This is a genomic window from Aeromonas finlandensis (assembly GCF_000764645.1).
GTDB classification, from domain to species: domain Bacteria; phylum Pseudomonadota; class Gammaproteobacteria; order Enterobacterales; family Aeromonadaceae; genus Aeromonas; species Aeromonas finlandensis.
In genome coordinates this window covers 1-41,455 of the sequence record NZ_JRGK01000294.1, presented here as the reverse complement: position 1 = coordinate 41,455, position 41,455 = coordinate 1, and the positions used below count along the sequence as shown (strand labels likewise).

The window sequence follows — 41,455 nt, the reverse complement described above, 5'->3', positions numbered from 1 at the left end:
TCGATGTGGCGCATTATAGAGACCCAGCTCACATTGGCAAGGCTTTATCGCAATTAAATTGCAAAAAAGTGCGATTTATTAGTTATTCATATCAACACACAGCCTTTATACAGACTTATCCACAGACGTGTGCGAAATGAGGGGGTTTTGCCCCGATAAGCACCGTCACGTATGACGCGCAGCGCCAACGGCGGCTGCTATATAAAGAGGCGTATATAGCAGTGCTTAGCCTAATCCCGCCTCTTTGACCCAGCACGCCATCAGTTCGCTGGCGGGAAGATCCCGGCAGCCAGAGACATTCTGCCCAGCCCAGAGCGGAGAGAAGCCACTGTCCCCCGCCTTTTCGGCGGCGGCGCGCAGCGGTGCCAGTGCACCACTGGCATAGGGGAAGTGAGGGGCAAGATCCGAGATCGGGCCCAGCTCACGCATCAGACGGTTGACGATACCCCGCGCCGGACGGCCACTGAACAGATTGGTCAGTGCCGTCTGCTGGCTTTGAAGCGAGTGGATAGCGGCGCGATGCAGTGGCGAGGTGGTCGCTTCATGGCAGCAGAGAAAAGCAGTGCCCATCTGCACGGCACTGGCCCCCAGCACCAGTGCGTTGGCGATCCCCTTGCCATCGACGATACCGCCCGCGGCAATCACCGGCAGATCAGTCGCCGCGAGGATCTGCGCCAGCAAGGTCAAGGTGCTCTGCTGCAAGGCGAGATCATCAGAGAGAAAATGTCCGCGATGACCGCCCGCCTCCAACCTCTGGGCGATGATGACATCGGCGCCGTGGTGAGCGAGCCATACGGCCTCCGCCACCGTGGTGGCACTGGCAAATACCTTGGCCTCCGCAGCCTTCACTTGGACAAGCAGCTCGGGAGCGGGCAGGCCGAAGTGAAAGCTGACCACCGCCGGTCTGAATTCGGCCACCATGGCAGCATGCTCCTCATTGAAAGGAGCACGGCTTGGCGCCGTCGTAACGGCTGGGGGCTGTACGCCAAACTCGGCATAGTAGGGGGCAAGGCGCTGCTGCCAGCTGGCCAGCGTAACGGGATCCGGCTCCCGCTGCTGATGGCAGAAAAAGTTGATGTTAAATGGCCCAAGGCCGCTTTGGGCAAGACGCACCAGTTCGCATCGTAGCTCTGCTGGTGTGAGCATGGCGGCAGGCAAGGAGCCCAAACCGCCCGCCCCGGTCACGGCCAGCGCCAGCTCGCTGCCCTGCACACCGGCCATGGGCGCCTGAATAATGGGATAACGCATTCCCAGCTCGGCAAACAAGCTCATCCGTTCACCCCGAGCAGCAGTGACCGCTCTGTCGGGCCAAATCTATTGTTGCCATCCATCTGTCAGACTCCTTTCCGATAGCTGTGGTTAAACATCAGGCCCGCAAGGGGCCCGATGAAGAGAGTGGAGGCTTAACGCACGCTGCGCAGCAGGAAATCCGGCTGACCACAGGAGCGGCGCTCGCGCTTTTGCATCTCGGCGGAGCAGGTGACCGCATCCGTCCCCGCTTTATTGACGCAGATGTAGATCTCCCGCAGGAAGCGGCCACCATCGGCGCAAGCCACCGTGATGTTGTCGGGGGCCAGCCACTCGTTGGCGCTCGCCAGATCGGCCTTGAGCTGGAAGCTGCTTTTGCGCAGCGGCTCTTCCGGCGATTGATAAGCCGCCGGGATCTTCACTTTTTGGCGCAAATCGCTCGCCAGCTGATGGAACTGGGGCTGACTCAGGCCGGAGCAGGTACCGTGCTTCTCCCACTCATGGCGATAGAGAAAGCGGCTGGGGTAGAGATCGGCAAACTCCTGCTCCATGTTGGCGTCGAGCCGTTCGCGGGTGCAGTTGCTGGGGTAACCGCGATCGTACTGGGGCCAGAGACCGTGCAGCACAAACCCCAGCTTGCGGGAACACTGGTCCCGATCGGCCGGTTTGACGGCGCAATGCTCGGGCGACCAGGAGAGCGCCATGGCGTAATAGTCAAACTCCCCCGCCTCCCCTTTGGCCTGCACGGCCGAGGAGAGCAACAAACCACCCGCCAACAGGGCAATCATCTTCTTCATCTATATATGTCCACCTAACACGACTCGGGATGACAGCCATGCTCCCATATTCTGGCAGCGGGAAACAGCCATGCCGAGACGGCGCGCGACAAGGGTCAGACCAGTCAGGGGTTTCACCAAAGGGCGAGCAGGGGTAAGCTGACCGACCGGTAGGCTCCTCGTCCACCACCAGATAATCCCTCTTGGCAACCACAGGATGTAACATGATCCGCAAGAATCCCTCCGGCCATCTGCCTGTCATCGACGAATCAGCCTATATCGACAAGACCGCTATCATCTGCGGCAAGGTGATCATCAAAGAGAATGTCTTTGTCGGCCCCTATGCGGTGATCCGCGCCGACGAGGTTGATGCCAACGGCGAGATGGAGCCCATCGTCATCGGCGCCAACTCCAATATTCAGGATGGGGTGGTGATCCACTCCAAATCCGGCGCCGCTGTCACCATTGGCGAATACAGCTCCATCGCCCACCGCTCCATCGTGCACGGGCCGTGTGAAGTGGGAAACAGGGTATTTATCGGCTTCAACAGCGTGCTGTTCAACTGCCATATCGGCGATGGTGCCGTGGTGCGGCACAACTCGGTGATCGATGGCTGCGATCTGCCGCCGGAGTTCTACGTCCCCTCCACCACCCGCATCAACCAGCAGAGCGATCTGACCCATATCCCGCGGGTCTCGGTGGATGCCGCCGAGTTCTCCGAGGACGTGGCTCACACCAATATCGATCTGGTCAAAGGGTACAAGGCGCTCTCCAACGAGTTCTGATCCCTCTATTTCCCGCGGGTCTCGGTGGATGCCGCCGAGTTCTCCGAAGACGTGGCTCACACCAATATCGATCTGGTCAAAGGGTACAAGGCGCTCTCCAACGAGTTCTGATCCCTCTATTTCCCGCGGGTTTCGGTGGATGCCGCCGAGTTCTCCGAGGACGTGGCCCACACCAATATCGATCTGGTCAAAGGGTACAAGGCGCTCTCCAACGAGTTCTGATCCCTTTCTTTATTACCAGAGAACAAAACGGGCGCCGAAGCGCCCGTTTTTCATCTGACTCTATATGAAGGCTAGATGGCCCTGACGCAGGTGGCGGCATGGGCCTCGTCCGCCAGATCCCACAGCGGGTCGCCGGTGCTCAGATCGAGCAGCGGCAGCTCACCATTTTCATTGGCAGTCGCATCGCAGCTCCAGTAGCGGTTGTAGAGCGGCCACCCCTGCTGCTGGAGCAGCTGATCCGTCGTGCCATCCTTGTTGTAGGCAGCAAACAGCACCTCCAGCTCGGCCCGGGTCGGCAGACGCCAGTCATCATGACCGCGCGCCACCAGCTGCTGGCAGTAATCCCGCGCCCGGGCCTGGCTCATGGTCACATACTCCAGCGGGAAGGGATTGTAGTCACCATCGCTGTCACTGCTCACACCGTCATAGGCGATACCCATCCGCTGTGCCTCGCCCTGAGTCAGCTGGCAGACAAAGGCCAGCTTGCCCGCCACCAGCTCGGGTTGACGACAGCCCCGGGCAAAATCGGGCTGGGCATCCACCACCTGCACCGTCACGGTCAACGTGTGACGAGCCGTGGTCGCCACCAGACGGGCCGTACCGACCGCCACACCCCGTACCTCGCCCTCCGTGCTCACGGTGGCGAACTCCGGCTGTTCGCTGCGCCACTCAACAGGCACATCGAGCGGGCTGAGAGAGCCATCGCTCAGTTGCCACTGCAGTTGCAGAGGGAGTGAGCGCCCCGCTTCCAACTGAGGCTGGGCAGGCAGCACCGCCAATCCGGTGATCACCGCCCCCACCGGAGTCGGGTCATCCACCTCACTCACCCCCAGCTCGCTAACCGTGGCCGGGGTGCGACGCGGCTCGGCCGAGACACTGCGCAAAAACTCGCCGATGGCATCGAGCTCGTCATTGCTGAGGCCAAGGGCATGCAGGTGATCGGAGGCCTTGGGGAAGAAGGGATCGTATTGATCCGCACCGGTCGGGAAGCCGACCCCGCTGCTCCACTTGGTCACGCCAAAGTTGTACATGGCCACTACGCCCTGTACCGAGCTGCCGATACGCTGAGCCAGGATCGGGAAGATGCCGTTGTGCATATAGGGGCCGGTGAAGGCGACATCCCGCAAGCTGGGGGTCTTGAAGCGACCGATGTCAGCCTTGTTGCGGGTCTGCAGGAAGCGACCGCGATCTTCCAGTTTGCCACGACCGTAATAGGTGAGCCCCACACTCTCGAATCCGTGCTGACTCAGCAGCGGGCCGGAGTGGCAGTTCATGCAGCGGCCATCGGTGCGGTAGAGGTGCATCCCCCACAACGCTTTGTCACTGAGCGCCTGACTATCCCCTTTGACGAAGCGCTCAAAGTCGCTGTCACGGCTGATGATGGTGCGCTCGAAGGTGGCGATCGCCTTGGCGATCCGCTCCAGCGTGATCCCCTGATCGCCAAACGCGGTGGCAAAAGCAGCCTGATAGTCGGGGCTGGCCTGCAAACGGGCCAGCAGCTCATCATGGCTCAGCGCCATTTCGATGGGGTTCTGGATCGGGTGAAGCGACTGCTCCTCCAGCGTGGCGACCCGCCCATCCCAGAACTGGGTCGAGCTGAAGGCGCTGTTGAGGATGGAGGGGGCATTGCGATTGCCCTTCTGGCCCAGATGACCGACCGATACGCTCAGGCCGTCGCTCCACCCCTTTTGCGGATCGTGGCAACTGGCACAGCTGATGTCCCGGCCCTTGGAGAGCTGCTTGTCGAAAAAGAGCTGCTGACCCAACACCACCTTGGCCCGGCTATAGGGGTTGTCGGCCGGGAAGGGAACCGCCGGCAGCGGCCCCAGCTCCTGCCATTCCACCCCTTCATCCACCCGGGCGGCGGGCCATTGGGCCGATGAGCCGCTGTATTGGGCGCGCAGAACCGCCATGTCAGGCTTGCTGCTGTCGCGCTCCACGGAGGGGCGCACCGGATAGGGTGCCAGCGCATACCAGAGCAGGCTGCCCTCCCCCTCATCCAGCCAGGCTCGGGTCGCCAGCTGATAGAGACGGGGCTGACCCGCACCATCCTGCAGCCAGATCTGGGTGGGCAGGGCAACGGCAAAGGTATTGGGGTAGCGCCATGCCGACTTGTCACTGCTCAGCAATCGCTCGAATTCGGGCAGGGTCGGCAGGCGCCAGTCGCTACGGCCGCAACCGCTCGGCACCGATGCCAGTTGTGGCTGGCGGGCAATCTTCAACGCACTGGTGTCACTGCCATAAAGCCAGTATTGGCTGCCCTTGACCCCGCTGACCGCGCGCACATCGTGCAGGCACTGCCAGGGGCCGCGGGCCACCAGCTGACCCTGCTCATCGAGACGCAGCAGATCCGCCGTCTCCGGCTCGTCCGGCTGGCTGGGGTTGGCAGGATAGAGCTGGGTCCGAGCGGACTGGATCTGGGCACTGTTGCTGCGCTGATACCAGCTGCGTGCCTGCTTGTCATCGCGCAGGGCCAGCAGCATCTGCCAGCTGTCGGCATAGTCGAGCACGGCGCCCGGCTGGCGCTGGGCCAGCAGGAAAGCGGCGTAATCCTCAATGGCCGCCGGTTGCTGCAGGCGGATCTCCTCTGCCCTGCCCCACTCGGCCTGACTGAGGGAGCCATCCCCGCTCTGATCCGCCAGCAGGAAGAGCGCAGTTTCCTCCTCGTTCAACCCCAGCCGCGGCACGCTGTTGCGGCGCGCCAGAGTGATCCCGGCCGAGAGATCCGCCACCCGCACCGATACCGCGCGCAGCAGATAGCCCTCATCACTACCGAGCAGCTCCAGCGGCTGATCCAGTTGCAGACCCGCTGGCAAAGTGATGCTGACAAGCTGGCCCGGTTCGATGGCCTGTTGCACGCGGATCCCGGTGGCGACCTGTATCACCTCGAGCTGTGCCCCCGCCCCCAGCCGATCGGCCACATTGACCTCTATAGTCAGGGGAACCCGGGTATGGGTTTCCAGCGGTACTATTGGTGGCACTATTGGTGGCACTATCGGTGGCATGATGGGCGGCTCGGTCGGCTTGACGACCGGCGGGGTCACATCGGGTGAGGGGGCCACCGACGTATTGCTGTGATTGTCATTGCATGCGGTCAGAGCCAGCAGGCTGAGCAGTAAAAGGCTGGTTTTCATTCGGTATGGTTGGGTGGTCAGACAAGTGCGCGATTATCCAATCAAATACCAATCATTATCAATTGCACTGAGTTAATATGCTTTTTGACAACAACGCCTTATCAGCAACTCCTTATCAGCAACTCCTTATCAGACAATGAGAGAGGGCAGCCTCTTTGGCTGCCCTCTCTTGCTTCAAACCCGCTTGTCGAAAGCCCGACAATCTTCAGGAGCACTTCTTCAGGCTGATATGCCAGTTGGCACCGGATTGCACCTGATGCTTGGCGGCGAAGCTGTCCATATTTAGCGCCACCGACACCTGCAGCAGGCTGTTGAGGTAGACCAGCGGCTGCCCTTCCGGCACATCGCCAAAGCTGCTGACGTAGGGTGCCTTGCCATCATATTTGACCGCGGAGCCTTCGCTGATCTTGATGCAGGCGGTATCCCCCTTGTTGATCCCCGCCTTGGTCAGCAGCGCATCGTCGATATTGGTCCAGACGTTGCCGTACTGCACATCGAGGATAGGGATGGTGCCCTTGAGGGTGCCATCTTTCTCGGCGACCGCAGCCTGATAGGGGATCTTCACCACCTCGGCAGGCAGTTTCGGGCCAACCTGCTCGTAGCTGATGGCGCCAGAAGCGAGACGGGCGCCGGTGTAGGCGTAGACGTCGCGGCCGTGGAAGGTGTAGGACTTCTCGGAACCCTTGAGGCGGTTGGTCTTCTCGTCAATCTGGCGCACGGTGTCGATACCGAAGTGCTCCGCCACCAGGGTCAGGGTGCCGTTATCCGGGGTAACGATGTAGTGGCCGCTCTTGGTCTTGAGCACCACCGACTTGCGATCGGTGCCGACACCCGGATCCACCACGCTGACGAAGACGGTGCCCTTCGGCCAATACTGCAAAGTCTGGTAGAGGCGGTAGGAGGCTTCCCAGATGTTATAGGCCGGGATCTCGTGGGTCAGGTCATAGAGCGGCAGGGTGCGATCCACCCCGAAGGCGACCCCCTTCATGGCCGACACGGCGCCATCTTTGAGGCCGAAATCGGTCTGGATCACCAGCGCCTCGTTGGCGGCGGCAATGCCGCTGGCCAGCATGAGAGCAAGCGCGATGGCGCGGGGAGCGGTGCGAATATCCATATCTGAACTCCTGAATCATGTAAGGACGAAAAACGACAAACAGCCATTTAGACATCCAGACTGCCATTAATGGATTTTTTTGCAAGGGGTTTGCGCGAAAGTGCGCCGCAGGTCGCAGAAATTGTGCTCGCCAAATAACGGCGGGGGAGGTATCAAGGGTAGAGTGGGAAAACGTTTACAATACAGGAGCTCAGCCCCATGACACAACCGGTACCGGAAACGATGACCCTGCTGCTGGAGATTGGTGAACAGAGCAGCCAGCTCTGGCTGAGCCAGCCAGATGCGGCCCCGTCACACTACCCGCTGGCCTTTGGCACCCACGCCATCCAGCCCGGGCCGTTTCGCCACGCGCCACCCACCCCGCTCGAACTGGAGCGCGCCATCATGGTGGTGGAGGATGAGCTGATGCGCATCGCCCCGCAGATCCCGCCCGGTTTGCAGCTGACCCTGCGCAGCCGCCCTTCGCTGGCGGAGCTGCTGGGGGACAATGAACTGAGCCGGGATCTGGTGGAGCAGGCGTTCGGCCAGCTGGCCGCCATGGCGGAAGGGGATCCCCTCGCCACCAGCTTGCTGCCCCGCGACGAGCACTTTGCCGCCGTGCTGTTGATCGTCAGGGAGTGGCTGCACCATCTGGCCAGCGAGAGTGTGCTGATCGTGGAGTAACGAGGCATCAGTGATAAGGGCTGCCGCGTCTGGCTTGCGTTGACGGCAGATACTATCGGGGTTTCTTTCGCGTATACTCCGCTCGCTTGGCGCCCACGCCCCCTATCGATACCTCATTCAGACTCCTATGATCCCACTTTTAAGAAAATCTCCTGCCATTCACTGGCCAGCTGCCTTTGCTCGCCGGTTCATCTTCAAAATGCTGGGATGGGTACTGCTCACGCTGACCGGGCTGGGCACTGTCTTCTATTACACCTATCTCAATATCCAGCACGACATGGATCTCATCACCGCCAGACAGAAGAACGTGTTCGAGGTCTTCTATCAGCGGGCCAAGATCCTCGAGGTGGAGAATATCCTCCGCTATCTCACATACCATCAGTCGCTGGAGACCCCCGCCCACCTCACCCGTAACAAGCCGAACACCAGCTACCTCTATGGCTACGACCTGAGAAGCAAGCAGCGCTTTGCCGATGTGCCGCTGCAATACCCGGCCGCCAATATCCTCAACACCTTCCGCTATGCCCTCTCCTACCCGGAGGTGATCAACATCTACACCATCTGGAACGACTACCGGCTGATCGGCATGGTCTCCGCCAACAATGTGCTGCCCGTCAAACTGGCGCCGATCAAGGTGGATCTGATGACCCTGCCCGCCTGGTACCACTACTTTGGCTGCGCCGGTTTTGCTACCAGCCACACCCTCTGCAGCGTCGATGAAGCCTTTGTCTCCGATATCGAGATCGACAACTTCAGCATGCGCAACACCATAGTGATGCACTTCCCCTTCATCCATCAGTCGGGGCAAGGCGGCTACCAATACGGGCTGCTCGGGATCGACATCGCCGTCGATGACGCGTTTCGGGATGTACTGCACCCCTTCGACACCATCAACCCGACCCGCACCACCATCTCGTTTGAGGAGGCCGAGCCTTGCCATCGCTGGCACGTCTGCCTGAGCAAACCCTTTATGCGCACCAAGGCGGGGGTGGGTCTCTACCTGAAGTGGTCCTACTCCTGGATCGATTTCGTCAAGCTGGCGCTGCACAGCCCCGCCTTCAAGGTCTATCTTATCGCCCTGCTGCTGGGCATGGTGGCCTGGAAGCAGCTCTATCAGCGGCTGCACGCCCTTGCGCGCACCGACCACCTGACCAAGCTGCCGCGGCGGGAGATCCTCAATCAGCCCCTACTGCACGAGCATGACTACCTGATGATCCTCGATATCGACAACTTCAAATCGATCAACGACCGTTATGGCCACACCACCGGCGATGCAGCGCTGATCGCCTTTGCCCGTTACCTCCAGGGCAACACCCGCAAGGTCGATACCGCCATTCGCTGGGGTGGCGAAGAGTTCATCTTGCTGTTCAAGGGGATGGGGAGTGACGAGATGATGATCCGCTCGGCTGGTCGCCTGCTGAACCGGCCACTCCTGATCCCCGAGCTGCCCATCCCCATCACCTTCTCCGCCGGGGTGATCCGCATTCGCGACTACCTCACCGTCACCGAGGCGGTCCAGCTGGCCGATGAGCTGCTCTACCACGTCAAACAGCAGGGCAAGCACAACATCGCCTGCTACGAGGGCAACACGATCCGGCTGATCCGCCCGTTGCCGGACGCAGCAGGGGCATAGCCGCCTTCTGCCGATCCCCCTGCTTCTGTTACCATCGCGGCCACGATGATTGTGTCGTTGTGGCCGCTGGCCGCGATAACCCCATACTGGTGCCCTCTATGTCCATTGCCTCCTTTGCCGAACTGGCCCTCTCCCCCCGTCTGCAGCAGACCCTGAGCGAGCTGGGCTATGCCGCCCCCACCCCCATTCAGGCCAACGCCATCCCCGTCATTCTGGCGGGGCGGGATCTGATGGCGGGGGCCCAGACCGGCACCGGCAAGACCGCCGCCTTTGTGCTGCCGCTGCTGGAGCAGCTGATGCAACAGCCACAAGCAGAGTCCCCGCGTCCGATCCGCGCGCTGGTACTGGTGCCGACCCGCGAGCTGGCGGTGCAGGTCGCCGAGAGTGTGGCGCGCTACGGTCAGGGCACCGGTCTCACCAGCACCTTGGTCTACGGCGGGGTGAGTATCGCGGCGCAGGTCGAAGCGCTTCAAGCCGGGGTGGATCTGCTGATCGCCACCCCAGGCCGCCTGCTCGACCATCTGCGTCAGGGGGCATTGAGCCTAGATAGCCTGCGCCATCTGGTGTTTGATGAAGCGGATCGCATGCTCGACATGGGCTTTATGGACGAGATCAAGGCGCTGCTCAAACAGATCCCGGCGGATCGCCAGACCCTGCTCTTCTCCGCCACCTGCGACGATAACCTGTTTGCCTTGAGCAAGGTGCTGCTGCGCGACCCGGAGCTGATTGAAGTGGCGCCGCGCAACACCACAGCGGCCGAGGTGGAGCAGCGGGTTTATACCGTGGACAGCGACCGCAAGCTGGCGCTGGTCGAGCACATGCTGAAAGTGAAAGGCTGGGCACCGGCCCTGATCTTCAGCCGCACCCGCCAAGGGGCCGACAAGCTGGCCCAGCAGCTCGGCAAAGCGGGCATCAATGCGCTGGCCTTCCACGGCGATCTGTCGCAAAGCGCGCGGGAAAAAGTGCTGCTGGAGTTTCGCGCTGGCACCCTGCAGGCGCTGGTTGCCACCGACGTGGCGGCCCGCGGTCTCGATATCACGGATCTCAACTACGTGATTAACCTTGAGTTCCCGTTTGTGGCGGAGGATTACGTCCACCGCATCGGTCGCACCGGCCGTGCTGGCAACAAGGGGCTCGCCATTACCCTGTTCAGCCCGGAAGATGCGCCGCTGTTGGAGAAGGTGGAAGCGGTACTCGACACCCGTTTGCCCCAGCAGTGGTTCCCCGGCTTTGAGCCGGATCTGACCCGCTTCGAGCCCGAGCCGCGCCGCAACAGCAAGGCGGCCCAGAAGCAGCGCGCCAGAAAGCAGGCCCTCGCTGGCAACAAGGGTGGTAAAGGGCGGCGCTAACGGCCCGCGCCAATCCCTTCAAACCAATCCCTGCAAATCAATCCCTGCAAACCGGAGCAAGCCCCTGCGCGGCCGCTTTTCGCCGTGCAGGTGACGCAGCGGCAAACAGGCTCACTATAAGCAGGATTTATGGGTTTTCCCGAAATGACCCAACTCCAGCTTATACCGGCCCCCGCCACGCCCCGTCTGCCATAAAGGGGCAACAGCGGGGCTACAAGCCCCATAAAAAGAGAACGCCCGATCGGGCGTTCTCTTTGCTTTGACGCTTCACACCATCCTCTCCTGCCAACCCCTTGTGTTCACAGATACCCCGCACACTCGCAGCTAGGGCGCCGTCGCCCGCTCGGGTGGCAGGGTACGCAGGATCTGCCGCTCCGCCAGGGTCGAGAGGATAAACATCACCATATAGCCAAGGCCCAGCGCCACGATAATCGCCACCACGTTGGCGGTGAACTCGGCCACCAGATAGTAGGCGGCGACCAGCGCCACTATGCCCGCCAGCCGGATCAGCAAGCTCTGGGTAAAGTGGCCGTGAGCCTTGATATAGGCGAGCTGATAGCCGTTGAGCATCATAAAGATAAAGAAGATGGAGAAGTGGAACAGCACCGGTACCGCCCCCACGTAGTCGGCGGGGAACAACAGCAACACCAGCGGTTTGCCCGCCAGCAGCATCAAGCCAAAGAAGGCCAGACTGACGATGGCGGAGAGGCGGAAGATCCAGCGCCGGATCATCCTGATCTGACGGTGATCGCCATTGCGCAGATTGACCGCCAGCTCAGGCAGCACAAAGCGGTAGATGGGGAAGACAAACAGAGTGGTCATATAGGTGAAGATGGGGCGCACCACCACCTGAAAATCCCCCAGCTCGTCGATGCTGAAGTGGCGGATGGTGAGCAGCACTGTGATGTAGATCATCAGGATGCTGGCCCCCGCCTCCAGCGAGGCGGTAAAGCTCTTCTTCACATAGCTCACCATCTCGGGGCCGAGCGCCACCTTGGCCAGCGGCTTGGTGGCGATGGCCCGACGGCGCGAAACATACATATAACCGGCGATGGCGAGCGAGGAGAAGGTCAGCCCGTAGAAGAGCGAGGCAAGCGCATCCATCCCCAGCCCGAAATAGCAGGCCATAAACAGCAGACCGTTGGCCAGCGGCTCCAGCCAGGTGACCCGGTTGGAGAGCGCATACATCCGGTACATGGCCACCAGATTGGTGAAGTAGACCTTGAGCCCCAGCCCGAAGATGACCCCCACCAGTTGCAGATACTCCACCCGGATATGGAGCCCGTACTTGATATAGGGGATCACCGCCCCCCAGGTGAGCAGCACGATGCCGATAAGGAAGTAGCGGAAGATATTGATGATGTCCCGATCGTTTTTGGTCTGGGAGTAGCTCACCACCATGGAGGAGCGAAAACCTGTCATCAGGATAAAGGAGAGGGAGACCAAATCCACCACGCTGTTGAACAGCGCCAGCTCCCCCTTGGCGACCCACTGCGCCAGCCACACCTTGAAGGCGAAGCCGATAACGATGCTGACCAGCGAGGCCCACATCCCGGTGATAAAGGCCTGCTTGAGGCGCGCAAGAGAGGCGTATTGCATAACGAAAATTTATGGCTTTCCGGGGAATGACTAAACGCCATCTTATGAAAGCCCACCCCCCTTGAACAGCCTTAATGCCGCGCACTCACAGCCACCAAAAAAGCCGCAGACGCAAAACCCCCGCTCATTTCCTGAGAGCGGGCGTGTTGTGGGGTGCTGTTCTAACCACCAATCGCAGTGATGGCAAGGCTTGCAGACTCTCTGTCGCGCAACCCTTATGACTGCGGCGCCGCCTTGATCAGCTCTTCATAGTGATCAATCAGCTCGGGGCCGTGCAGCGGTGAGTCGTGGCCGCCTACCACCGTCTTGATCGGCAGCTTCATCGCCTTGAGCCGCTCGATGGTCTGCGGATAGGCCTTCACATTGGCAAAGCTCAGGTTGCCCAGCTTCTCCTTGAGGATGCAGTTGCCATAGAGCACCTGCTGGTCGGGGAAGTAGACAAAGATGCCGTCCGGCGTATGGGCCGGGCCCGCGAAGAAGGCGCGCACCTTGCCCTCTTGCAGGGTGAAGTCACCATCGTGCACCACGTTGGGCAGCACCAGCGGCAGATCCGGGTACTCCGGCAGCCCCTTGCGGGTAAAGGCAACAATCTCGCCCCAGTCGCTCTTCATCAGATCCCGGGTCTGGCGCGTCGCCACCACCTTGGCACCGATGGACTTCCAGTAGGCGTTACCGCCCGCCCGGTCGGTGTGGTAGTTGGTGTTGATCACCTCCAGCACCGGCTTGCTGCTGACCCGTTTGATCAGCTTGTGCAGCTCGCGGGCGGTATCCGGCGTCCAGGTCGCCCCCACCACCGTCACCCCCTTGGCCCCGAAATAGACCATGGAGTTTTCCTGTATGTAGTAGTTATCTTCCACCACATAGACGGGGCCACTTACCTGCTTGAGGGAGATCCCCGCCGCCCGCACGCTGCCACCCCAGAAACTCGCCATCAGCACCACGGCCCCGGCCAATCCGCACTTTATCCAACCTTTCATCATCTTGCTCCCTCGAACCAACCGCCCCTCGCCACCCCTGTGGCGAGCCGGGCCTTTTAAGCAGTGGGCAGAAGATACGGGGGATCTGTGAGGGGAAAATGAGGTTGTGTGAAGGGAAGGTGAAGTCAGGATAACGTCAGGCCGCCTGGGTGAGAAAAGCGTCACTCGCGGGTGACACATGGAACATTCACGAGGTCGCCACCCATGTCACGGGACATGCCAGACATTGACGCAAAAATCCCGGCAAGAGATGACTGAGAGATGGGCAATGTCATAGAGTGCGATCGTGAACCTTCGCGCTGCCCCGCAGTGTACCCATCAAACCGGAGACTCTATGCATTTCAAATTACTGGCGACCATCTTGGGTCTTGTGGTCGCGACCACCGCACAAGGCGTCACAACAAGGCTGGATAACGAATATTTCGCCTTCGAGCAGGCCCGCCCTTTTGCCTTCCATACATCAGGGAAATGGGTCTCCGCCCCCATCACCTTCTCTCTGGGGGTGAGTGGCAACAAGTTTGTCGTAGATACTCGCTCCGCCAGCAGCATCATTCCTCCCGCATGCCGTGCGGTTTACACTTCTGAGTTGCCCACCTCGACGGAGTCATTCACACCACCGCGCTCGGTTCTTGGTGGCGCACCGCTCCAGAATCTCATGTTCTGGGGGGAAAAGTGCCACGTGAAGCTATGGATGACAGCAGAGATAGATCCCTTCTTTTCCGTTTTTAACGATTTGCTGCCCCCAAACAACACCAAGTCCGCCAGCCAAGGCATTATTGAATTCGCCAGCAAGAACAGCGATGAGATTACCAGCATCGAATTTGCTGTATTGGTCGAAGATATTCCGGTCAAACAGAAGGCAGGCAACTAAAACCCGATGCGATCTGGCTGCACCCGCCACACCGAGATTTGCACATCAACCCGGAAAAACGCCCCCGATTGCCATCTCCCCTTCCCCACTTTTCGTCATCGACGTGGGGAGAGGGGCTGGCCCCGAGCCAATGCCAAGCCACTCATCTTCACCCGCACCACAGAGCCAACGCACAATCAGCGGCGCCTATTTCCCCCCCTCTCCCACTCTTGATCACAAACAAGGGGAGAAGGGCCAGGGATGAGGGGAGGTAACAATAAGCCCCATCATGTCGAGACGATTAGCACAGCATCATCGTCCGTTTGCCGCCGCGCACTGAGTCATGGCAAGACAGGCAAGAAACTCTGAATATCAGCGGCCTCTCGGCGACACCCTTTCGCGATCGTCCGAATACGCTTCGCTATTCGAACCTACAACATAGATCGCGGCCCCTCACCCTAGCCCTCTCCCGAGGGAGAGGGGATGGTTCGTGCCAATTCCAAGCCACACATATTTACCCGCACCACAGAGCCAACGCACAATCAGCGGAATTCATTCCGCCCCCTTCTCCCCTTGCGGGAGAAGGGCTGGGGATGAGGGGGAGGTAACAATACGCCACATAATGTAGGGTCGATTAGCGCAGTATCATCGTCCGTTTGCCGCCGCACACCGGGTCATGGCAAGACAGGCAAGAAACTCTGAATATCAGCGACCGCTCGGCAACACCCTTTCGCGATCGTCCGAATACGCTTCGCTATTCGAACCTACGGCCCTAATGAGCTTCAGATAAATCATGACAAGCTTTATAATGACTCAAATATTAATTATCTAGGTGCGTGATATGTCTCATGTTTTCTACTCTCAAAGAATTGGAGTCAATCCAAATCTCAATGGTCTTGAACTACAGGATGTCGTTGAGCTATTTGTTAGAGTTTTCAATCAATTTATGTCGGAAGGTTACTTCGATGAGGCCTTTGGGTTTAACTGTGTCGATGCTGGCCCGATAACAGGGAATATAAAGGATGTCGAACTAGACATTCTATTGTCAGTCAGAAAAAAGTATTTATGGCCAATTGAATTATATTGCAAATCATATAGTGAGGACGATCTTCTAGATATCATAGAATACCTCTACCAAAAGGTTTCAAAACCAATTGATGGAGTAATGCATTCATGGGGTGAATGTGGGATGCATTGGGAAAAATTTAGTAAAGAAGATGGTCAGATTGAATTTAAAGAAAAAATAAATACTGTGCTTGGCCACTATAGAGTGAAGTTTGAACTAACAGATAGTGGAGAGGTGCTTCATATACCTGAGAAGGGCTTCGAGGCGATATTCTCTGCAGAAATTCCATCCCAGGACAAAAAAATAATAAATAGAATAAATGCGGCTACAACTAGTTTTCGTAGACATGGCGCAAGCATTGATAACAGACGTCAGGCAGTACGAGACCTAGCCGATGTTTTGGAGTATTTAAGACCTCAGTTACAAGAGCATCTTACAACGAAAGATGAAAAAGACATATTTAATATAGCCAACAATTTTGGAATAAGGCATCATAATGACAGACAAAAGACAGATTACGATGCTGCAATATGGTTAAGCTGGATGTTTTACTTTTATCTATCAACCATCCACATGGTTTTAAGGAAAAAATCCCATACCGATTAAAATGTTAACTGTGAGATTGAGGCTCATTATCTCTGATTTTTTAATATTTCAGCGAAATATTTCACAAAGATACAATAAGTCCTCCACTAAAATATAAACCGCCCATATTACATGAGCGGTTTTGTTTTATTTATCACCGAACCAATCCGGAATATTCACCCCAACGGCGGCGTCCGTGGCGGCACCCTGCGCTTGCTGCCGGTGGACTCGAAGGCCGAGGCAAAGCGCAGCAGGTTGTTGTCGTCATAGGCGCGACCGGCGAAGGTCAGGCCCACCGGCATGCCGATATCGGCCATGACACCCATGGGGACGGTGACGGTCGGCACGCCGAGATGGCGAATGGCGAGGTTGCCGTTGGCAACCCAGATGCCGTTGCTCCAGGCGATATCGGCGGAAGCCGGATTCACATCCGCATCAGCCGGGGCGACGTCGGCGACGGTGGGGAACAGCACGGCGTCGAGCTTGAGCCCATCCATCCAGTCCTCCAAGTCCAGCTTGCGAGTCTTCTCCAGACCGCGCAGGCCGTCCGGCACTGTGGGGATCTCGTCAAAGCGCTTGATGCCGCGCTTGGCCATCTTGACGTACTCGTCCATGCCCGCCGCCAGATCGCCCTCGCGGTTTGGCAGAGTGCCCGGATCGTGGGGGAAGATCTGGGGGCCATCCACATCGGCCAGCTTGTTAAGCTTGGGGTCGCCGTTGGCACGCAGGAAGTCGTCGAACGCCCAGCCGGAGAGCTCCCACAGCTCGTCATTGAGAAACTCCGGGCTCACGATGCCGCGATTGAACACGGTCGGCGCGCCGGGTCGGTCCCCTTCGCAGTTGGAGACCAGCGGGAAGTCCACTTCGATAACTTCGGCGCCCGCGGCTTCCAGCGCCTTGCGCGCATCTTCCCAGAGGGCAATCACGGAGTCGCGGGTATGGATGCGCTGGCCGGTCGGGCCGCCGATGCCGGGGTTTTCGCTGGTGCCGGCCAGTTCATCCTTGTTGATAAACATGCGCGGCACGCCGAGGCGCTTGCCCTTGAGGGCATCGGCCTTGGCTGCCAGTTCCAGATAGGAAGCCGGACGCACTTCGGAGGCCTTGGGCAGCTGCACCCAGGGCTGCAGGCGCCACAGATCGCCACGGGTGTCGGCATCGTCGGCGACCACTACGTCGAGCACTTCCAGCAGATCATTCATGGTGCGGGCATAGGGCACCACCACATCCATGGTCGGAGTCAGCGGCCAGTTGCCGCGCACCGAGATGACGCCACGGGACGGGGTGTAGGCGCACAGGCCATTGTTGGATGCAGGTCCACGGCCGCTCGACCAGGTCTCTTCCGCCAGACCAAAGGCGGAGAAGCTGGCGGCGGTGGCAGTACCAGCGCCGTTGGAGGAGCCGGAGGCAAATGGCGCGGTCAGGTAGTCGGCGTTGTAGGGGCTCTCGGCACGGCCATAGACGCCGCGCTGCATACCGCCATTGGCCATCGGCGGCATATTGGTTTTGCCGAGGCAGATGGCACCGGCGGCGCGCAGGCGCTCAACGGTAAAGGCATCGCGCTGGGCCACCAGATCCTTGAAGGCCGGGCTGCCGGAGGCGGCAGTCAGCCCCTTGACCAGATAGCTGTCTTTGGCGGTGTAGGGGATGCCGTCGAGCGGGCTCAGGGTCTCTCCACGGGCGCGGCGGGCATCAGAAGCCTCGGCTTCTTTCAGCGCATCGGGATTGGCGACCACCACGGCGTTGAGTTTGGTGGCAGTCTCGGGGCCGTTGTAGGCCTCGATCCGGGCCAGATAGGCCTTGACCAGTTCGACCGCTGTGGTGCGGCCTGATCCGAGCGCGGCACGCAGCTCGGCAATGGAAACCTCGGTCACTTCGATCATGGGGATCTCCTGTAAAAGGGTGACTGTTTGTCATGATGATCGCCGCATCAGCTCCTGCGACCATCACACCATCAAGAGATAAAACCCCACGGCGTGGGGTTTTGAATACCAACCTCAGCTGGCTTAGAACCGGTTTACGACCCGTCGCGAGAGGTCGTCAGCAAGGTGAAGAGCAGCGCAGGAACCGGAGTGTATGTGAATACATGAGCCGTTTGTTCCACATAAGCGAGCTGCACATAAGCCTTGATCACGGCCTCGCAGCAGGATCGTCATCCGGTTCTTACTGGCCGGAAGGGATCTGCTGGGTAATGCAGTGGATATTGCCACCGCCCAGCAGGATCTCGCGAGCCGGTACGCCGATCACGGTGTGATCCGGGAAGATCTCTTCCAGAATGCGCTGGGCTTCGCCATCGGTGGCGGCATCCAGCAGCGGGTAGACGATGCGATCGTTGGTGATGAGGAAGTTCACATAGGAACCGGCCAGACGGCCTTCTGCCTCGCGCGGCACACCGCTGCCGCTCTCGACGCCTGCAGATTCTTCCTCGGTGCAGTAGAGCGGGCCCGGCTGGGGCAGCTTCCACACTTTCAACTTGCGACCCTTGGCATCGACCGCCGCTTCCAGCACCTTGAGGGCGGCCACGGAGCGGGCGTACTGGGGATCGTTCTGGTCGTCAGTCCAGTGCAGGGCCACTTCACCCGGACGCACGAAGCAGCACATGTTGTCGATGTGGCCGTCGGTTTCGTCCATGTAGACGCCTTCGTCCAGCCAGATAAAGCTGGTGACGCCCAGATAGTCGCGCAGGTGCGCTTCGATCTGCGCTTTGCTCAGGTGCGGGTTGCGGTTCTCGTTGAGCAGGCACTCGGCGCTGGTCAGGCAGGTGCCTTCGCCATCGACGTGGATGGAGCCACCTTCCAGAATCAGCGGTGCGTCGTAACGAGCCATGCCGTGCTGGGCCAGCATCTGGGCCGCCACTTCCTCATCCTGATTCCACGGGTAGTAGAGACCGCCCTTGTGACCGCCCCAGGCGTTGAAGCCCCAATCCACCCCACGGCACTCGCCAGCGGCGTTGGTAACAATGGTCGGGCCGGTATCGCGGGCCCAGCAGTCATCGCTGTTCATTTCGACCAGGGTCACATGGGCGGGCATGATGGCGCGGGCCTGCTCCATAAACCGGGCGGGCACCCCCATAAAGACCGGGGTGGCACCGCCGATGGCATCCGCTACCTTGGCAAAGGTGGGCTGGGCGAAGCGACCGGCTTCACGCCAGTTGTCAGGGCGAAACGGCCAGATCATCCAGACGGCCTGCTGGTGCGCCCACTCGGCGGGCATGGTGAAGCCGTCGGCGGCCGGTGTGGAATGAATGGTCTTGATGCTCATCGCAAGGCTCCTTGCATGGATTGAGGCCCCCCATTGACGCCCGAAGCGGCGCGGGAACCCTGAAAAAATAACAGTGGGTCGCAGATTAAGACGTTGCGCCCCCATCCATCAAATGAATAGGATGGATTGTCCCATAAACACGGCGAATAATCCCCCCATGAAACTGCACCAGCTCGACCTCAATCTGCTGCTCGCTTTTGACGCCCTGATGACGCAGGGCAGCGTCACCCGCGCCGCCGAAGCACTCTTTATCAGCCAGCCCGCCATGAGCCATTCGCTGGGCAGGCTGCGCACCTTTCTCGGCGACCCGCTGCTGGTGCGCACCCCGCAGGGGATGCTGCCGACCCCGCGCGCCCAGCGGCTGCATCTCGGGGTGCAGCAGGCGCTGCGGCTGCTGGAGCAGCAGCTCTTGGAGGAGGAGGAGTTCGAGCCGAGTCAGTCGAAGCGGCGCTTCGTGCTCTGCACCACAGATTACGTGGAGTGCGTGCTGATCCCGCCGTTGATCCAGCGGCTCAGACGGCTGGCGCCGGGAGTCACCATCGAGATCCGCATCCTGCGCGACACCCTGCCGGAGGCGGAGCTGGCGAGCGGCGAGATCGATCTGGTGCTGGGCTTTGACGAGTACATGCAGGTGCCGGGGTATCTGGGCAAAGAGACCTGGCTCACCGAGCCGCTGGCCGGGCTGGTGCGCGCCGATCTGCCGATTGCCAAATCCGCCCCCGCCGGTGCCGAGGATGACCCCTCCCAATGGATGGAGCGCATCACCTTGCAGCAGCTGATCGCCATGCCCCATGTATTCCACTCGCCGCTTGGCACCTCGGAGGCGAGCCTCGACCGCTATCTGAAGAGTCAGGGCTTTAGCCGCACCATCTCGGTCAACAGCCAGAGTTATATGTCCGCCGCCGCTATCGTCAGCCAGAGCGATCACCTCTTGGTGCTGCCCAGCATGGTGGCCGAGCTGCTCGCCACCCACTGGCCGCTGAAAAGCCTGCCGCTGCCCGAAGACGTGCCCGACTACCACCTCAACTGCGTCTGGCATCCCGTGCATGCCCAGCAACCGGCGCTGGTATGGCTGAAGGATTTGATGAAGGAGCTGGTGGGGCCGAGGTAAAGCGGAATTCACCTCTCGAAAACAACAGTGGCTCCCGAGGGAGCCACTGTTGTTTCTGCGGTATCGCGTTACGCCCGCAGGGCCCGCATCAGCTGGGCGACTACGTCGTCGAGCAGGGGGCGGTCGGGGCGGCACTGGGCGAAGGTGACCAGACCTTGCAGGTTGATCAACAACAGGGCGGTGAGAGTGCGGATATTGCTATCCGGGGCCAGTTCGCCCTTTGCCTGCGCCTGCGTCAGCAACTCGGCCAGATCCTGCTCCAGCTCGCCATAGATGCCCTTGACCCGCTGGGTCAGCTCCTCATCCTGTTCGCTCAGCTCCATCATGGTGCGAGTCACCAGACAGGAGCCGCAGAGCGCCTCCCCCACAATCCGATCGAGATAGGCAGCAAGGCCCGCCAGCGGGCTCGGGTTGTCGAGCAGAGAACGGCGCAGGGTGCGTTTGCCCTCGACATAGTGATCCACCGCCGCCAGCAGCAGGCCGCGCTTGTTGCCAAAGGCGCCGTAGATGCTGCCCGGATGCAGGCCGGTGGCAGCGACCAGCTCCTGCATGGTGGTCTTGGCGTATCCCTTGGCGCGAAACGCTTCCATGGCATTTCGCAGTACTTCGTCCCGATCAAACTCGGCTATGCGCATGGTTCCTCCCGTGGGAAATGGTTCATCGGCAGGGGGCAAAAAGGGCCGCCGATAAAGAGTGTCTGGAAAGGGCGGCAAGTTTACCCCAGCCGCCCGCTCGGGCCAACCATCTTGAACGCGCATTCAAAAAAAGCTTGCACCCGACGCAAAAAACGTCTTGAATGCACGTTCAAGAATAACCCGTTCAGGACAACCTATCATGAATACCCTGTTTCAGCCGTATCGCCTTAATGACACTCTGACCCTGGCCAACCGCTTCATGATGGCCCCGCTCACCCGCTGCATGGCAGGCCCCGGTCTGGTGCCGACCGAGCAGATGGCTGCCTATTATGCTCGCCGCGCCGACATCGGCCTGATTGTCTCCGAGGCCGTCCTCATTCGCCCCGACGCGCAGGGCTATCCCAATACCCCGGGCCTCTTCACCCAGGCTCAGATCGATGGCTGGAAGAAAGTCACCAGCGCCGTGCACGCCAAGGGCGGCAAGATCTTCGCCCAGCTGTGGCACGTCGGTCGCCTCTCCCACCCCTTCTTCCATCAGGCTGAAGTGCTGGCCCCCTCTGCCGTGGCCCATGAGGGCACTGTGCCCCGCATGCGCGAGCTGACCTATCAGGTGCCGCGCGCCCTGACCGAGGCTGAAATCGCCCAGCTGGTGCAGGATTACGCGACTGCTGGTGCAAACGCCATCGAAGCGGGTTTTGACGGGGTGGAGATCCACGGTGCCAACGGCTACCTGATCGACCAGTTCCTGCACCACTCCACCAACCTGCGCAGCGACAACTACGGTGGCAGCCCGGAAAAGATGAGCCGCTTCGCGCTGGAGGTGGTCGATGCCATCAGCGCCCGCATCGGCGGTGATCGGGTTGGTATTCGCCTCTCCCCCGGTGCCTATGTCCATCTGGCGGGCAGCCCGGAAGATCGCGCCGTGTTCGACTACCTGCTGGCCAAGCTCAACGATCGCCCGCTGGCCTATATCCACCTCGGCATCTTCGATGACAACCTCACCTTCGATTATCTGGGTGGCCGCGCCTCCGACTATCTGCGCGCCAACTACAAGGGCAATCTGGTGGGGGTGGGCAACTACGACGCCGAGCGCGCTGCCGTTGCCATCGAGGCCAACCGCTTCGATCTGGTGGCCATCGGTCGTCCGCTCATCGCCAACCCGGACTATCTCGACAAGGTTAAAAATGGCGAAGCGCTGGTGCCCTACGCCGACACCATGCTGACTGAGCTGGTATAACAGCGAAGCCATCGCCAGACGACAGGCAATAAAAAACGAGGGGAGCGATTGCTCCCCTCGTGCTATTTGGCTGGCGTTACAGCCCCGATGCGGTTGTTCCGCTGATCAGTTGGTTCTGAACTCAGTTTGTTCTAAACAGGGCCTCGATGGAGAGCCCCTGGCTCAGCAGGATCTCCCGCAGGCGACGCAGCCCCTCGACCTGGATCTGGCGTACCCGCTCGCGGGTCAGGCCAATCTCGGCACCCACATCCTCAAGAGTGGCAGGCTCGTAGCCCAGCAGACCGAAACGGCGGGCCAGCACTTCCCGCTGCTTGGGATTGAGCTCTTCCAGCCAGTGGACGATGCTGGCGCGCATGTCGTCATCCTGGGATTCCAGCTCTGGCCCCATGCCGCGCTCGTCAGAGAGTACATCCAGCAGTGCCTTGTCACGATCGCCACCGATGGGAGTATCCACCGAAGTGATCTTCTCGTTGAGCTTGAGCATGCGGTTCACATCGTCCACCGAACGATCCAGCGCAAAGGCGATATCCTCTGCGGTCGGTTCATGATCGAGACGGTGAGAGAGTTCACGCGCGGTGCGCAGGTAAACGTTTAGCTCTTTGACCACATGAATGGGCAGACGGATGGTGCGGGTCTGGTTCATGATGGCCCGCTCGATGGTCTGGCGGATCCACCAGGTGGCATAGGTGGAGAAACGGAAGCCGCGCTCGGGGTCGAACTTCTCGACCGCGCGGATAAGACCGAGGTTGCCCTCTTCGATAAGATCCAGCAGCACCAGGCCGCGGTTGTTGTAGCGACGGGCGATTTTCACCACCAGTCGAAGGTTGGACTCGATCATGCGCTTGCGGGCGGCTTTGTCACCCCGCAAGGCACGACGGGCGTAGTAGACTTCCTCTTCGGCAGTGAGCAAGGGGGAGAAGCCTATCTCCCCCAGATAGAGTTGCGTGGCATCCATCACCTTGTTCAGTTCCGGTGCCAGCAACTCATCGGAGATACTCTCTTCCGCCTCGGCGGCTACCTCCTGTAACTCTTCTGCCTCGTCTTCATGGGACTCGGGTTCAGCGTCAAACTCTAACTCTGCATCCTGCATTACCAGTTGTTCTTGGCTCATGGTGTGTCTCCCTGACGTTACCAGAGTAAGACGGTCTCTCTGGGGTTAACGCTTTGGCAAATAGCTCATCGGATTGATCGACTTGCCTCTGTACCGGATCTCGAAATGCAATCGCACATCCGGCGCGTCCGTGCTACCCATGTTGGCAATGACCGAGCCCCCCTTGACGCTGTCCCCTTCCTTCACCCGCAACTCGTCGTTGTGTGCGTAAGCGGAGAGATAGTCATCATCATGCTTGAGGATGATCAGCTTGCCGTACCCCCTTAAAGCACTGCCAGCATATACCACCTTACCACCGCTGGCGGCGTAGACGGGTTGCCCCTTCTGGCCGGCTATGTCGATACCCTTGTTACCCTGTTCTGCAACAGAGAAACCCTCGACGATCCGGCCTTTTGCGGGCCAGTGCCAAGCAAGTCTCGACTGGGAATTGTCTGTTTTTTGTTCTTTGGTCTGAGCGTATTCCTTCGGTGCCACCGGAGCAACGGATTTCTGAGAGATGAATGGCGTGGTCTGACCAGAACTGCCCGGCTCGGCCAACGGACGCGGTCCGCTGCTCGGACGGCTCACCGCCACCGGGGTCACAGTTGCCGGACGAGTCGCGGCCACCATCTGGGTCGAACCACCGCCAGCGGTCTGGACGTTGAGCACCTGACCCGGCTGCAGGGCGTAGGGGGCGCTCAGGCTGTTGCTCTGGGCCAGCGCCTGCGGCGTCATGCCAAACTGGCGGCCAATGCTGCTCAGGGTATCGCCACGGCGCACCTCATAGGTACCGGCACTTCTGCTACTGGTGACCGCGGTGCCGGAGGCATCGAGACGCAATCTTTGCCCCGGATAGATATTGTAGGGGGGGCTGATGTTGTTGAGGCTGGCCAGCGAGGGTACGTCGTTGCCGGAGTTGAAGGCGATGGAGTAGAGGGTATCGCCCCGCTTCACCACATAGCTGCCACCCTGAATGGGGGCGCTGACCTGGGCACCGCTCTGGCGAGCCGGAATGGTCGAGACGAACTGATCATCACCTACCCCATCCACCGGAGCTGCATTTTTACTGGAGGAGCAGGCAAGCAGCAGCCATGACAACACCACGACACTGCTTCCTTGCCAAATACGCGAACGCATAATGGATCCTTAACGACTAAACCAGAAATAGGCCACAACGGCCAGACCAATACAGAGCCAACCGAGCACATCTACGTAGTGCATCAGTTTGCGTTCCATCTTCTCGCCACCCCAGCGCATCAGGCCCGCAACCAGGAAAAAGCGCATGCCACGACCGATGAGGGAGGTGATGATGAAGGGCAGCAGAGCCATTTGCAACAGCCCTGCCGTCACGGTAAACACCTTGTAGGGGATAGGGGTGAAGCTGGCAATGAAAATGACCCAGATCCCCCACTGTTCAAACCAGTGGCGAGCGATCTCGATCTTGCCCTCATAGCCGACCGATGCCACCAGCGGTTGCACCACCGGATCCCACAAGGCATAGCCAAGGGCATAGCCAAACAGGGCGCCCAGCACCGAAAAGGTCGTTGCCAACCCGGCGTAGTGCCACGCCTTTTGCGGCTTGGCGAGCGCCATCGGCGCCAGCATCACGTCCACCGGGATCGGCCAGAATACCGACTCGATAAAGGCGGTGATGGAGAGATACCAGGGGGCATACTTGTGGCGGGCCCACTGCATCACCAGTACGTACAAACGGGAAAACAACTTCACTCAACATCTCCGTCAATCAGGGGAACAAAACGTACCGGCTCCAGAATACGGCTGGTCAGCTGGGATCCGGATCGTTCGATCAGCTGCAGGGTCTGCTGGCTGTCACCCACGGGCAACACCAGTCGACCCCCTTCGGCCAGCTGATCGGTCAGTGCCGTCGGGATCTCGCTCGCCGCGGCCGTCACCAGAATGGCGTCATAAGGCCCCTTGTTGGGCCACCCCAGCCAGCCGTTGCCGTGCTTGGCCGAGACATTGTGCAGATCGAGCTGGCGCAGTCGGCGTCGGGCCTGGAACTGCAGCGACTTGATCCGCTCAACGGTATAAACATGCTCCACCAGATGGGCGAGGATCGCCGTCTGGTAGCCGGAGCCAGTGCCAATCTCCAGCACATGGGCCGGATCATTTTGCATCAGCAACTCGGTCATTCGCGCCACCATGTAGGGCTGCGAAATGGTCTGGCCGTGGCCAATGGGCAGGGCGGTGTTATCCCATGCCTTGTGCGCCATGGCCTCGTCCACGAACAGCTGGCGCGGCACTTTCGCGATGGTCGCCAGCACACGAAAATCGCGAATATCCTGAGCAATGAGCTGATTTAACAGGCGCTGTACTATCACACCACCCTCATCCCTGCAGATCTAACCAGGCCCCCAGACCGGCGAGACTGTCATAGGCAGTCATATCGATGGTCAGGGGGGTAATCGAGACATAACCCTGCTCGATGGCAGCAAAGTCGGTACCGTCACCGGCATCCTGCTGGCTACCGGGGGGGCCGATCCAGTAGATGGGCTGGCCACGGGGATCCTCGGTACAGATCACCGACTCCGCCCGGTGGCGATTACCCAGGCGGGTGGTCTTGATCCCCTTAATCTGCTCGAGGGGCAAGTCCGGCACGTTGACGTTGAGGATCTGATCGGCAGGCAGGGGGTGTTTCATCAGCCCCTTCACCAGCAGGGCCGCATAGTGGGCCGCCGTGGCGAAGTGGGTCTTGCCCACCAGCGAAATGGCGATGGAGGGGTAGCCAAGATGGCGCCCCTCGGTGGCCGCTGCGACCGTCCCCGAGTAGATGACATCATCCCCCAGGTTGGCGCCGTGGTTGATTCCGGCCACCACCATGTCCGGCTCGGGGCGCACCAGCTCGTTGACCGCCAGATGCACACAGTCGGTCGGTGTACCCTTCACCGCATAGCTTTCGATCCCATTAAAGCTGTTTTCTGCGATGCGGGTAACCCGCAGCGGTACTTCCAGCGTCAGGGAGTGACTCGCGCCGCTGCGGTTACGATCCGGCGCCACCACAATGACCTCACCGCAGGCGCGCAGCGCCTCGCTGAGGGCTCGAATGCCCTCGGCATGCACACCATCGTCATTACTGACCAGAATTCGCATCGGTCTGATTCCTGAAACCATGATCGGCCTCTTCGGCCAGCATTAACTCGCGCACCACGCTGGTAGCAAACGCGCCCGCCGGCAGGAAGAAGGAGAGGGTCAGCGCCTCGCCATCCAGCTGCCAGCTCATCTGCTCCGGCTTGAGCAGCAGCGGGCGGCGATCCTGATCCAGCCCGGCTTTCTCCAGCCCGTCACACCAATCGCTGTAAGGGGCCAGCACGGCCTGTTCGAACTCGGCAGCGGCGCCCTGACTGGCCAGACGGCCACGGCCCCACTGGGGGGCGGTGAGCTGCACGTCGCCGGAGGCAAGACGGACCTCCAGCTCGGGGGTCAGCACCTCTTCACTGAAGATGGAGTGGCTGCCCTTGAGCATCACGCAATCACCGGCCAGCAGCTGATGGGCCAACCCCTGCTCGATGCGGGCGCTGACAATGGCGTTGAACAGCATACTGCGAGCGGCAGAAAGGTAGAGAGAGCGCTTGTTGCGATCCTTGATCCGCTTGCCGGCAAACATCGCCTTGGCCGCTTCCAGGTTGTTGCCATCGCGGCCAAAACGCTGCTCACCATAGTAATTGGGTACGCCCTGCCCGGCGATGGCCTGCAGGCGCGCCTCCAGCCCGTCGGCCTGTTCCAGACCGGTGAGACGCAGGGTGAAGTGGTTGCCCTTGAGGTAGCCGACCCGCAATTTGCGGTTGTGACGCTTGGCTTGCAGGATCTGGATGCTGTCGCTCTCGATGACCGACAAGTCCGGTTCGGCCTTGCCCGGCAGGTGAATGCCAAACCACTGCTCGGTCACCGCGTGGCGATCTTTCAGGCCCGCCCAGGTCACCGCATTGCGGTTGACCCCGGCCGCATCGGCCAGCAGACCCGCCACCCAGGCGGTGTTCTCGCCGGTTTTGCGCACCCGGACGAAGATATGCTCACCCTCGCCACAGGGCTCAAACCCGAGATCTTCATTCACCACGAAATCGGCTGCCTCGGCCTTGAGGATACCGCGGGCGGTGGGCGCCCCGTGCAGATAGGCAAGTTGTTCCAGCATTATTGTTTCACCAGTAGGACGACGGCTTCGGTGGCGATCCCTTCCTTGCGCCCCGTAAACCCAAGCTGTTCGGTGGTGGTCGCCTTGACGTTCACCCGGTTCAAATCACATTGCAGATCAGCGGCCAGCACGGCGCACATGGCGTCGATATGGGGGGCCATTTTGGGGGCCTGGGCGATGATGGTCACATCCAGATTGCCGATGGCATAGCCCGCTTGCTGTACCCGGGCAAACACATCCCGCAGCAGGATACGGCTGTCGATCCCCTTGAACTCGGCAGCGGTATCGGGGAAGTGGCGGCCGATGTCGCCGGCACCGATGGCCCCCAGCAGGGCATCGCTCACCGCGTGCAGCACCACGTCACCGTCGGAGTGGGCAATCAGTCCCTGTTCGTAGGGTACCGGCACACCACCCAGCATACAGGGGCCAACACCACCAAATTTATGGACATCAAAACCATGACCAATGCGCATCATAAGAGACGACCTCCCGACATGCTGAAACCAACCCCATCAATTTTGTGCACGTCAAAACCATGACCAATGCGCATCATCAGCGGCGACCTCCCAATATGCTGAAACCAACCCCATCAATTTTGTGTACGTCCACACCATGTCCAATCCGGATCATGCTAACTCCTTGTTCGGGCCTGTTTGTTCGGACCTGCTTGTTCTAAACAGTGCGCTCTGAACGGTTTGTTCTGACAGAAGGGGGCTATGCCTGCTGGCTTAAAAACAGCCCCGCCAGCGACAGATCTTCCGGCCGGGTCACTTTGATATTGTCGGCGCGCCCTTCCACCATGCGTACCGCGAATCCGGCCCGCTCCATGGCGGACGCCTCGTCGGTGATGGTGGCCCCCAGCAGCAGACCCTCCTCCAGTGCCCGCTTCAGGGTGCGGGTCGGGAACATCTGCGGCGTCAGGGCATGCCAGAGCTGCTCGCGCTCGACGGTGGCGATGATATTACCCTCGCCATCGGAGCGTTTCATGGTATCGCGCACCCGACTGCCGAGAATGGCGCCGCCGCAGCCCATGGCCGCAGCAATCAGCGCATCGAGATCACCGTGGGTCAGGCAGGGGCGGGCCGCATCGTGCACCAGCACCCACTCCCCTTGCGCCACATGAAGGCCATTGAGGACGGAAAAGGCGCGCTCGGCGCCTCCCTCTACCCGCACAATGCGCGGGTCTACCGCTACGGGCAGGGCCTCGAACCAGCGGTCATGGGGCGCCAGCGCCACGATAACCTGTGCGATGGCCGGGTGGGAGAGCAGCCGCTCCAGGGTATGTTCGAGAATGGTTTTACCCGCCAGTTGCAGGTACTGCTTGGGGCAATCGGCCCCCATCCGGCTGCCGATGCCGGCGGCCGGCACGATCGCCGTCAGGGCTGGAGTGCGGCTCGCATCAGTCATCGTAAGGGGCATCCACTGGCGCTGTCTCTTTGTCTTTATCTTTGGGGATGATCCGGTAGAAGGTCTCCCCCTGCTTGATGTAGCCCAGATCGTTGCGCGACAGCTCCTCGATGGCCTCGAGGCCAGAGGTGAGATCATCTATCTCGCGGTAAATGAGGTCGTTACGATCCTTGAGAGTCTGGTTGTCCCGCTGTTGCTGCGAGATGGCCTCCGACAGGTTCTGATAATCGGATAGCCCGTTCTTCCCCAGCCAGAGGTCATATTGCAGTCCCCCCAGCAGGAGGATCAGGATCAGGGTGAATAGCCGCATGCACTAGGTCTCCTTCAGGCGGCCTAGTGTCCCATATTCGGTGCCAAGACAAAAGAAAGCCCGCACCCGGGATCCCCCGGCCGAACATAAAAAAGTGTCCAAGAGTGAATCAGATAGCACAAAGCCCCGCCAAACCGGTGCAAGGATGACCAACAAGGGGCACACAGCATCCGGCGGCGGGGCTCTCAATCAGAAAGCGATAAGGGGATCAGTTCACCGCGACCGGCTCTCCCACGCTCTCGGCCGGGGTGTTGTACTCCTCCTCCGCATCGCGGAAACGCTCCAGCATCGCTTTTGATGGCGCCTCACCCAGCAGGCTGCCCACCACGATGGCCAGCAGCGCAAACAGGAAGCCCGGAATGATCTCGTAGAGCCCCAGCCAGCCGAACTGCTTCCAGACGATGACGGTGATGGCACCGACCAGCATCCCCGCCAGCGCGCCGTTGCGGGTCATCCGCGGCCACAGCACCGAGAGCAGTACCACGGGACCGAAGGCGGCACCAAAACCGGCCCAGGCGTAGCTCACCAGCCCCAGCACCCGGTTTTCCGGATTCATGGCGACGGCGATGGCAATCACCGCGATCAGCAGCACCATCAGGCGACCCACCCACACCAGCTCACGCTGGGAGGCGTTCTTGCGCAGGAAGGGTTTGTAGAGATCCTCTGTGATGGCGCTGGAGCAGACCAGCAGCTGACAGCTCAGGGTACTCATTACCGCCGCCAGAATGGCGGAGAGCAGCACACCGGCGATCCAGGGGTTGAACAGGATCTTGGAGAGCTCGATAAAGACCCGCTCCGGGTTGCCGGTCACGCCGAGCGCCTGCTCGGGGAAGCGGGCAAAGTAGGCCAGCCCGAAGAAACCGATGGCCACCGCGCCCCCCAGGCAGAACACCATCCAGGTCATGCTGATGCGACGGGCATTGGCCATGGAGTGGTGGGAGTCTGCCGCCATGAAGCGGGCCAGGATGTGCGGCTGGCCGAAGTAACCCAGACCCCATGCCATCAGCGATACAATCGCCACCAGATCCAGATTCTTGAACATATCGAGGTTGCTGGCGCTCTTGGCCGCAATTTCGACCATGGCGCTGTCTACCCCGCCAACGGCGATGATGACGAATACCGGCGTCAGGATCAGGGCGAAGATCATCAGGGTCGCCTGCACTGTGTCGGTCCAGCTCACCGCAAGGAAACCGCCGAAGAAGGTGTAGGTGATGGTGGCAGCGGCACCGACCCAGAGGGCGGTGTTGTAATCCATGCCGAAGGTGCTCTCGAACAGACGGGCCCCGGCCACCACGCCGGAGGCGCAGTAGATGGTGAAGAACAGCAGGATCACCAGCGCCGAGAGGATGCGCAGCACCTTGCTGTGATCTTCAAAGCGGTAAGTGAAGTAGTCCGGCAGGGTCAGGGCGTTGCGGTTCTTCTCGGTATGTACCCGCAGGCGGCCCGCTACCCAGCGCCAGTTGAGGTAGGCACCGATCACCAGACCGATGGCGATCCAGCTCTCGGAGATGCCGCTGACAAAAATCGCCCCCGGCAGGCCCATCAAGAGCCAACCGCTCATGTCGGAGGCGCCGGCGGAGAGGGCGGTGACCCAGCTCCCCATCCGGCGGCCGCCAAGGATGTAGTCGTCAAAGTTGCGGGTGGCGCGATAGGCGATAAAACCGATCAAGACCATCCCGAGGATATACACCAGGAAGGTGATTAACATGGGTGTGCTGGCTGTCATGCAAAGCTCCGTTTTGTGTCATTTTCTGCCCGCTCTGGTGACGGGCTCATCCCTAAAAAACCGGCCTAGCTTAATCAGCCGTTAGCACCAGCTCAACCACTTTTAACAAAAGAAAAACACAACGAAAACCTTTGCGCATCAAATCATCTGCCACATCAAGAGGATGGCGCCAGATTTCCCGCCAGAAAGGCGGGAGCCATCCAGCCCCGCCCCGGGCTATTGAGCGTTCTGTTTTCACATTTTGTTACTATCCATTTTTTACAAGCCTGCGCCCCGCTCCTACACTCCCCGCCCAGTCTCATTACACCAGTCAGAGGTCGGCGCCATGTCATCTCATCTGTCACACCTGCGAACCCTCGCCCGCCACCTTCATCCGGTGGAAGAGTCGGGTCACCTCATCAGACGGGCCAAGTATGTGGGGCGTCTCTGGCTCAATCCCGGCGCCCGCGCCCTCTATCGCCAACAACAGGAGCAGCCGCTGCTGGCGCAGGCGATCAGCCGCTTCCCCGATATTCTGGAAAAGCCCCTTCACCCCTATCGCCATAAAGGGCTGGGCAAGGGGCTGCGCGCAGGGCTTATCAGCGACCACTACCGGCTGCTGGCACGTCAGCTACCCAGGACGCAGCAACAGGCGATCTACAACGGATGCGGCCTGCTGCTGGCCCGGTGGCAAAGCGACAAGCTGACGGCAGCGCTCACCCTGCAACTGGATTACCAAACCCACATGGCCAAGGAGGGGGAGATGAGCCTGACCCTCAAGCTGGGTGACGCGGCGCTCTATCACATGGCCCTCAATCTGCGCCCCGCACCGAGCCCGACCCTCGAGATCTGCTCGCTGCAGGGTGGCAAGGGGCTGAGTGAAGAGATCAAGCAGGTCACCAAGGCCTGCGGCGGACTGCGCCCCATGTCCCTGCTGGTCTATATGGCTGCCGAGCTGGCCCAGGGGTTGGCGTGCAACACCCTGCTCGGGATCCGCACCCAAAGCCACGTCTACCAGTGCAGCAAGCGCACCGCCGATCGGGTCAAGTTCGATCTCGACGGCTTGTGGCAGGAGCATCAGGGCAACGTGCTGGATGAACTCTGGATGAGCTTGCCACTGCAGGTGCCACGCAAGACGCTGGAGGAGATCCCCTCCCGCAAGCGAGCCAGCTACAAGGCGCGCTACCAACTGCTCGATCAGCTCGGTAGCGAGTTGCAGGTAAATCTGCTGCGAAGCTGAGCCAACTCAGCAGAAACAAAAAGGGCGAACAGCATGCTGTTCGCCCTTTGTCATGATGGGGATCGGCCCTTAGCGGTTGATCGCCATCGGCATGCCGTTGCGCTGCTCCAGCGCCTGTTTCACCAGCTGGGAGTCGCTGTCGGCGTGGGCAATGAAGCGGGTCACTGCCGGGGTCATCGGCAGCGGCGCCGGCAGCTTGGAGTTGAACTCCTCCTGGCTGCGAGAGAGCGGCTGGTGCACTTCCAGATAGCGGACGCCATTGGGCTCGAGAGAGGCCTTGATCGGCTGGTTGACGAACTGCACGCGGGTACCGACCGGTACCTTCTTGAACAGGTACTCGATGTCTTCGTTACGCAAACGCACACAGCCGTGGCTCACCCGCAGACCGATACCGAAGTTGGCATTGGTGCCGTGGATGGCGTACATCTTGCCGATGTAGAGGGCATAGAGACCCATGGGGTTGTCGGGACCTGCCGGCCATACCGCAGGCAGGCTCTCGCCACGGGCGGCATATTCGGCATGCATCTTGGCGGTCGGGGTCCAGGTCGGGCCCGCTTTCTTGCGCTGCACGCTGGTCACCCAGTTTTCCGGGGTGTCGGTGCCGAGCTGGCCGATGCCGATGGGCAGCACTTCCACCACTTTTTTACCCTTGGGGTAGTAGTAGAGACGCATCTCGGCCACGTTGAGCACCACCCCTTCCCGGGGCGCATCCGGCAGGATCAGCTGCTGGGGGATCACCAGCTTCTCGCCGGTCTGTACCAGCAGGGGATCCGCATCGGGGTTGGCTTCGGTCATGTTGGTGAGCCCCAGCTGGAATTTCGCCGCAATGGCCTCCAGCGGCTGGCCGTTCTCTTCGGCCGGGACCACGTATTCCAGATTTTCCCCCACCAGACGGCTGTTCGCCGCAGGCAGAGCATATTCAACAGCGAAAACCGGCGCAGCGGTCAGCAGCAGGCTGTAGCAGAGTGTTGCCACACTATTGCGAAGGAGCTTCATAACTTTCCCATGATAATGACTTGAAGTGACGTCTCTGGGCTGACAGCTGATCAGACAGGGATCAGGGGCGCGAAGAGAAGGCCGCCATTTTTCTCCTCTGCACGGCAAATTTCAACTGACAAGTGGCGACGGGTCGATGATTAATATGCGGTTTTCGCCCCCGCGCGACCCGCCCGCTTCCCCCGCTTATCCCAGCTGCCAGCCACGCATATCGTAACCTGTGGGAGATTGATGCAACCGCAGATGAAATTGCTCAATGACGGCAAAGATATGGTCGAAAATATCGGCCTGGATCCCTTCGTAATCTGCCCATGCAGTGGTCGCGGTAAAGCAGTAAATTTCCAGCGGCAGACCATCTGAAGTCGGTGCCAACTGGCGCACCATCAGGGTCATGTCCTTGCGAATACCGGAATGGGCGCGCAGATAGGCATCCAGATAAGCGCGCAGAGTGCCGAGGTTGGTGAGGTGACGGCCATTGATGGGGCAGCTCAAGGCATCGCTCAGCTGCTGGTTGTAGGCACTCAGCTCCTGCTCCTTGCGACTGAGATAGGGGGCCAGCAGTTGCGCCTGCTTGAGCTGCAACTGCTCCTCGGCCGTCAGAAAGCGCACGCTGGTCATGTCGATATTGACGCTGCGCTTGATACGGCGGCCGCCCGATTCGGTCATCCCCTGCCAGTTCTTGAAGGAGTCGGAGATCAGGGCATAGGTGGGAATGGTGGTGATGGTCTTGTCCCAGTTCGACACCTTGACCGTGGTGAGGCCGATGTCGGTCACCTCGCCATCGGCACCGTACTTGTCCATCTGCAGCCAGTCACCGACGCTCAGCATCTGGTTGGCGGAGAGCTGGATCCCCGCCACCAGCCCGAGGATGGGGTCCTTGAACACCAGCATCAGCACTGCGGTCATGGCACCCAGACCGCTGAACAGGAACAGCGGCGACTTGCCGAGCAGCAGGGCGATCATCAGGATGCCCACCAGAATGCTGCCTACCAGCTTGGCCCCTTGGAAGATGCCGCGCAGGGGCAGGTCCCGGCCAAGCCGGGTGTAGCGACTCACCGATAGCAAGCAGTCGAGCAGAGCGAAAAAGGCCAGCAGCAGGAACAGCAAAATCCAGAGCTGGGCCACCATCTCGATCAGCTTCAGGCTGTCGGAGCTGCGCGGCAGCCAGATCTCCGCCTGACCGAGCAGCACGGCCCCCTGCAACACGAAGGCGAGCCGGTTGAAGAGACGCTGTTGCAACTGGGGCGGCAGCCACACCTGCTTGGCCTTGCCAAGAAGACCCACCAGCCGTACCAGCAGCACCCGGTGCAGTACCACGTGCAGCAATAACGAGGTGACGAGAATGAAGGCAAGCGCAATCACCAGCCCCATCATGCCGGTCACTTCCACCCCGAGGCCCGACAACCAGTTAAAAAATGCCTCTTTCATTCCTCTCTCCCGAACCGGGCAGCACCAGGGCTGCAAAAACAGTGGTGGTCAGGGTACAGCGCCCCTCCCCCATGTCAAATCGGCGGACGCCAGAAACGACAACGCCCGGCACAGGCCGGGCGTTGATGCAGAGCGAGGCTGGCTTAGCAGACCAGGCTCAGGGCATCGCGAGCGATAACCAGTTCTTCGTTGGTCGGGATCACCATGGCGCAACGGCTGTCGGCGGTGGTGATGCGGCCTTCGCCACCCAGTACCGCGGCATTGTTGGCCTCTTTGTCCACCTTGAAGCCGAACAGGGCCAGACGCGCCAGCACCATCTCGCGCACCATGGCGGCGTTCTCACCGATACCACCGGTGAAGACAACGGCGTCCAGACGACCGTCCATGGCAGCGGCATAGGCGCCGACATACTTGGCCACACGGTAGGTGAAGACATCCAGCGCACGCTTGGCACCGGCGTCGGTGGCGTAGTTGGTGGTGACGTAGCGGCAGTCGCTGCTCACTTCGGTCATCCCCAGCAGACCGGACTCACGGGTCAGGGTGCGGTTGATGTCATCCACGCTGTAACCAAGCTGGTCGTGCATGAAGAACACCACAGCCGGATCGATATCGCCACAACGGGTGCCCATCGCCAGACCTTCCAGCGGAGTCAGACCCATGGAGATGTCAACGGATTCGCCGTTCTTGATGGCGCAGACAGAGGCACCATTGCCCAGGTGGCAGTTGATGATGTTCAGTTCATTCAACGGCTTGCCCAGCTCTTTTGCGGCTTCGTCCGCGATATAGCGGTGAGAAGTACCGTGAGCACCGTAACGACGGATACCGTGTTCGCGATAGAGCTTGTGCGGCAGCGCATAGAGGTAGGCCTCTTGCGGCAGTGTCTGGTGGAAAGCGGTGTCGAATACAGCCACGTTCTTCTCGGCCAGCTGCGGGAACACCTTCAGCGCGGCACGGATGCCGATAAGGTGTGCCGGGTTGTGCAGCGGGGCGAACGGAATGGCCGCTTCGATACCGGCAATCACGCTGTCATCGATACGCACGGAGCGGGAGAACTGCTCGCCACCGTGAACGATGCGGTGACCGATGGCCACCAACTGCTCGGCCAGAGTCGGATCCTGCGGCAGGATGTGGCCCACGATATAGTCGAGGGCCTCCTGGTGAGCGGCACCCGCTCCCAGCATGGCTTCGCCCTTGACCCCGTGGAGTTTCCATTTGATACGTGCATCATCCAGATTGAAGCATTCGGCCAGGCCGGACAGCATGTCCTCACCTGTTTTGGCGTCCATTACGGCAAATTTCAGGGAAGAGCTACCGCAGTTAAGGATCAATACCAACTTGCTCATGTTCTACATCTTCCTGTGCTTCGGCTTTACGCCGACAGTGTCGTGTCATCCAAAAGAGGATGGGATTCCCCTGCCGGGGGCTTATGGTCGCAGGAGGGTGCGCCCAATTTTTCAATTCTTGCGAGTCTCAACACATTAGAGGTGCATATCACTCGTCTCAATTCTTGGTCTTCACAGTAAATACGCATCAAGGGTGCGTATCACTGGTTTCAATTCTTGTGAGTCTCAACGCAGCAGTGGTGCGTAGCACTCGCTTCCATTCATGACAGGCCAAGCGGCCCTGTCGTGGTCGGGTGTCTGACACCCAAGGATAGCGCTCAGCAGCTGGCCAGCAGATCTCTGTGCACCTTGACCACCAGCTTCTTCACTTTGGCGGGCTGGTTGAAGGTGCAGAGCGGGCGGTGCAGCTCGCCCGGCCAGAAGATGGCGAAGTCACCCGGTTGCAGTGTCAGATAGCTGGTCTGCTCGTCATCGACAAACCAGAGGTCAGGATGGGGATGGTCGGCGCCGTCGCTCACGTAGTCGTGGGGGCCCACACCAATCCACTCTTCACCGCGCAGCAGCAGCTGGATATCGAGATAGTGCTGATGGAATTCGCCACGGCGATCCGCCGCGGGCTCGGTCACATCTTCGCTCACCAGACAGAACAGGTTCAGACCATCGATCTCGGTCTTGCCGAGCGGTGCCTCACCCCAGTGAGCCACGCTCTTCACCACCTCGGCCATAATACGGGCCAACGGGACGGGCAGCGGCGTCCGCTGCAGGGTGTTCAGGCTACCGGTGATCATGGCGTCTGCTTCCTGTTAGATGTATCTGCACAGCATCTTTGCTGGTCAATGAAAAAGGACCTTTACAGGTCCTTCAATAATACCGTCTGCAATCCGTGCAAACCGGTTTAGAGCTTTTGCTCATGTTCAGCTATGGGGGCACTGTTACACACTAATAAGCACCTTGCCAAGAGGTATAATCCCATTTACACAGTGATCGTACCAGCTGAAACCATATTATTCACCACCCTTTCACCCTCGACTTTGACCAGACGCAAAAACGGGCGCATCAGCGCCCGTTTTTTTCGTCAAACCGCGTTACAACCGGTTTCATTCAAGCCTTTTGGGCGTTTTCCACCGGTTTGGCGTACATGGCACGCCAGATCGCCTTGTGCTCTTCCGGCACCTCTGACTGACGGGTCAGGAAGGCAGCCTGCTCGATGGTATTGGCCTTGCCTGAGACATCTGCCGCCAGATAGTTGCTGGGGAAGAGGTGGTAGCTGCTCCAAATCGCCTTGTCGATCAGCGCGGCCAGTTCATCCGGATCGCTGAAGCCCTCGGTGATGGGGGCGCCGAAGGAGACGTGTACCCGCCCCTTCATGCCGACGATACCGGCGACGATGCTCTCGATATCTTCAAACTCGCCCTTCTCGTAGCAGCCGTTGACCGACTTCTCGTAGAGCTCGCGCGCCTTGGCCTTGTCGGTGGGGTCCAGCTCGTAGCTGATACTGACCGGCACGATATTGAGGCTGCGCATATAGTCGACGAAGTCGATCTTCTGCTTCTTGCCGTCGACATAGAACATCTTGAGGATGGCGGGATCGGTCTTGTCATCGCCATTCTTGGCGCGCCCTTCCTTCTGGGCAATCCAGATGGAGTGACCTTCATGGACCGAGTTGCCGATATAGGCAGACAGCTCACCCAGCACCTTCATCATCTCCCGCGGCCCCTTGGCAGAGCGCTTGACGATAAAGCTCTTGTTGAGCTTCATTAGCTCGGTGGCACAGGGTTTGCGCAGCAGGTTGTCACCGATGGCGATGCGCACGGTATCGAAACCGTGGGTGTGCAGCCCCCAGTTGACGAACGCCGGGTCCATGGCGATGTCCCTGTGGTTGGAGACAAACAGATAGCCCTGCTCTTTCTTCAGATGCTCGATCCCGGAGAAGGTCACCCCTTTGGTGGAGGTGGCGATCATGCGGGACATGTACCGGGTTACCCCCATCTGGACCTGATGCACTGTGGTCACTTTTGACCATTTGCGGCGCAGGAACAGGCGGATCATCGGGCGAATGGCCCAACCCAGCCAACTCATCAGGGAACCGAAACGATACTTGGCGATGGCGCCGATAAATTCATCATCCTGGATCAGCCGTTCGATGGCTGCCGGCACTTCTTCATCGCGGTAGGGGCGAATATCCGCGAATCTATCTACTTCAGTCACAATGTCAGCCTTGCATGCTAGGGAGTCGCGGCCAACCCGAGTTGGCCGGGAGAAATCAGGGCGCAATTTTACACGCTTTTATGGCAAGGGGTATGTGGCAAGCAAGAATAGTGAGATCTGACCAGTTAATTAATCGAAAGCCAGTGCCAACGCGACTGCCGCATCGGCATGGATGGCGGTGGTGTCGTAGAGCGGCACGGCCGCCCGGACATCGCCCACCAGCAGGGCAATCTCGGTACAACCGAGGATCACCGCCTCGGCGCCAGCGGCCGCCAGCCCCGCGATAATGGCCAGATACTCGGCCCGCGACGATTCGCGGATCTCGCCCAGACAGAGCTCGTCATAGATGATCCGGTGCACCCGCTCCCGCCCAGCCTCATCGGGTACCAGCACCGTCAGGCCGAAGCGCTCCTGCAAGCGCCCCTTGTAGAAATCCTGCTCCATGGTGAAGCGGGTACCGAGCAGGCCGACTCGGGTTATCCCGTCCGCCCGCAATTTGGCCGCGGTGGCATCGGCGATATGGAGCAGCGGGATATCGATGGCCGCCTCAATCTCGGGGGCAACCTTGTGCATGGTGTTGGTGCCGATCAGCAAGAAATCGGCGCCGCCATCCTGCAACTTGCGCGCTTCCGCCGCCAGCAGGCGCGCAGTGGCGGGCCAGTCACCGGCATGCTGCAGCCGCTCGATAGCGGCAAAGTCGACACTGTTGAGCAGCACCCGCGCCGAGTGCAAACCACCGAGCTGTGCCCGCACCCCGCGATTGAGCGCCTGATAGTAACTGACGGTGGACTCCCAGCTCATGCCACCCAGCAGACCGATACATTTCATAACAGCTCCTTTCATCCCAAGGGAGGGCAGAACCACGCCCCCTTGCAGGCAAGGCAACGCGGGAGAGATAAAAAAGGCCCCGCAGGGCCAACAAGACAGCCGGTAAAGGCCCGGGTCAACCCCGGGCTAAATCCAGATCATCCCGACACAGGCAGCCGTCGCCAGCCCCATGCCGAGATTGAAACGCCGCCAGCCCCGGGCAGTACGGATAATTTGCCGCACCTGGGCACCAAAAAGCACCCAGAACGCCCCGGTGTAGAGGCCGGTAATAAAGAAGATCACCAGCACCCAGAACGCGGAAGGCCAGTAGGCCTCCCCCGCCAGGGTGAAACCGCTGATGGCGGAGAGCGCCATCATCCACGCCTTGGGGTTGAGCAGTTGCAGCATGGCCCCCTGATGGGCGGGAATGAGCGGGCGATTGCCCTCGGCCGGGCCGCTGGCAGTCGCCACCTTCCACGCCAGCCAGAGCAGGTAGGCCGAGCCGATAAGCTTGAGGCCGTCGTGCAGCAGCGGCACCTTCTCGAACACCACGCCAAGTCCCAGCGCGGTAGCGAGGATCATCAGATTGATCCCCCCCACTACCCCCACCAGCAGGGGAATCGTGCGGCGAAAACCCTGCGCAGCCCCGGCGCTGGTGAGCAACATATTGTTGGGCCCCGGCGTGCCGCAGGTAACCAGGGCAAACCCCGCCAGGGGCAGTAACCAGTTCAGATCCATCTCAACCTCTTGTCGATGCAACGCGCCCGTTATGGGGAAAGCCTTCTAATATGCAGAGCCAGCCCTGTGGCGACAAGTCAGAAATGGCTCTTTCTCGGCCCCCACGTCCATCAGCGCGACACGACTCAATACCAGAGCATCACTACACAGAGCGCCGTCAGCAGACCGAGGGATCCGTTGAGTCGCCGCCAGCCCCGATCCGAGCTGATCCAGTTGCTCAGCTGATGGCCAAACAGCACCCAGACAAAGCAGACCGGCAGGGCCACCAGCACAAACATGACCATCACCGCCAGCTGACTCGGCCAGTAACTGGCGCCGGGCAGGCTGAACAGACTGATGGCGGAGATCCCCATCATCCACGCCTTGGGGTTCAGGAACTGAAAGCCCAGCCCCTCCAGCATGGTCAGCGGACGGGCACGTCGGACCGGATCCCCCGGTGCACCGGCCACCGCGATACGCCAGGCCAGCCACAACAGATAGAGGCTGCCGAAGATCTGCAAACCGAGCCGCAGCAAGGGCCAGCGCTCGAACAGGGGATAGAACCCCAGCGCCAGCACCAGCTGCAATACCGGCTGCCCCAGCCCCACCCCGAGCAGATGTGGCAGGGTGCGGCGCACCCCGAAGTTGGCGCCGGAGGCTGTCAGCATCAGGTTGTTGGGCCCCGGCGTACCGCAGGTGAGTACGGCAAAACCGAACAGGGTGACATACCACTCCATCGTCATATTGTGACTCCTTATTTGGCACATTGTATCGATACAATGTGCGCTATTGGTTGTGATTGGGATGAAATTCACGCTATATTGGGAACAAATTTGGATCAATGGATTTATTGTCACCATGACAATCTGGACCCCCGACCTTGCGGCCTTCGATGGCCCCCTCTACCTCAAGCTGGTCAAGGCGATCGAACAGGGGATCGCGAGCGGCGAGCTGCCCCCGCAGACCCGATTGCCCACCCACAGATCCCTGGCGGATCGCCTGGGTGTCACCGTCGGCACCATCACCCGCGCCTACAGCGAGGCGGAGCGGCGCGGCCTGCTGGCCGCCCGAGTGGGCCACGGCACCTGGGTCAAGGAGGCGAACACGGATCCCGCCAATGAGTGGGTGATCCGCCAGGAGGAGGGGCACCGCATCGAGCTGTGGCAGAACCTGCCGGTGCAGCTGGATCGGGCGGCCATCATTCGCCCCATGCTGGGGGAAGTGGCGGACGGGGATCTCAACGCCCTGCTCGGCTACGACAAGGAGGCGGGACGGCCGGATCAGCGCCAGCAGTTCGTCGACTGGCTGGCGGAGCAAGGGGTGGCCTGCAGTGAGGATCGCCTGCTGTTCAGCCACGGCGCCCAGCACGGCATCATGCTGGCGCTGCTGGCGACCCAGTGCGTGGGGGAGACCATCCTGTGCGAGGGGCTGAGCTACCCCGGCATGCTGGGCAACGCCCGTCAGCTGAAGAATCAGGTGGTGGGACTGGCGATGGATGAGGAGGGGCTGCTGCCCGAGGCGCTGGACGCCGCCTGCCGCACCCGCCGGGCCAAGCTGCTCTACCTCACCCCGACCCTGCAAAACCCCACCACCGCCATCATGAGTCTGGCGCGGCGGGAGTCCATCGTCGCCATCGCCCGCCGCCACGATCTGCTGATCATCGAGGATGACGTCAACGGCCTGTTGCCGGAGCCACACCCGCAGCCGCTGGTCAATCTGGCGCCGGAGCGAGTCATCTATCTGGGCAGTCTGGCCAAGATCGCCTGCGGCGGCCTGCGGGTCGGCTTCGTGCTGACCCCCCCCGCCCTGCGC

At 60.4% G+C, this 41,455-nt stretch carries 37 protein-coding genes and 1 pseudogene; 11 read left to right on the top strand and 27 right to left on the bottom strand.

What is annotated here, in order from left to right; all coding sequences use genetic code 11:
• Positions 1–225: 225 nt before the first annotated feature.
• On the bottom strand, positions 226–1,272 hold the full coding sequence (locus tag LD28_RS0118515) for an NAD(P)H-dependent flavin oxidoreductase (protein ID WP_033138395.1): 1,047 nt from the start codon (positions 1,270–1,272) through the stop codon (positions 226–228).
• A gap of 131 nt (positions 1,273–1,403) precedes the next feature.
• Positions 1,404–2,045: a ribonuclease T2 family protein gene (locus LD28_RS0118510; RefSeq protein WP_033138394.1), complete on the bottom strand. Its 642-nt coding sequence runs from the start codon at positions 2,043–2,045 to the stop codon at positions 1,404–1,406.
• A gap of 203 nt (positions 2,046–2,248) precedes the next feature.
• Between LD28_RS0118510 and LD28_RS0118505 the strand changes: the two genes are divergently transcribed.
• Together LD28_RS0118505 and LD28_RS24015 are read left to right on the top strand one after the other, a co-directional pair.
• Positions 2,249–2,809 (top strand): gamma carbonic anhydrase family protein, encoded by a 561-nt coding sequence (locus tag LD28_RS0118505; RefSeq protein WP_033138393.1) that lies wholly within the window; start codon positions 2,249–2,251, stop codon positions 2,807–2,809.
• 12 nt (positions 2,810–2,821) lie between these two features.
• A pseudogene (locus LD28_RS24015) lies at positions 2,822–2,920 on the top strand (carbonate dehydratase); the annotation flags it as partial.
• 182 nt (positions 2,921–3,102) lie between these two features.
• Here LD28_RS24015 and LD28_RS0118500 read toward each other — a convergent pair.
• Positions 3,103–6,165: a cytochrome c peroxidase gene (locus LD28_RS0118500; protein ID WP_033138392.1), complete on the bottom strand. Its 3,063-nt coding sequence runs from the start codon at positions 6,163–6,165 to the stop codon at positions 3,103–3,105.
• A 205-nt stretch (positions 6,166–6,370) separates the two neighbouring features.
• Positions 6,371–7,279: an SAM hydrolase/SAM-dependent halogenase family protein gene (locus tag LD28_RS0118495; protein WP_033138391.1), complete on the bottom strand. Its 909-nt coding sequence runs from the start codon at positions 7,277–7,279 to the stop codon at positions 6,371–6,373.
• A gap of 198 nt (positions 7,280–7,477) precedes the next feature.
• On the opposite strand from LD28_RS0118495, the gene LD28_RS0118490 reads away from it, so the two are divergent.
• From LD28_RS0118490 to LD28_RS0118480, 3 genes are all read left to right on the top strand, one after another.
• Positions 7,478–7,942 (top strand): hypothetical protein, encoded by a 465-nt coding sequence (locus LD28_RS0118490; RefSeq protein ID WP_033138390.1) that lies wholly within the window; start codon positions 7,478–7,480, stop codon positions 7,940–7,942.
• 199 nt (positions 7,943–8,141) lie between these two features.
• Positions 8,142–9,575 carry a GGDEF domain-containing protein gene (locus LD28_RS0118485; protein ID WP_241462318.1) on the top strand — a complete coding sequence of 478 codons (1,434 nt, stop codon included), beginning with the start codon at positions 8,142–8,144 and terminating at the stop codon, positions 9,573–9,575.
• 98 nt (positions 9,576–9,673) lie between these two features.
• Positions 9,674–10,924, top strand: a complete 1,251-nt coding sequence (locus tag LD28_RS0118480; protein ID WP_033138389.1) for a DEAD/DEAH box helicase — start codon at positions 9,674–9,676, stop codon at positions 10,922–10,924.
• A gap of 324 nt (positions 10,925–11,248) precedes the next feature.
• Here LD28_RS0118480 and LD28_RS0118475 read toward each other — a convergent pair whose 3' ends face one another.
• Positions 11,249–12,523: an MATE family efflux transporter gene (locus tag LD28_RS0118475; RefSeq protein WP_033138388.1), complete on the bottom strand. Its 1,275-nt coding sequence runs from the start codon at positions 12,521–12,523 to the stop codon at positions 11,249–11,251.
• A 215-nt stretch (positions 12,524–12,738) separates the two neighbouring features.
• Positions 12,739–13,503 (bottom strand): CphA family subclass B2 metallo-beta-lactamase, encoded by a 765-nt coding sequence (cphA, locus tag LD28_RS0118470; RefSeq protein ID WP_081959621.1) that lies wholly within the window; start codon positions 13,501–13,503, stop codon positions 12,739–12,741.
• Positions 13,504–13,834: 331 nt separating this feature from the next.
• Here cphA and LD28_RS0118465 point away from each other — a divergent pair, with 331 nt between their 5' ends.
• On the top strand, positions 13,835–14,371 hold the full coding sequence (locus LD28_RS0118465; RefSeq protein WP_033138386.1) for a hypothetical protein: 537 nt from the start codon (positions 13,835–13,837) through the stop codon (positions 14,369–14,371).
• An 820-nt stretch (positions 14,372–15,191) separates the two neighbouring features.
• Positions 15,192–16,022 (top strand): hypothetical protein, encoded by an 831-nt coding sequence (locus tag LD28_RS0118460; RefSeq protein WP_033138385.1) that lies wholly within the window; start codon positions 15,192–15,194, stop codon positions 16,020–16,022.
• Positions 16,023–16,177: 155 nt separating this feature from the next.
• Here LD28_RS0118460 and LD28_RS0118455 read toward each other — a convergent pair whose 3' ends face one another.
• Positions 16,178–17,881, bottom strand: coding sequence for an amidase (locus tag LD28_RS0118455; RefSeq protein ID WP_033138384.1), 1,704 nt, complete (start codon positions 17,879–17,881; stop codon positions 16,178–16,180).
• Positions 17,882–18,161: 280 nt separating this feature from the next.
• Entirely contained in the window at positions 18,162–19,259 is a 1,098-nt protein-coding gene (gene aguA / locus LD28_RS0118450; protein WP_033138383.1) for an agmatine deiminase, read from the bottom strand.
• Positions 19,260–19,416: 157 nt separating this feature from the next.
• On the opposite strand from aguA, the gene LD28_RS0118445 reads away from it, so the two are divergent.
• On the top strand, positions 19,417–20,370 hold the full coding sequence (locus LD28_RS0118445; RefSeq protein WP_033138382.1) for a LysR family transcriptional regulator: 954 nt from the start codon (positions 19,417–19,419) through the stop codon (positions 20,368–20,370).
• Positions 20,371–20,438: 68 nt separating this feature from the next.
• Here the strand turns inward: LD28_RS0118445 and LD28_RS0118440 are convergent, their stop codons facing one another.
• Entirely contained in the window at positions 20,439–21,005 is a 567-nt protein-coding gene (locus LD28_RS0118440) for a TetR/AcrR family transcriptional regulator (RefSeq protein WP_005343372.1), read from the bottom strand.
• Positions 21,006–21,204: 199 nt separating this feature from the next.
• On the opposite strand from LD28_RS0118440, the gene LD28_RS0118435 reads away from it, so the two are divergent.
• Positions 21,205–22,242 carry an alkene reductase gene (locus tag LD28_RS0118435; protein WP_033138381.1) on the top strand — a complete coding sequence of 346 codons (1,038 nt, stop codon included), beginning with the start codon at positions 21,205–21,207 and terminating at the stop codon, positions 22,240–22,242.
• A 121-nt stretch (positions 22,243–22,363) separates the two neighbouring features.
• Here the strand turns inward: LD28_RS0118435 and rpoS are convergent, their stop codons facing one another.
• From rpoS to putP, 10 genes are all read right to left on the bottom strand, one after another.
• Positions 22,364–23,353, bottom strand: coding sequence for an RNA polymerase sigma factor RpoS (rpoS, locus tag LD28_RS0118430; protein WP_033138380.1), 990 nt, complete (start codon positions 23,351–23,353; stop codon positions 22,364–22,366).
• Between the two features lie 45 nt (positions 23,354–23,398).
• The gene (locus tag LD28_RS0118425) at positions 23,399–24,469 is read right to left on the bottom strand and encodes a peptidoglycan DD-metalloendopeptidase family protein (protein WP_033138379.1); all 1,071 of its coding nucleotides are present in this window, start codon (positions 24,467–24,469) and stop codon (positions 23,399–23,401) included.
• Positions 24,470–24,478: 9 nt separating this feature from the next.
• The gene (locus LD28_RS0118420) at positions 24,479–25,060 is read right to left on the bottom strand and encodes a YqaA family protein (protein WP_033138378.1); all 582 of its coding nucleotides are present in this window, start codon (positions 25,058–25,060) and stop codon (positions 24,479–24,481) included.
• Entirely contained in the window at positions 25,057–25,674 is a 618-nt protein-coding gene (locus tag LD28_RS0118415; protein WP_033138377.1) for a protein-L-isoaspartate(D-aspartate) O-methyltransferase, read from the bottom strand. Before LD28_RS0118415 ends, LD28_RS0118420 begins: the two co-directional genes overlap by 4 nt.
• 7 nt (positions 25,675–25,681) lie before the next feature.
• The gene (gene surE, locus LD28_RS0118410) at positions 25,682–26,443 is read right to left on the bottom strand and encodes a 5'/3'-nucleotidase SurE (RefSeq protein ID WP_033138376.1); all 762 of its coding nucleotides are present in this window, start codon (positions 26,441–26,443) and stop codon (positions 25,682–25,684) included.
• Positions 26,424–27,482, bottom strand: a complete 1,059-nt coding sequence (gene truD, locus LD28_RS0118405; RefSeq protein WP_033138375.1) for a tRNA pseudouridine(13) synthase TruD — start codon at positions 27,480–27,482, stop codon at positions 26,424–26,426. The genes surE and truD overlap by 20 nt, the downstream gene beginning before the upstream one ends.
• Entirely contained in the window at positions 27,482–27,958 is a 477-nt protein-coding gene (ispF, locus tag LD28_RS0118400) for a 2-C-methyl-D-erythritol 2,4-cyclodiphosphate synthase (RefSeq protein WP_033138374.1), read from the bottom strand. The genes truD and ispF overlap by 1 nt, the downstream gene beginning before the upstream one ends.
• A 238-nt stretch (positions 27,959–28,196) precedes the next feature.
• Entirely contained in the window at positions 28,197–28,889 is a 693-nt protein-coding gene (gene ispD / locus LD28_RS0118395) for a 2-C-methyl-D-erythritol 4-phosphate cytidylyltransferase (protein WP_033138373.1), read from the bottom strand.
• The gene (ftsB, locus tag LD28_RS0118390; RefSeq protein ID WP_033138372.1) at positions 28,882–29,199 is read right to left on the bottom strand and encodes a cell division protein FtsB; all 318 of its coding nucleotides are present in this window, start codon (positions 29,197–29,199) and stop codon (positions 28,882–28,884) included. Before ftsB ends, ispD begins: the two co-directional genes overlap by 8 nt.
• 208 nt (positions 29,200–29,407) lie before the next feature.
• Positions 29,408–30,925 (bottom strand): sodium/proline symporter PutP, encoded by a 1,518-nt coding sequence (gene putP, locus LD28_RS0118385; protein ID WP_033138371.1) that lies wholly within the window; start codon positions 30,923–30,925, stop codon positions 29,408–29,410.
• 325 nt (positions 30,926–31,250) lie between these two features.
• Between putP and LD28_RS0118380 the strand changes: the two genes are divergently transcribed.
• Complete coding sequence (locus tag LD28_RS0118380) at positions 31,251–32,144, top strand: DUF535 family protein (RefSeq protein ID WP_033138370.1); 894 nt, start codon at positions 31,251–31,253, stop codon at positions 32,142–32,144.
• 69 nt (positions 32,145–32,213) lie between these two features.
• On the opposite strand, the gene LD28_RS0118375 is transcribed toward LD28_RS0118380, so the two are convergent.
• The 8 genes from LD28_RS0118375 to LD28_RS0118340 all read right to left on the bottom strand — a co-directional run bounded on the left by LD28_RS0118375 (position 32,214) and on the right by LD28_RS0118340 (position 40,386).
• Positions 32,214–33,140: a L,D-transpeptidase family protein gene (locus tag LD28_RS0118375; RefSeq protein WP_033138369.1), complete on the bottom strand. Its 927-nt coding sequence runs from the start codon at positions 33,138–33,140 to the stop codon at positions 32,214–32,216.
• A 186-nt stretch (positions 33,141–33,326) separates the two neighbouring features.
• Entirely contained in the window at positions 33,327–34,568 is a 1,242-nt protein-coding gene (locus LD28_RS0118370; RefSeq protein WP_033138368.1) for a mechanosensitive ion channel family protein, read from the bottom strand.
• A gap of 143 nt (positions 34,569–34,711) precedes the next feature.
• The gene (locus tag LD28_RS0118365; RefSeq protein WP_033138367.1) at positions 34,712–35,911 is read right to left on the bottom strand and encodes an acetate kinase; all 1,200 of its coding nucleotides are present in this window, start codon (positions 35,909–35,911) and stop codon (positions 34,712–34,714) included.
• A 317-nt stretch (positions 35,912–36,228) separates the two neighbouring features.
• Positions 36,229–36,699 carry a NanQ anomerase/TabA/YiaL family protein gene (locus tag LD28_RS0118360; protein ID WP_033138366.1) on the bottom strand — a complete coding sequence of 157 codons (471 nt, stop codon included), beginning with the start codon at positions 36,697–36,699 and terminating at the stop codon, positions 36,229–36,231.
• Between the two features lie 313 nt (positions 36,700–37,012).
• Positions 37,013–38,119 (bottom strand): 1-acyl-sn-glycerol-3-phosphate acyltransferase, encoded by a 1,107-nt coding sequence (locus LD28_RS0118355; RefSeq protein ID WP_033138365.1) that lies wholly within the window; start codon positions 38,117–38,119, stop codon positions 37,013–37,015.
• Positions 38,120–38,248: 129 nt separating this feature from the next.
• A complete protein-coding gene (locus LD28_RS0118350) occupies positions 38,249–38,947 on the bottom strand; it encodes an aspartate/glutamate racemase family protein (protein ID WP_033138364.1) in 699 nt (232 codons plus the stop codon).
• 126 nt (positions 38,948–39,073) lie between these two features.
• Entirely contained in the window at positions 39,074–39,664 is a 591-nt protein-coding gene (locus LD28_RS0118345) for a LysE family translocator (RefSeq protein ID WP_033138363.1), read from the bottom strand.
• Between the two features lie 125 nt (positions 39,665–39,789).
• Positions 39,790–40,386, bottom strand: coding sequence for a LysE family translocator (locus LD28_RS0118340; protein WP_033138362.1), 597 nt, complete (start codon positions 40,384–40,386; stop codon positions 39,790–39,792).
• Between the two features lie 115 nt (positions 40,387–40,501).
• Between LD28_RS0118340 and LD28_RS0118335 the strand changes: the two genes are divergently transcribed.
• Positions 40,502–41,455: aminotransferase-like domain-containing protein (locus LD28_RS0118335; RefSeq protein WP_033138361.1), on the top strand; the 954-nt coding region annotated here is incomplete at its 3' end.

What these genes read in the sequence shown, in the direction of transcription:
- truD (WP_033138375.1), bottom strand. Translation starts at nt 27,482, where the DNA reads ATGCTGGAACAACTTGCCTATCTGCACGGGGCGCCCACCGCCCGCGGT.
- LD28_RS0118370 (WP_033138368.1), bottom strand. Translation starts at nt 34,568, where the DNA reads ATGAAAGAGGCATTTTTTAACTGGTTGTCGGGCCTCGGGGTGGAAGTG.
- LD28_RS0118460 (WP_033138385.1), top strand. Translation starts at nt 15,192, where the DNA reads ATGTCTCATGTTTTCTACTCTCAAAGAATTGGAGTCAATCCAAATCTC.
- LD28_RS0118480 (WP_033138389.1), top strand. Translation starts at nt 9,674, where the DNA reads ATGTCCATTGCCTCCTTTGCCGAACTGGCCCTCTCCCCCCGTCTGCAG.
- LD28_RS0118495 (WP_033138391.1), bottom strand. Translation starts at nt 7,279, where the DNA reads ATGGATATTCGCACCGCTCCCCGCGCCATCGCGCTTGCTCTCATGCTG.
- LD28_RS0118375 (WP_033138369.1), bottom strand. Translation starts at nt 33,140, where the DNA reads ATGAAGCTCCTTCGCAATAGTGTGGCAACACTCTGCTACAGCCTGCTG.
- LD28_RS0118485 (WP_241462318.1), top strand. Translation starts at nt 8,142, where the DNA reads ATGCTGGGATGGGTACTGCTCACGCTGACCGGGCTGGGCACTGTCTTC.
- LD28_RS0118340 (WP_033138362.1), bottom strand. Translation starts at nt 40,386, where the DNA reads ATGACGATGGAGTGGTATGTCACCCTGTTCGGTTTTGCCGTACTCACC.
- LD28_RS0118510 (WP_033138394.1), bottom strand. Translation starts at nt 2,045, where the DNA reads ATGAAGAAGATGATTGCCCTGTTGGCGGGTGGTTTGTTGCTCTCCTCG.
- LD28_RS0118465 (WP_033138386.1), top strand. Translation starts at nt 13,835, where the DNA reads ATGCATTTCAAATTACTGGCGACCATCTTGGGTCTTGTGGTCGCGACC.
- LD28_RS0118350 (WP_033138364.1), bottom strand. Translation starts at nt 38,947, where the DNA reads ATGAAATGTATCGGTCTGCTGGGTGGCATGAGCTGGGAGTCCACCGTC.
- LD28_RS0118475 (WP_033138388.1), bottom strand. Translation starts at nt 12,523, where the DNA reads ATGCAATACGCCTCTCTTGCGCGCCTCAAGCAGGCCTTTATCACCGGG.
- ftsB (WP_033138372.1), bottom strand. Translation starts at nt 29,199, where the DNA reads ATGCGGCTATTCACCCTGATCCTGATCCTCCTGCTGGGGGGACTGCAA.
- ispD (WP_033138373.1), bottom strand. Translation starts at nt 28,889, where the DNA reads ATGACTGATGCGAGCCGCACTCCAGCCCTGACGGCGATCGTGCCGGCC.
- ispF (WP_033138374.1), bottom strand. Translation starts at nt 27,958, where the DNA reads ATGATGCGCATTGGTCATGGTTTTGATGTCCATAAATTTGGTGGTGTT.
- LD28_RS0118360 (WP_033138366.1), bottom strand. Translation starts at nt 36,699, where the DNA reads ATGATCACCGGTAGCCTGAACACCCTGCAGCGGACGCCGCTGCCCGTC.
- LD28_RS0118490 (WP_033138390.1), top strand. Translation starts at nt 7,478, where the DNA reads ATGACACAACCGGTACCGGAAACGATGACCCTGCTGCTGGAGATTGGT.
- putP (WP_033138371.1), bottom strand. Translation starts at nt 30,925, where the DNA reads ATGACAGCCAGCACACCCATGTTAATCACCTTCCTGGTGTATATCCTC.
- LD28_RS0118435 (WP_033138381.1), top strand. Translation starts at nt 21,205, where the DNA reads ATGAATACCCTGTTTCAGCCGTATCGCCTTAATGACACTCTGACCCTG.
- LD28_RS0118500 (WP_033138392.1), bottom strand. Translation starts at nt 6,165, where the DNA reads ATGAAAACCAGCCTTTTACTGCTCAGCCTGCTGGCTCTGACCGCATGC.
- LD28_RS0118505 (WP_033138393.1), top strand. Translation starts at nt 2,249, where the DNA reads ATGATCCGCAAGAATCCCTCCGGCCATCTGCCTGTCATCGACGAATCA.
- LD28_RS0118515 (WP_033138395.1), bottom strand. Translation starts at nt 1,272, where the DNA reads ATGAGCTTGTTTGCCGAGCTGGGAATGCGTTATCCCATTATTCAGGCG.
- cphA (WP_081959621.1), bottom strand. Translation starts at nt 13,503, where the DNA reads ATGATGAAAGGTTGGATAAAGTGCGGATTGGCCGGGGCCGTGGTGCTG.
- LD28_RS0118445 (WP_033138382.1), top strand. Translation starts at nt 19,417, where the DNA reads ATGAAACTGCACCAGCTCGACCTCAATCTGCTGCTCGCTTTTGACGCC.
- LD28_RS0118345 (WP_033138363.1), bottom strand. Translation starts at nt 39,664, where the DNA reads ATGGATCTGAACTGGTTACTGCCCCTGGCGGGGTTTGCCCTGGTTACC.
- surE (WP_033138376.1), bottom strand. Translation starts at nt 26,443, where the DNA reads ATGCGAATTCTGGTCAGTAATGACGATGGTGTGCATGCCGAGGGCATT.
- LD28_RS0118365 (WP_033138367.1), bottom strand. Translation starts at nt 35,911, where the DNA reads ATGAGCAAGTTGGTATTGATCCTTAACTGCGGTAGCTCTTCCCTGAAA.
- LD28_RS0118380 (WP_033138370.1), top strand. Translation starts at nt 31,251, where the DNA reads ATGTCATCTCATCTGTCACACCTGCGAACCCTCGCCCGCCACCTTCAT.
- LD28_RS0118425 (WP_033138379.1), bottom strand. Translation starts at nt 24,469, where the DNA reads ATGCGTTCGCGTATTTGGCAAGGAAGCAGTGTCGTGGTGTTGTCATGG.
- aguA (WP_033138383.1), bottom strand. Translation starts at nt 19,259, where the DNA reads ATGAGCATCAAGACCATTCATTCCACACCGGCCGCCGACGGCTTCACC.
- LD28_RS0118455 (WP_033138384.1), bottom strand. Translation starts at nt 17,881, where the DNA reads ATGATCGAAGTGACCGAGGTTTCCATTGCCGAGCTGCGTGCCGCGCTC.
- LD28_RS0118440 (WP_005343372.1), bottom strand. Translation starts at nt 21,005, where the DNA reads ATGCGCATAGCCGAGTTTGATCGGGACGAAGTACTGCGAAATGCCATG.
- rpoS (WP_033138380.1), bottom strand. Translation starts at nt 23,353, where the DNA reads ATGAGCCAAGAACAACTGGTAATGCAGGATGCAGAGTTAGAGTTTGAC.